Raw genomic sequence first — 56,738 nt, forward strand, 5'->3', positions numbered from 1 at the left:
AAAGCGGAGTGTCAGTCAAGAATGTATCGACTGACACTGCGCATTCGCGAGCAAGCCCGCTCCCACTTTTGGTTTTGCAGTGTTGCTTAAGACGCGATCAACTGCCGTAGTACATAGTGCAGAATCCCGCCCGCCTTGAAGTACTCGACTTCATTGAGGGTATCAATCCGGCACAGCACCTCGACCTTCTCGCTGCTGCCATCCTCGCGCGTAATCACCAGCGTCAGGTTCATCCGTGGCTCAAGCTCGGCATCGGTCAGCCCGAGAATGTCGATCTTTTCCTTGCCGGTCAGTTTGAGTGCCTTGCGGTTCTGATCCAGCTTGAACTGCAATGGCAGCACGCCCATGCCGACCAGGTTGGAGCGGTGAATCCGCTCGAAGCTCTCGGCGATCACCGCCTTGACCCCCAGCAGGTTGGTGCCCTTGGCCGCCCAGTCGCGGCTTGAGCCGGTGCCGTATTCCTGACCGGCAATCACCACCAGCGGCGTGCCCGACGCCTGGTATTTCATGGCCGCGTCGTAAATGGGCATTTTCTCGCCAGTCGGAATGTACAGGGTGTTGCCGCCTTCCTCACCGCCCAGCATCTCGTTGCGGATGCGGATATTGGCAAACGTGCCGCGCATCATCACTTCATGGTTGCCCCGGCGTGAGCCGTAGGAGTTGAAGTCACGCGGCTCCACACCTTGCTCGCGCAGGTAGCGCCCGGCGGGGCTGTCGGTCTTGATGTTGCCGGCAGGGGAGATGTGGTCGGTGGTCACCGAGTCGCCCAGCAGCGCCAGCACATTCGCGCCTTTAACGTCTTTGATCACCGGCAATGGCCCGGCAATGTCATCGAAGAACGGCGGGTGCTGAATGTAGGTGGAGTCCTTTTGCCACACGTAAGTCGCGGCCTGCGGTACTTCAATGGCTTGCCACTGCTCATCACCGGCAAATACTTCGGCGTATTCCTTGTGGAACATCCCGGTGCTGACCTGGGCGACGGCGTCAGCGATTTCCTGGCTGCTTGGCCAGATGTCTTTCAGGTACACCGGCTGGCCGTCCTTGCCTTCGCCCAGTGGCTCGCTGCTGATATCGATACGCACGGTGCCGGCCAATGCGTAGGCGACCACCAGCGGCGGCGAGGCCAGCCAGTTGGTTTTCACCAGCGGGTGCACGCGGCCTTCAAAGTTACGGTTGCCGGACAGCACCGAGGCGACCGCGAGGTCGGCTTTCTGGATGGCTTTTTCGATCGGCTCGGGCAACGGGCCGGAGTTGCCGATGCACGTGGTGCAGCCGTAGCCGACCAGATCAAAGCCAAGCTTGTCGAGGTAGTGGGTAAGGCCCGCCGCCTTGTAGTAGTCGGTGACCACTTTGGAGCCGGGCGCCAGGGAGGTTTTCACCCACGGTTTGCTGGTGAGGCCTTTCTCCACGGCCTTTTTTGCCACCAGGCCGGCGGCCATCATCACACTGGGGTTGGAGGTGTTGGTGCACGAGGTAATCGCTGCAATCACCACCGCGCCGTTTTTCAGGCGATAGGTGTGGCCCTCGTATTCGTAGTCGGTTTCGCCGACCAGGTCGGCATTGCCCACGGCGACACCACCACCGCCTTCACTTTCCAGGCGGCCTTCTTCTTTGGTGGTGGGTTTGAATTGCAGATCGAGGAAGTCACTGAAGGCTTGTGCCACATGCGGCAGCGAAACACGGTCCTGCGGGCGTTTCGGCCCGGCGAGGCTGGCTTCGACACTGCCCATGTCCAACGCCAGGGTATCGGTGAACACCGGCTCCTGGCCGGCATTGCGCCACAGGCCCTGAGCCTTGGTGTAGGCCTCGACCAGCTTCACGGTTTCTGCCGGGCGGCCTGACAGGCGCAGGTAGTCCAGGGTCACGTCATCCACCGGGAAAAAGCCGCAGGTGGCGCCGTATTCCGGGGCCATGTTGGCGATGGTCGCACGGTCGGCCAGGGGCAAATCGGCCAAGCCATCACCATAGAATTCGACGAATTTACCCACCACGCCTTTTTTACGCAGCATCTGCGTGACGGTCAGCACCAGGTCGGTCGCCGTGATGCCTTCTTTGAGTTTGCCGGTGAGCTTGAAGCCGATTACTTCCGGGATCAGCATCGACACCGGTTGGCCGAGCATCGCCGCTTCCGCTTCGATGCCGCCCACGCCCCAGCCCAGTACGCCAAGGCCGTTGATCATGGTGGTGTGGGAGTCGGTGCCGACGAGGGTGTCGGGGAAGGCGTAGGTACGGCCGTCTTCGTCTTTGGTCCAGACGGTGCGGCCGAGGTATTCCAGGTTGACCTGGTGGCAGATGCCGGTGCCCGGTGGCACCACGCTGAAGTTGTCGAAGGCGCTTTGGCCCCAGCGCAGGAAGGCGTAGCGTTCGCCGTTGCGCTGCATTTCGATGTCGACGTTCTGCTCAAACGCGCTATCGCTGCCGAACTTGTCGACCATCACCGAGTGGTCGATCACCAGGTCCACGGGGGACAGCGGGTTGATACGCTGCGGGTCGCCGCCGGCCTTGGCCACGGCGGCGCGCATGGCGGCCAGGTCGACCACGGCGGGCACGCCGGTAAAGTCCTGCATCAGCACGCGGGCGGGGCGGTATTGGATTTCGCGGTCGGACTGGCGCTCTTTGAGCCAGGCAGCGATGGCCTTGAGGTCGGCGCCGGTGACGGTCTTGTTGTCTTCCCAGCGCAGCAGGTTTTCCAGCAGCACTTTGAGCGACATCGGCAGCGTGTCCAGGTCACCCAGGCTCTTGGCCGCCTCGGGCAGACTGAAGTAGTGGTAGGTCTTGCTGTCTATTTCCAGTGTTTTAAGGGTTCTCAGGCTATCAACGGATGACATTACATGACTCCTTATGGTCCGCACGGCTACGGACCTGACGGGACGAACAGAGCTTTCAACTTAGCCCTGTTTTCATTAGCAGGCTAATAACTGGACTCTATCGTTAAGTCCAAGGTTCCGAACTCGGCTATCATGCGCGCGTTTTCATGACAGGTATTGCGATAGCGCAATGCCGGTTGAGTCACCAGGAGAGTTGATGAACACCCTTTTTATGCACTGCCGCCCGGGTTTTGAAGGCGAAGTCTGTTCCGAGATCGCGGAACACGCCGCGCGCCTGAACGTTTCCGGCTATGCCAAGACCAAGACCGGCAGCGCCTGCGCCGAATTTGTCTGCACCGAAGAAGACGGCGCCCAGCGCCTGATGCACGGCCAGCGCTTTGCCGAGCTGATCTTCCCGAGGCAGTGGGCGCGCGGGGTATTCATCGACCTGCCGGAAACCGACCGCATCAGCGTGATCCTCGCCCACCTGCAAGGCTTCCCGGTGTGCGGCAGCCTGTGGCTGGAGATGGTCGACACCAACGACGGCAAGGAACTCTCCAACTTCTGCAAGAAATTCGAAGTGCACTTGCGCAAAGCCTTGTTGAACGCCGGCAAGCTGGTGGATGACCCGAGCAAGCCGCGCCTGCTGCTGACCTTCAAAAGCGGCCGCGAAGTGTTCATGGGCCTGGCTGAGTCGAATAACTCGGCGATGTGGCCCATGGGCATCCCGCGCCTGAAATTCCCGCGTGAGGCGCCAAGCCGTTCGACCCTGAAACTGGAAGAAGCCTGGCACCACTTCATCCCCCGCGACCAGTGGGACGAGCGCCTGCACGGCGACATGACCGGTGTCGACCTCGGCGCCGCCCCTGGCGGTTGGACCTGGCAGTTGGTCAACCGCGGCATGCTGGTGACCGCCATCGACAACGGGCCGATGGCCGAAAGCCTGATGGACACTGGCCTGGTGCAGCATTTGATGGCTGACGGCTTTACCTTCGTGCCCAAGCAACCGGTAGACTGGATGGTCTGCGATATCGTCGAGAAACCGGCGCGTAATGCGGCCCTCCTGGAAACCTGGATCGGCGAGGGCTATTGCCGCGAGGCGGTGGTGAACCTGAAGTTGCCTATGAAGCAGCGTTACGCTGAAGTGAAACGCTTACTGGAGCGTATTGAAGACGGTTTCAAGGCGCGGGGCATTCGCGTGGAAATCGGCTGCAAGCAGCTGTACCACGACCGTGAGGAAGTGACTTGCCACCTGCGTCGGCTGGTGGATGTGAAGAAGACCAAGTCGCGCTGACGTTGAGCCGCACGCCGCTCAAAATGTGGGAGCTGGCTTGCCTGCGATGGCGGTATAACAGTCGAAATTTATAGTGAATGTGCCCCTTATCGCGGGCAAGCCCGCTCCCACAGGAGAGTGGGTCTGTTTCAGGAGTGATGTATGAATCAGCCTCTCGATTTGCCCGTAGACGCCGTGCTCGATGCGACGGGCCTCAACTGCCCGGAACCGGTGATGATGCTGCACCAGCACATCCGTGACCTGCCGCCTGGCGGCCTGCTCAAGGTGATCGCGACCGACCCGTCGACCCGCCGCGATATTCCCAAGTTCTGTGTGTTCCTGGACCACGAACTGGTGGATCAGCAGGAACACGCCGGTACGTACCTGTACTGGATTCGCAAGAAGTCCGCTTAAACCCGGCGAATCCGCCGGCGCGCGCTGCGTGCCAGGCGGATCACCAGCATCGCCGCGGCGCAGCTCAAGCCCACGATCAGCCCTTGCCACAGGCCGCTCGGCCCACTCGCCGCGCCCAGCCAATCGGTCAGCCCCAGGGCATAACCCACCGGCAACCCCACGCCCCAGTAAGCAAACAAGGTCAGCACCATGGTCACCCGTGTGTCCTGGTAGCCGCGCAGCGCGCCGGCAGCGGTGACCTGGATCGCGTCGGAGAACTGGAACAGCGCCGCAAACACGATCAGCATCGACGCCACGTGGATCACCCGCGGGTCAGGCGTGTAAATCGTGGCAATCTGTTCGCGAAACAGCAGCATCAGGCTGCAGGACAGGCACGCGTAGGTCAGTGCCGTGCCCATGCCGACCCCGGCGGCAAAGCGTGCTTCGCGCGGCTCGCCACGGCCCAATGCCTGGCCGACCCGCACCGTGACCGCCATGCTCAGCGAATAGGGGATCATGAACACCAGCGAGCTGAAGTTCAGCGCGATCTGGTGCCCGGCCACCACGTTGGCGCCCAGGCTGCCGATCAGCAGGGCGATCACCGCAAAGATGCTCGATTCGGCAAACACCGCGATCCCGATCGGCAGGCCGATGCCCAGCACGCGCTTGATCACGGCCCATTGCGGCCAGTCGAAACGCTTGAACAACTCGCTGCTCTGGTACGCCGGTGCCCAGCGGGTCCAGGCGGCGAGGCCGAGCATCATCACCCACATCACAATCGCCGTGGCCCAGCCACAGCCCACGCCGCCCATGGCCGGCACACCGAAGTGGCCATAAATGAACACGTAGTTCAGTGGAATGTTCAACGCCAGCCCGCACAGGCCCATGACCATGCTCGGGCGCGTACGGCCCAGGCCATCACTGAAGCAACGCAACACGTAATACAGGGCGATGGCGGGCATGCCCGATGCGATGCCGTGCAGGTAGGCCATGCACGGTTTGATCAGCTCGGGGTCGACATTCATCGCATGCAGGATCGGCTCGGCGCTGATCAGCATCAGCAGGGCAGCGATGCCCACCACCCCTGCCAGCCACAGGGATTGGCGCACCAGCGGGCCAATCTCGGTGTGGTGACCGGCGCCGAAGCGCTGAGCGACTTTGGGCGTGGTGGCCAGCAGCGTGCCGGTCATCAGCAGGTACACCGGAATCCAGATCGAGTTGCCCAAGGCCACGGCCGCCAGGTCTCGCGGGCTCACGCGCCCGGCCATCACCGCATCGACGAAGCCCATGGCAGTGGTGGCGAGTTGGCCGATCATGATCGGCAGGGCCAGGGTCAGCAGGCTGCGCACCTCGCGACTGACGCGGGCGGGGCGGGAGAGGGGGGCGGTGGCGGTGTTCACGTGCGGGTGTCCAGTAAAAGAGTTGCAAAGGACGGCGAAGTCTACGCGCTGACGCAGTGGTCAGGAAAAAACCTGTGTTAGCGATTTGTAATGCGATCTTCCGGCTGGCACCGACCCCTTGTGGGAGCTGGCTTGCCTGCGATGGCATCATCTCGGTGTTGAGCGACAGAATGAGTCGCCTGCATTGCAGGCAAGCCAGCTCCCACATAAGCACTGCCCACCTGGCATCTGCGCTGGAACGCAGGTCGCATCCCTGTACACTGCTGGTCCGCGAAAGGAGCCTGCCATGCTGATTGTTGCCGACGAAAATATCCCGCTGCTCGATGCCTTTTTTGAAGGGTTTGGCGAAATTCGCCGAGTGCCCGGCCGTTCCATCGACCGTGCCACGGTCGAGCAGGCCGATGTGCTGCTGGTGCGCTCGGTGACCAACGTCAATCGCGCCTTGCTGGAAGGCACGCAAGTGCGCTTTGTCGGCACCTGCACCATCGGCACCGATCACCTGGACCTGGATTACTTCAAGCAGGCCGGTATCGCCTGGTCCAGCGCCCCTGGCTGCAATGCGCGCGGCGTGGTGGACTATGTGCTGGGCAGCTTGCAGACCCTGGCCGAGATCGAAGGCGCCGACCTTAACCAGCGCACCTACGGTGTGGTGGGTGCCGGTGAAGTGGGCGCTCGCCTGGTGACGGTACTCAAGGGCCTGGGCTGGAACGTATTGGTGTGTGACCCGCCGCGCCAGATTGCCGAAGACGGTGATTACGTCAGCCTGCAGCAGATTATCGAGCAGTGCGATGTGATCAGCCTGCACACGCCGCTGACCAAGTCCGGTAACGGCTCCACCTGGCACCTGCTTGATCGCGAACGGCTCAACCGCCTCAAGCCCGGCACCTGGCTGATCAACGCCAGCCGTGGCCCGGTGGTGGACAACGCCGCCCTGCGCGAGGTGTTGCTGCAACGCGAAGACCTGCAAGCCGTGCTGGATGTGTGGGAAGGCGAGCCGCAAGTGGACGTCGACCTGGCCGACCTGTGCGTGCTGGCTACTCCCCATATCGCCGGCTACAGTCTCGACGGCAAACAGCGTGGTACCGCGCAGATTTACCAGGCACTTTGCGCCCACCTGGGCCACGAACCGAGCATTCAGTTAAGTGATCTGCTGCCGCAACCTTGGCTGGCCGAGGTCCACCTGAATGCATCGACCGAGCCGGCCTGGGCGTTGGCGACCTTGTGTCGCAGCGTGTACGACCCGCGCCGGGATGATGCGGACTTCCGGCGCAGCCTTGTAGGCACCGTGGAAGAGCAACGCAAGGCGTTCGACCTGCTGCGCAAGCACTACCCGGAGCGGCGTGAGATTGATGGCTTGAAAGTCCGCATCAACGGCGAATCGGCGCAGTTGTCGAACATCGTGTCGGCGCTGGGTGCGGTAGCGCTTTAAGCACCCATAAAAAACCCGGCCATCAAGGCCAAGTCTGCAAGAGCGTGGGCGCTTCAGCCTTGCTTGGCAGGCTTGACCAGTCGCTGTTCCAGCTCGCGGCAGGCTTGCTGGATCATCTCTTCGGTAATCTGCACTTCGCGGCCTTGGGCGTCGATGACGGAGCAAGGCAGATGCTGCGGTTGGCGGATCACTTCAATCTTGGCATCGCTGCTGTTTTGCAAGGTCATGGCCTGTCTCCTCATCAGGTTGTGTACCTACTGTAATTCCCCCGCGTGACCGTGCTATTACAACTCCTTACAAAGCCAGCGGTTCGAACACCCAGTCCACCAGAAACCGATACAAATTTCCAGCCAGGCATTAGACCGAAAGCCTCTAGGGATCAGTGTCGGCGGGCATAATTAACCTGACTCATTGTTATTCCCCCAAGTTCCCCCAATGTTGGGATGTAGTTATCCAACTCCCTCACGCAGGTGATGCCCGCCATGTTCTCCGTCCGTCAACGCCGTGCCATTCGACTGGCCAGCCGCTTTATTGCGCCGTACCGCTGGCAGGCACTGGGTGCTTTGTTGGCACTCATCGTCACTGCGGGCATCACCTTGTCCATGGGGCAGGGCATTCGCCTGCTGGTGGACCAGGGGTTCATGACCCAGTCGCCGCACCTGCTCAACCGGTCCATCGGCCTGTTCATGATTCTGGTGCTGGGCCTGGCGGTGGGTACATTTGCACGGTTTTATTGGGTTTCGTGGATCGGCGAGCGGGTGGTGGCGGACATCCGCCGGCAAGTCTTCAACCACCTGATCTACCTGCACCCAGGCTTTTACGAAAACAACCGCAGCTCGGAAATCCAGTCGCGGCTGACCACTGACACCACCTTGTTGCAATCGGTGATCGGCTCGTCGCTGTCGCTGTTCCTGCGCAACGCCTTGATGGTCATCGGCGGTATCGTCCTGCTGTTTGTCACCAACCCCAAGCTCACCAGTATCGTGGTCATTGCGCTGCCGCTGGTGCTGGCGCCGATCCTGATCTTCGGCCGCCGCGTGCGCAGCCTGTCGCGGCTGAGCCAGGACCGGATTGCCGATGTCGGCAGCTACGTGTCCGAGACCCTTGGCCAGATCAAGACCGTGCAAGCCTACAATCACCAGGTCCAGGACGAACAACGCTTCGCCGTCACCGTCGAAGAAGCGTTTGCCACCGCGCGCAAGCGCATTGCGCAGCGTGCCTGGCTGATTACCCTGGTGATCATGCTGGTGCTGGGCGCCGTGGGCGTGATGCTGTGGGTGGGCGGGATGGACGTGATCGGCGGGCGGATTTCCGGCGGTGAGCTGGCGGCGTTCGTGTTTTACAGCTTGATCGTCGGCAGCGCTGTCGGCACGTTGAGCGAAGTGCTCGGCGAACTGCAGCGCGCGGCGGGGGCTGCCGAGCGCATTGGCGAGTTATTGCAATCGAACAATGAAATCCACGCGCCCACCGATGGCACTGTGCGGTTGCCGGCGCGGGTCAGCGGCCGTATGGAACTGCAAGACCTGCGCTTTTCCTACCCTTCGCGGCCGGACAGCTACGCCATCGACGGCTTGAGCCTGACCATCAACCCCGGCGAAACCCTGGCCCTCGTCGGCCCGTCCGGCGCGGGTAAGTCGACGATATTCGACCTGCTGCTGCGTTTCTACGACCCCCAGCACGGCCGCATCCTGCTCGAAGGCCACGCGCTGACGGAACTCGACCCCATGGACCTGCGCCGGCACTTCGCGCTGGTGTCCCAGAGCCCGGCGCTGTTTTTCGGCAGCGTCGAAGAAAACATCCGCTATGGCAATCCGTCCGCCACGACCGCCGAGGTCGAGGCCGCCGCGCGCATCGCCCATGCCCATGACTTCATCCTGCAAATGCCCAATGGCTACCAGACCCACCTCGGCGACGGCGGCATGGGCCTCTCCGGCGGCCAACGTCAACGCCTGGCCATCGCCCGCGCGTTGCTGGTGGACGCGCCGATCCTGTTGCTGGACGAAGCCACCAGTGCCCTCGATGCGCAGAGTGAACACTTGATCCAGCAGGCTCTGCCGCAGTTGATGCAGGGCCGCACCACCCTGGTCATCGCGCACCGTTTGGCCACGGTAAAGAACGCGGATCGGATCGCGGTGATGGACCAGGGCAAGTTGGTGGCGGTCGGCACGCATCAGCAGTTGATTGCGAGCAATCCGCTGTATGCGCGGTTGGCGGCATTGCAGTTCAGTGATGGAGTGGAGGAGAGCGCTGCACACTGAATAGCGCCCGCCATAAAAAATGCCCGCATTGCTCAATGCGGGCATTTTTATTTCTGCTTCAAACCTTATTGGTCATCAAAGTAGCGCTCATGCCAATCCACCAACGGCTGTGGCGAGTTGAGCTTCTGCCCGTAGATCACCGAATAAGACAGCACGTTCTGCACATACTGGCGGGTTTCGTCGAACGGGATGCTCTCCACCCACACGTCGAAACTCAGGTGATCAGCGCCACGCAGCCATTGGCGCACGCGACCGGGCCCGGCGTTGTAGGCGGCGGAGGCGAGTACACGGTTGCCGTTGAACTGGCTGTGCACCTGGCTCAGGTAGGCGGCGCCGAGCTGGATGTTTTTGTCCGGGTCCAGCACCTGTGCCGGGGAAGCGAGCGGGATGCTGAATTTGCGTGCGGTTTCCTTGGCGGTGCCGGGCATCAGTTGCATCAGGCCACTGGCGCCAACGCCGGAGCGGGCGTCATCCATGAAGGCGCTTTCCTGACGAGTAATGGCAAATACCCAGCTCGAATGCAGCCCACGCACCTTGGCTTCGCGCACCAGGGTGTCGCGGTGGGCCATTGGGAAGCGGATATCCAGGTCGTCCCAATATTGCGCCTGGCTGATGGTGCGAATCGCCGGGAAGTACCACTTCATGTCGTAGGCCAGCTTGGCCTGGGCGACCATTTCGTCGCGGTTGAAGTGGCGGCTGACGTGGTACCACTCGCGGCGGCCATCGACGATTTGGCCGCGGGCGTAGAACTCCAGTGCACGGCGCACGCCTGGGGTGTTGCGGACCTTGTTGACCAGCGCCTGGCTCATCACCAAGGGTTTATTCTTTAACTGATACGGCGCCTTGGACCGATCAGCGGCGAGGAACCCGTAGAAATCACGCTCCTGCGAGAGGTTCTTGTACAGCACCAGCGGCTGTGGGTTTTTCGGCTCGGCCAGCTCAAGACTGCGTGCCTGCCAGTAACGCCAGCGGTTAGTGGTGGCCAGGTCTTGGGGGAGTTTGCGGGTGAGCTGGTAGGCATCTTCCCAGCGGGCCAGACGCAACAGCAGGCGCAGGCGCCATTCGGACACGGTGTTGTCACGCAGCTCCGGGTCGTATTTGGTCATCACGTCCAGGGCGCGCGGGTCGTAGCGACGGGCCAGGGTCAGGCCGATTTCGCGGGCGATCGACACTTTTTCGTCACGGGAGAAGTGCATGCTGCTGGCGTAACCGTCGAGCAGGGCCATGGCCTTGTCCGGGTCCTGGCGTGCCAGACGGCGCAGGCCCAGGCCTACGGCGTCAGACATGGCCTCGTTGGCCGGCAGGAAGCGGGACGGGTCACCGAGCATGTCGGGCTTTTGCGCCACGTCCACCATCAGGCGGCCTTGGGAACCGAGGGTCGGCAGGGTTTTCACCAGGCTGTTGGCCAGCGCGTAGTTGCGGGCCTCAGCGGCGAGTTTGGCGCGGTCCCAGATTTTCTGTTCGGTGAGCTGACCATCGGCGGCCCACTGGCCAAAGGTGGCGTCACAGGCGGCCGGCTGCGATTTGCCGGTCAGCCAGAGTTTTTCGGTGGTCTTGTAGCCTTCGGCTTTCAGATTATGGGTGAGCTGGTACTGACCATGCAGGCAGTCCAGTTCGACGAAATTAAGCTTGGCGTCGTAGTACTTTTCAAACGTCTGCCAGTCGCCACGCTCGGCCAGCCAGCGCAACCAGCGCAGCTTCATCCAATTGGCCTGGGGCAGGTCGCCGTTTTTGGCGAGGAATTGTTCGATTTCCTCGTTGCTCGCGGTTTTCAGGCGGGCGGTCAGCTCGTCATACGCCAGGTACGGCGTGAGCGGGTAGTCGGCCAGGGCCTGGCTGTATTGCATGTACGGGCCGCTGTCGCCTTTGGCGAGGGCGCGTTTGGCTTCATCGTAATATTGACGTTGGGTGGTGAGGTCCACGGCCTGGGCAGATTGAACGGCGGTGGCGGAAAGAAGCAGACAAGATAAAAAGTTGAAAAGGCGACTGCGCATGAGACGTCCGTGCAGAGAAATCACGACTAGCACCGGCACCGCCGACACTGATTGCCCCTAGCTTAGCCTTTTGCCAGCGGCCGGCGAAAGCTTTGCCGGCCGGTTGGTTCAAGTTGATCAGAAATGTCCTGCAGAACGTGCCCATGGTGAAAATGCCGGCCGCATCCCACCCTCAAGTCAGGTAGAATGCGCGCCCAGTTTTTGGAGAAGCGTATGACCCTGCTCAAATTCAGCGATGTGTCCCTTGCTTTCGGCGCTATGCCGTTGTTGGACAAGGTGTCCTGGCAGATCGCCCGTGGTGAGCGGGTGTGCATCATCGGCCGCAACGGCACCGGCAAGTCCAGCATGATGAAGCTGGTAAAAGGCGACCAGAAGCCCGATGACGGCTCTGTTTGGCGCGCCCCGGGCCTCAAGATCGGCGAATTGCCGCAAGAATTGCCGGTGGCCGACGGACGGACAGTGTTCGACGTGGTTGCCGAAGGCCTCGACGGTGTCGGTGAGTTGCTCGCGCAATACCATCACCTGGCGCAGAACTGCGTCACCGAAGAAGACCTGGACAAGCTGATGCACGTCCAGCAAGACCTCGAAGCCCGTGACGGCTGGCGCTTGCAGCAACTCGTCGACAGCACCTTGAGCCGCCTGCAACTGCCGGCCGACAAGACCCTCGCCGAATTGTCCGGCGGCTGGCGTCGTCGCGTGCTGCTGGCCCAGGCATTGGTGTCCGAGCCGGACCTGCTGCTGCTCGACGAACCGACCAACCACCTGGACATCGGCGCAATCGCCTGGCTGGAAGAAGCCATCAAGGACTTCCAGGGCGCCGTGCTGTTTATCACGCACGACCGTGCCTTCCTGCAGAGTCTGGCAACGCGCATCCTTGAACTGGACCGTGGCGGCCTGATCGACTGGAACGGCGACTACGCCAGTTTCCTGGTGCACAAAGAGGCGGTGCTGTCCGCTGAGGAAACCGCCAACGCGCTGTTCGATAAAAAACTGGCCCAGGAAGAAGTCTGGATCCGCCAGGGCATCAAGGCCCGCCGGACCCGTAACGAAGGCCGCGTACGTGCCCTCAAAGCGCTGCGCAATGAGCGTAGCGAGCGTCGCGAACGCACGGGCAAGGCGAATATTCAGCTCGACACCGCCGACAAGTCGGGCAAGCAGGTCATGGTGCTGGAGAACGTGAGCTTCCATCACCCGGATGGCCCGTTCCTGATCAAGGACTTCTCCATGGTCCTGCAGCGCGGCGACCGTATCGGCCTGCTGGGCGCAAACGGTACCGGCAAGACCACTTTGCTCAAGCTGATGCTTAATGGCCTGCAACCGACCAGCGGCACGGTCGAGGAAGGCACCAAGATCGACGTGGCCTACTTCGACCAGTTGCGCCATCAGTTGGACCTGGAAAAAACCGTGATCGACAACGTTGCCGAAGGCCGCGACTTTATCGACATCGACGGCCAGAGCCGCCACGTGCTGAGCTACCTCGGCGACTTCCTGTTCAGCCCGCAGCGTGCGCGTACGCCAGTGAAAGCCTTGTCCGGTGGTGAGCGTGCACGCCTGCTGCTGGCCAAGCTGTTCAGCAAACCGGCCAACCTGCTGGTGCTCGACGAACCCACCAACGACCTCGACGTGGAAACCCTCGAACTGCTGGAGGAGGTCCTGCTGACCTTCAACGGTACCGTGCTGATGGTCAGCCACGACCGGGCATTCCTCGACAACGTGGTCACCAGTACCCTGGTCTTCGAAGGTGAAGGCAAGGTGCGTGAATACGTCGGTGGTTATCAGGACTGGCTGCGCCAGGGTGGCTCACCGCGCTTGCTGGGCGTTACCGAGAGCAAGTCCGGCAAAGCCGACCTTACCTCCGCAGTGGTGGCCCCGGTGGCCGCAGAGGCCCCGGCCCAGGAAGCTGCGCCGGCGGCCAAGAAGAAGCTCAGCTACAAGCTGCAACGCGAGCTGGAAGCCTTGCCGGGTGACATTGACGCCAAGGAACAGCAGATCGCTGCGGTAGAAGCGGAAATGGCCGACGCAGGTTTCTACCTGCGTCCGGCGGCGGAAACTGCCAAGGTGATTGCCTCCCTGGAGACGTTGAACCAGGAGCTGGAAGTGCTGGTTGAGCGTTGGGCCGAGCTGGATGCCTGAGTGATTCAAGCGCACTAAAAAAGCCCGGCGCCCATTTGTATGAACGCCGGGCTTTTTATATGGAATTCGATTAGAAATGTGGGAGCGGGCTTGCTCGCGAAAGCGGTACATCAGTCGCCAGATGCGTCAACTGACAGACTGCTTTCGCGAGCAAGCCCGCTCCCACACTTAGTGAGCGTGGTTCTTAAGCGCTTTTTACCAGCTTCACCGCCAGCACATCGCACGGCGCGCCGTGCAGCACATCATTGGCGGTAGAACCCAGCAACAACGCCAGGCCATGACGACCATGGCTGCCGACCACGATCAGGTCGCAGTTCTGCTCTTTGGCCAAGTGGTGGATTTCCTGGCGCGGCTGGCCGTAGGTGAGATGGGAGTTTTCCTTGGTCACTTCCGGGTACTTCAGGATCAAGCGATCCAGGCGCTCTTTGGCCTGGTCAAACTGCTGTTGCTGCAACTGGGAAAGGTCCATGGGCACGTCGCCACCAAAGGCCATGGCCATGGGCTCGACGATATGCACGAGTGACAGCTTGGCACCGTTGGCGATTGCTGAAGCCTGCGCGCGCTTGATAACCGGGTCGCACTCTTCGGTCAGATCGACAGCGACCAGGATATGTTTGTAGGAATGTTCGTTGGGCATGGCGCGTTCCTCCAGGAGACTGCAATAAGTTCAGTATGGCTGGTTTCAAGCGGATGGGGTTGCGTCAGCTCAAACCTGCTCATCTAGAAATTCGGGAGTACACATATGACGGTCTGGATAGTGGTGTCAATCCTTCTGGTGGTTCTGAGCCCCCTGGCATGGCTGCGCCCGTCGCGCCATCAGAGCGGGCGCATGGCCCTGCGGATGGAGGCGCGCCGCATTGGTCTGGCCATGCAGTTGGCACCTCAGGAATGGCCGTATTGGCTCAAGCAGGAGCCGCCGAGCCCTTGCGCGCAGTACTGCCGGCCACGGCGCGGGAGTGCGCCGGCGATCTGGAGTTATTGGCAGATGGAACCAGGGGTCTGGGTCAATCAGTGGCGCGAGGTGTGTGTCGATGAAAAGTTGTTGCCACATTTTGCGACGCTGCCGGCCAACGTCTACAAGGTCGAAGCCGACAAGCAAATGATCGCCTTGTATTGGGGCGAGAAGGGCGAGGCGAGTGTGTTGAAGGACATTGATACGTTGCTCAAGGCCTTGGCGTAACCTTGCGCGGACTCAGCTCGCTGTTACAAAACAGCAGGCAATAAAAAGCCCGACATCATCATCGGGCTGGAGTTGGCCAGGCAGGCCGGTAAATCTGTGTTTCCTGCGTCGGATGGTCATCCAGACGCGTTACGGTTGTCGCAAGCCTAGCGGCATATCCGGTTCTGTACAGCCTTTTTCCACATCTTTTACATTATTGATCTCATGAATAGTTAAGTATTGGCTAGGCGTGGGCTCGGGCGTGAGGTTCTGAACTGACTGGAAAGTCGCGCTTTTCCTAGCCTTTCGAGCGATTGACAATTGCTCGGAATTGGATGAAGGTGGCGTACCCAAATCAAACGGGCGTATGAATTGAGCGTTTGTCTGTCAGACGGCTCATACATAACCCCGACTATCGCATTGGCGGGTGTGCCTGGCGGATGGGCGTGAGCATTGACGTCATCATCAATGTCCAACCATAGGCCAGCGTCCAATGTGTACTGTTCAGCTTCCATATCGTGGAGATCAGTTGATGATTTACGAAGGTAAAGCCATCACGGTTAAGGCTCTTGAAAGTGGCATCGTCGAATTGAAGTTCGACCTCAAGGGTGAGTCCGTCAACAAGTTCAACCGTCTAACCCTGAATGAATTGCGTCAGGCCGTAGACACCATCAAAGCAGATGCTTCGGTCAAGGGCGTGATCGTCTCCAGCGGCAAGGACGTGTTTATCGTCGGCGCTGACATCACCGAATTCGTCGACAACTTCAAGCTGCCCGATGCCGAGCTGGTGGCTGGCAACCTCGAAGCCAACAAGATTTTCAGCGATTTTGAAGACCTCAACGTGCCGACCGTTGCCGCGATCAATGGCATCGCGTTGGGCGGCGGCCTGGAAATGTGCCTGGCCGCAGACTTCCGCGTCATGTCGGCTACCGCCAAAATCGGCTTGCCTGAAGTCAAACTGGGCATTTACCCAGGTTTTGGCGGCACCGTACGCCTGCCGCGCCTGATCGGTGCCGACAACGCCATCGAGTGGATTGCCGCCGGCAAGGAAAACCGTGCTGAAGACGCGCTGAAAGTCGGCGCCGTCGATGCCGTGGTTGCTCCGGACAAACTGGCCGAAGCCGCACTGAACCTGATCAAAGGCGCCATCAGCGGCGAATTTGACTACAAGGCCAAGCGTCAGCCGAAACTCGAAAAACTCAAGCTCAACGCCATCGAACAAATGATGTCGTTCGAAACCGCTAAAGGTTTCGTGGCTGGCCAGGCTGGCCCGAACTACCCGGCGCCGGTTGAAGCGATCAAGACTATCCAGAAAGCTGCGAACTTCGGTCGCGACAAAGCCCTGGAAGTGGAAGCGGCAGGCTTCGTCAAACTGGCGAAAACCTCGGCTGCCCAGAGCCTGATCGGTTTGTTCCTGAACGATCAGGAGCTGAAGAAAAAGGCCAAGGCCTACGACGAAATCGCCAAAGACGTGAAACAGGCTGCCGTACTCGGCGCCGGTATCATGGGCGGCGGTATCGCCTATCAGTCGGCGTCCAAAGGCACGCCGATCCTGATGAAAGACATCAACGAACACGGTATCGAGCAGGGCCTGGCGGAAGCCGCCAAGCTGCTGGTGGGCCGCGTTGACAAGGGCCGTATGACGGCTGCGAAAATGGCCGAAGTGCTTAACGGCATTCGTCCTACGCTGTCCTATGGTGATTTCGGTCACGTCGACCTGGTGGTCGAAGCCGTTGTCGAGAACCCTAAGGTCAAGCAGGCTGTATTGGCCGAAGTGGAAGCCCAGGTTAAAGACGACACCATCCTGGCTTCGAACACCTCGACAATTTCCATCAGCTTGCTGGCCAAGGCCCTCAAGCGTCCGGAAAACTTCGTCGGCATGCACTTCTTCAACCCGGTGCACATGATGCCGCTGGTGGAAGTGATCCGTGGCGAGAAGTCCAGCGAGCTGGCGGTTGCTACTACCGTTGCCTACGCCAAGAAAATGGGCAAGAACCCGATCGTGGTCAACGACTGCCCGGGCTTCCTGGTCAACCGCGTACTGTTCCCGTACTTCGGCGGTTTCGCCAAGCTGGTCAGCGCCGGTGTGGATTTCGTGCGCATCGACAAGGTCATGGAAAAATTCGGCTGGCCAATGGGCCCGGCGTACCTGATGGACGTGGTCGGCATCGACACCGGCCACCATGGTCGCGACGTAATGGCTGAAGGCTTCCCGGACCGCATGAAAGACGACCGCCGTTCGGCGATCGACGCGCTCTACGAGGCCAAGCGCCTGGGCCAGAAGAATGGCAAAGGTTTCTACGCCTACGAGGCCGACAAGAAGGGCAAGCAGAAGAAAGTGGCCGACCCGTCGGTTCACGAAGTGCTCGCGCCGGTTATCTACGAGCAGCGTGAGGTGTCCGACGAGGACATCATCAACTGGATGATGATCGCCCTGTGCCTGGAAACCGTGCGTTGCCTGGAAGACGGCATCGTTGAAACCGCCGCCGAAGCCGATATGGGCCTGGTGTACGGTATTGGTTTCCCTCCATTCCGTGGTGGTGCGCTGCGTTACATCGACTCGATCGGTGTGGCCGAGTTCGTTGCCCTGGCTGACAAATACGCTGATTTGGGCCCGCTGTACCACCCGACCGCGAAGCTGCGTGAAATGGCCAAAAATGGCCAGAGCTTCTTCGGTTAAGCGCCCAGACGACTAGAGCGAGAATATTTATGAGCTTGAATCCAAGAGACGTGGTGATTGTCGACTTCGGTCGCACGCCAATGGGCCGCTCCAAGGGCGGCATGCACCGCAACACCCGCGCCGAAGACATGTCGGCGCACCTGATCAGCAAGTTGCTGGAACGCAACGTCAAGGTCGACCCGAACGAAGTCGAAGACGTGATCTGGGGCTGCGTCAACCAGACCCTGGAACAGGGCTGGAACATCGCGCGCATGGCTTCCTTGATGACGCAGATCCCGCACACAGCGGCCGGTCAGACCGTGAGCCGCCTGTGCGGTTCGTCGATGAGCGCGCTGCACACCGCTGCGCAAGCGATCATGACCGGTAACGGTGATGTCTTCGTCGTCGGCGGCGTGGAGCACATGGGCCACGTCAGCATGATGCACGGCGTCGACCCTAACCCGCACATGTCGCTGTACGCGGCAAAAGCGTCGGGCATGATGGGCCTCACCGCAGAAATGCTCGGCAAAATGCACGGCATTACCCGCGAAGCCCAGGACGCGTTCGCCCTGCGTTCCCACCAACTCGCCCAAAAGGCGACCGTGGAAGGCAAGTTCAAGGATGAAATCATCCCGATGAACGGCTACGACGAAAACGGCTTCCTGAAACTGTTCGACTACGACGAAACCATTCGTCCGGACACCACCCTGGAAAGCCTGGCGGCCCTCAAGCCGGCCTTCAATCCAAAGGGCGGCACCGTGACAGCCGGTAGTTCGTCGCAAATCACCGACGGTGCTTCGTGCATGATCGTGATGTCGGCGCAGCGTGCCCAGGACCTGGGTATCCAGCCGATGGCCGTGATTCGTTCGATGGCCGTGGCGGGTGTGGATCCGGCAATCATGGGCTATGGTCCAGTACCGGCCACACAAAAAGCCTTGAAGCGCGCGGGCCTGACCATCTCCGATATCGACTTCTTCGAGCTCAACGAAGCTTTCGCCGCACAGGCCCTGCCAGTGCTGAAAGATTTGAAAGTACTCGACAAGATGAACGAGAAGGTTAACCTGCACGGCGGTGCAATCGCCCTGGGCCACCCATTCGGTTGCTCCGGTGCGCGTATCTCCGGCACTTTGCTTAACGTGATGAAGCAAAATGGCGGCAACCTTGGGGTTGCAACCATGTGCATTGGTCTCGGCCAAGGCATTTCCACCGTCTTCGAACGCCTCTAAGCGTTGGGTTGACGGAAGCCGGGGCCCAGTGCCCCGGTTTTTGTTTTTTGGAATTTTTAATATTTTTTTTCAATAAATTTTGTCAGAGGGCCAGAGCATGAAAGTAGAACCCGGGCTCTACCAACATTATAAGGGGCCGCAGTATCGCGTTTTTAATGTGGCGCGGCACTCCGAGACCGAAGAGGAAGTGGTGTTTTACCAAGCACTGTATGGCGATTACGGCTTTTGGGTGCGCCCTTTGAGCATGTTCCTGGAGACCGTCGAAGTTGACGGCGAGCAGGTCCCGCGCTTTGCTTTGGTCCAGGCCGAACCCAGTCTTTTTTCAGGGCAATAACGGCAGGCCGCGCAGAATGCTGCGCTTGACCTCACCTTGTTGCCACTATATATAGCGTTGCCGCGACAGGCGCCAACTGCCTTTCACTTCTCGAATTCAGGAATTTTCCGATCCATGGGCAAATCGCTGGTCATTGTGGAATCCCCGGCTAAGGCCAAGACCATCAACAAGTACTTGGGTAACGAGTACGTGGTGAAGTCGAGTATCGGCCATATCCGAGACCTGCCCACCAGCGGTTCGGCTAGCGCCAGCAAGGAGCCGGCCGCCAAGCGCGGCAAGGCGGCTGCGGGCGAAGGTCCGGTGCTCACCCCCAAAGAGAAAGCGCGCAAGCAGCTGGTCTCACGCATGGGGGTGGACCCGGAACATGGCTGGAAGGCCAAGTACGAAATCCTTCCCGGCAAGGAAAAGGTCATCGAAGAGCTGCGCCGGCTCGCCAAAGATGCTGACACCATCTATCTCGCGACGGACTTGGACCGCGAAGGGGAAGCCATTGCCTGGCACCTGCGGGAAGCCATCGGTGGTGACGACAGCCGCTACAAGCGTGTCGTGTTCAACGAAATCACCAAGAAAGCCATCCAGGAAGCCTTCTCCAAGCCAGGCGAACTGGACATTGACCGTGTGAATGCCCAGCAGGCCCGTCGTTTCCTCGACCGCGTCGTGGGTTACATGGTCTCGCCATTGCTGTGGGCCAAGATCGCCCGTGGCCTGTCCGCCGGCCGTGTGCAATCGGTCGCGGTCAAGCTGGTGGTGGAGCGTGAACGTGAGATTCGTGCGTTCAACCCTGAAGAGTACTGGGAAGTGCACGCCGACCTCGGCACCGCCAAGGGCGCCAACGTGCGCTTTGAAGTGGCCCGCGAGAAAGGCGAGGCGTTCAAGCCGCTGAACGAAGCCCAGGCCATGGCCGCGCTGGAGAAGCTCAAGGCTTCCAGCTACAGCATCGTCAAGCGTGAAGACAAACCGACCAGCAGCAAGCCGTCGGCGCCGTTCATCACCTCCACCCTGCAACAGGCCGCGAGCAACCGCCTGGGTTTCGGTGTGAAGAAAACCATGATGATGGCCCAGCGTTTGTACGAAGCCGGCTACATCACGTATATGCGTACCGACTCCACCAACCTGTCGCAAGACGCGGTGGCCATGGCGCGTACTTATATTGAAAGCGAATTCGGCAAGAAATACCTGCCGGAGAAGCCGAACGTCTACAGCAGCAAGGAAGGCGCCCAGGAGGCTCACGAAGCGATTCGTCCTTCCGACGCCAACACCGAGCCAAGCAAGCTGAGTGGCATGGAGCGCGACGCTGAGCGCCTCTACGAGCTGATCTGGCGTCAGTTCCTGGCGTGCCAGATGCTGCCGGCGCAATACCTGTCTACTACCGTCAGCGTGGGCGCAGGCGACTTCGAGCTGCGTGCCAAGGGCCGTATCCTCAAGTTCGACGGCTACACCCGCGTGATGCCGCAAATTGCCAAGCCAGGCGACGATGATGTGCTGCCTGACATGGCCCAGGGCGATACGCTCAAGCTGATCAAGCTCGACCCGTCCCAGCACTTCACCAAGCCGCCGGCACGTTACTCCGAAGCCAGCCTGGTCAAAGAGATGGAAAAACGCGGTATCGGTCGTCCTTCGACCTATGCGGCGATCATCTCGACCATCCAGGACCGTGGCTACGTGGCCCTGCACAACCGTCGTTTCTACTCGGAAAAGATGGGCGACATCGTCACTGAGCGTCTGTCCGAGAGTTTCTCCAACCTGATGGACTACGGCTTCACCGCCGGCATGGAAGAGAACCTCGATGACGTGGCCCAGGGCGAGCGCGACTGGAAAAACGTGCTCGACGAGTTCTACGGCGACTTCAAAAAGAAACTCGAAGTGGCCGAAAGCCCTGAGAGCGGCATGCGTGCCAACCAGCCGGTAATGACGGACATCCCGTGCCTGACCTGTGGCCGCCCAATGCAGATTCGTACGGCGTCCACCGGTGTGTTCCTCGGTTGCTCGGGCTACAGTCTGCCGCCGAAAGAGCGCTGCAAGGCCACCGTGAATCTGGTGCCGGGTGACGAAATCGCCGCAGACGACGAGGGTGAATCCGAATCGCTGGTCCTGCGTGGCAAGCACCGTTGCCCGATCTGCAGCACAGCCATGGATGCCTACCTGCTCGACGAGAAGCACAAGTTGCATATCTGCGGTAACAACCCGGATTGCGACGGCTACGAAATCGAAGAAGGCAGCTACCGCATCAAGGGCTACGAAGGCCCGAGCCTGGAGTGCGACAAGTGCGGCAGCGAGATGCAGCTCAAGACCGGCCGTTTCGGCAAGTTCTTCGGTTGCACCAACCCGACTTGCAAGAACACCCGCAAACTGCTGAAAAGTGGTGACGCGGCGCCGCCGAAGATGGACCCGGTGAAGATGCCCGAACTCAAGTGCGAGAAGGTCAACGACACCTACATCCTGCGTGACGGCGCATCGGGCTTGTTCCTGGCTGCCAGCCAGTTCCCGAAAAACCGCGAGACCCGTGCGCCGTTGGTACTGGAAATCGTGCCACACAAGGACGAGATTGATCCGAAGTACCACTTCCTGTGTGAAGCACCGAAGAAGGACCCCGACGGTCGCCCGGCTGTGATCCGTTACAGCCGTAAAACCAAGGAGCAGTACGTGCAGTCCGAAGTGGACGGCAAGCCTACCGGCTGGAAAGCGTTCTACGACGGTGGCAAGTGGAAGGTCGAGGACAAGCGCCAGGGCGCTTGATCGACTCCGCTTGGAATGACAAAGGCCGCCTGTAAAGGCGGCCTTTTTTTGCGCTTGCAGTCCGTTCGGCTGATCCGTGACACTGTTCAGCCAGCATCACGCTTATTCGTTGTGGAGATTGCCGTCATGGCCAACGAACTCTATACCCGTACCAATCAGAAAATTTACTTCGCGGGTTTGTCCCTGGAAGCCCTTGGCCGCGCCGAGGAAGGGAAGGAGATGAATGCCATCGCGCTCGTCCAGGCCGGGCGTGAAGCAGCTTTGTTCCACCTGTACGGCGCGCTGCTGGGGTTGTGTCATGAGATTGCCGGGTTCTACCGTCTGCCCCAGGCCGGTTCGCCGCGTGCAGAAATGATCATGAACCACGACGTGCTGGCGAGCATGGCGATCCCTGAGCTGGCCGAATTGGTAGAAATGGCCCAGAGCCCCGACAGCTGGGTAGCTCGCTTGCTCAAAGCGCACGCCGATATGTTCCAGCCGCCACGTGTTCCCCATGTGCCCAAAGGCGATGTGACACAGCCGCTGATCGTGGCACTGGCGCTGGAAGAAGATGAGCCCAAGCCGCTGAGCCGTGAGGAGCTGGAAAGCTGGCGCCAAGCGCTGAAGAAGATGGCGCTCAGGTTTCGTGAAGGCTTGAACGAGTGCTGAAGGGTTTTCGCTGAGGTGCACTCACCGCTGTGGGAGCGGGCTTGCTCGTGAAAGCGGCATTACTGACCCGCCGCATTCGCGAGCAAGCCCGCTCACACATTTGAACCGAGTCAGGCAGAAAATCCTGCACGGGGCTCGCAGCGTTCAAAAAGCACCATTCATCAAGCCGTAAAGAAACCTGTTGAGATCCTCTGCGGGGCGGGGTGGATGACTGATATAATCCCGGCCTTTCGTGGAGAACAGACTTTTATGCCAACGTCCTTTCTGGAAATTGTTGAATTGCCTGACGGCCGAATTGAGCTGCGCCGGGCTGAGGACGAGGGTTCTCTGGTTATTTTGGATTTTTCCGAGGACGCAAAAGCGTTCCTGCAAGGCCAGCACGTGGAAGTAGCGAAAGCCATGTTGAGCGTGGGTGTGCAGATGGCAGGTCGCCTGGCAGAAGGCGAACCGGAGAAAGATGACGGCCCGCGAGTGCTTCACTGAGTTTTTGTGAGCTGGCTTGCCAAGGCAAGCTCCATTGCGACAGAAGTACTCCTGCCAGATAGGCAAGCAACTAGCCTGATTACCCCAATCGAATATTCAAGCTCTGTGCCTCGCCCGTACGCGCGGCGCTGATCAACTGCTGCCTGGCGGTAGCGTTGAGCGGGTTCAGCCAGCTCACCACCGTGTGGCTGCGGCCCAGGCGCAAAGCTTCACACGTCAACTGCTGGGCACTTTGCGCGCCGCGCGGTTGCAGCAGCAGGATGCGCTCACGGTTGAGGCCGGCGTCGCGCAACCAGGCCTGGGTCAGGCTGGCGGGCGGGGCGATCAGCGTCAGCCAGCGCGCGTCCTGCTCTTCGCTCAATTCGCGAAGGATCGGCGCCAGCAGGCTCAGGCAGCTCCCGGCAGCACCGCGCAACGACAGCTCACTGAACGCCTCGGGTTCGGAGCCCCACGGGGCCTCGACCGTTTCCTTGAGGATGGGCGCAAGGGGTTGGGCCATAAAGGCCTCGAACAGCGACAGTTGTGTGTGTTGTGGGGTGTGCACGAGCTGCATGGTGCCTCCTTTAGCGGCGAATGACGCCGACGCTCAAGCCTTCGATCACCAGGTCCTGATCTTTCAGGTTCACTTCAATCGGGGCGAACTCAGGGTTCTCGGCCATCAGCCAGACCTTGCTGCCTTCGCGCTTGAAGCGTTTGACAGTAACTTCATCGCCGATACGCGCGACGACGATCTGGCCATTACGGGCTTCGCGGGTGGTGTGGACGGCCAGCAGGTCGCCGTCGAAAATCCCCACGTCCTTCATGCTCATGCCGTGTACGCGCAACAGGTAGTCGGCACGCGGATGGAAAAAGGTCGGGTTGATGTTGCAGGATTCCTCGACGTGCTGTTGCGCCAGGATCGGCGCACCGGCGGCGACGCGACCGATAATCGGCAGCGTCGACTCGTCGGCCTTGGCTTCGAAGCCAGGGATGCGAATGCCGCGGGAAGCCCCTGGGGTCATCTCGATCGCGCCTTTGCGAGCGAGGGCCTTGAGGTGTTCTTCGGCAGCGTTGGGGGATTTGAACCCCAGTTCCAGCGCAATTTCCGCTCGTGTCGGCGGGTAGCCGTTGTCATCGAGGCAGCGCTTGATAAAAGCCAGAATCTCAGCTTGGCGTGGCGTCAGTTTTAGCATGTTGATCGCTCTGTCTTTTTATACAGTGACTGGGATTATATACAGTGAACTGCGCTTGGCAATCATCCTTTTTTGGCACTCCGCTGGACGGTCATTCGTCACCCGTCTTACAAGGCACAGACAGCGCTGCCTACAGACCGGAAAGGATGTGATTAAATAGCGGCGAATTAGATGACTGCCCGGCCGGAAAACGGACTCACAGGCTTGACAAGACACACACTGAAACGTATGTTTCAAACAAGTGTTTGTCAGGCGGAGTAGCCATGGCCCAGTCGGAAACCGTTGAACGCATTCTCGATGCTGCCGAGCAATTGTTCGCGGAAAAAGGATTTGCTGAAACTTCATTGCGGCTGATCACCAGCAAGGCTGGGGTCAACCTTGCCGCAGTGAATTACCATTTCGGCTCGAAAAAAGCCCTGATCCAGGCCGTGTTCTCACGCTTCCTGGGGCCGTTCTGCGCCAGCCTCGACCGTGAGCTGGAGCGCCGCCAGACCAAGCCTGAAAACAAGCCAAGCCTGGAAGACCTGCTGGAAATCCTCGTCGAGCAGGCGCTGGTGGTTCAACCACGCAGCGGCAACGACCTGTCGATCTTCATGCGTCTGTTGGGCCTGGCGTTCAGCCAGAGCCAGGGTCACCTGCGGCGTTACCTGGAAGACATGTACGGCAAGGTTTTCCGCCGCTATATGTTGCTGGTTAACGAAGCTGCCCCGCGTATTCCGCCGATTGAGCTGTTCTGGCGCGTGCACTTCATGCTCGGCGCTGCCGCGTTCAGCATGTCCGGGATCAAGGCGTTGCGCGCGATTGCCGAGACCGACTTCGGTGTGAACACGTCCATCGAGCAAGTGATGCGCCTGATGGTGCCGTTCCTTGCGGCCGGCATGCGCGCCGAAACCGGCGTGACCGACCAGGCCATGGCGGCCGCGCAATTGCGCCCACGCAGCAAATCGACCCCGGCCGTCGCCAAGGCGTGACCGGCCCGGGTGTGCGCGGCCGCTTGCATCCGCTAAGCTAGCCGCCATGCCGATTTCAGCTATGTACTCGCAACCCGTTGTTTTCACCGCGCGCCCGTCATTAACGGCGCCACGTGAGGGCAACGGGTTGTGTGCGTTATTTAAGGAAGGTTTATGACTGCTGTCCTGCAAGGTTCGTTAATGGTCGATGTGGCCGGTACTTGGCTGACGGCCGAGGATCGCCACCTGTTGCGCCAGCCTGAAGTGGGCGGGCTGATCATTTTTGCGCGCAATATCGAGCACCCACGCCAGGTGCGCGAGCTGAGCGCGGCGATCCGAGCGGTGCGCCCGGACCTGCTGCTGGCCGTCGACCAGGAAGGCGGGCGTGTGCAGCGCCTGCGCCAGGGCTTTGTGCGCCTGCCGGCCATGCGGCTACTGGCGGATAAGCCGAATGCCGAGTACTTGGCTGAACAGTGCGGCTGGATCATGGCAACTGAAGTGCTGGCGGTCGGCCTCGACCTGAGCTTCGCCCCGGTGCTGGACCTGGATTACCAACGCAGCGCCGTAGTCGGCACGCGTTCGTTCGAAGGCGACCCTGAGCGCGCCGCTGTGCTGGCAGGCGCCTTCATTCGTGGCATGAACAGTGCCGGCATGGCCGCCACCGGCAAACACTTCCCGGGTCACGGTTGGGCTGAGGCCGATTCCCACGTCGCCATCCCCAATGATGAACGCAGCCTGGAACAGATTCGCGCAAATGACCTGGTGCCTTTCGCGCGCCTGAGCACGCAGTTGGCGGCCGTGATGCCCGCACACGTCATCTACCCACAGGTTGACGCCCAGCCTGCCGGTTTCTCGCGTCGCTGGTTGCAGGACATTTTGCGTGGCGAGTTGCAGTTCGATGGGGTTATTTTCAGCGACGACCTGTCTATGGCGGGGGCGCACGTGGTCGGTGATGCGGCCAGTCGAATTGAGGCGGCGCTGACGGCCGGCTGTGATATGGGCCTGGTGTGTAATGACCGCGCGGCTGCCGAGCTGGCGCTGACCGCTGCGCAACGCATGAAGGTCACCCCATCTGCCCGCATCGCGCGGATGCGTGGGGAGGCGATTGCCTCTACGGACTATAAGCAGGACCCGCGTTGGTTGGTGGCGCTCACAGCGTTGCGGGATGCTCAGTTGATCGACTGATAACCGTGGCGCGTCCTTCGCGGGCTTGCTCGCGAAGGCGGTCTGTCAGTCAGCGCTTCTCTTGCTTGTGGGGCAACGGCGCAAACAACGCCTCGATATCCTCGTTGCCCAACTGCCAATCGCCTGTCTTGCGTCCGTCCAGCACACCTGCCGCCAGGTCGGATTTTTCCTTCTGCAGGTGTTGGATTTTCTCCTCCACCGTGCCCCGGGCAATCATCTTGTAGACGAACACCGGCTTCTCCTGCCCGATGCGATACGCGCGGTCGGTGGCCTGGTTTTCCGTGGCCGGGTTCCACCATGGGTCGTAGTGAATGACCGTGTCGGCTTCGGTCAGGTTCAAGCCCACACCGCCAGCCTTCAAGCTGATCAGAAAAATCTGTAGCTTGCCGCTCTGGAAATCCTTCACCGGCGTGCGCCGGTCGCGGGTCTGGCCGGTCAACAGGGCGTAGGCCACGCCGCGCTTTTTCAGTTCGGCCTCGATCAGGCTCAGCATCGAGGTGAACTGGGAGAACAGCAGAATCCGGCGCCCTTCGGCAAACAGTTCTTCGAGCATTTCCATCAGGCTGTCCAGCTTGCCCGAACTGCTGCCTCGGGCGGGCAGGGTGGCGTCGTTGACCAGACGCAGGTCACAGCACACCTGGCGCAGCTTGAGCAGCGCTTCAAGAATGATGATCTGGCTGCGCGCGACGCCTTTACGGGTGATTTCATCGCGGACTTTTTTATCCATGGCCAGGCGCATGGTCTCGTACACATCGCGCTGGGCCTCATTGAGGTCAACCCAATGGATGATCTCGGTCTTGGGCGGCAACTCCGTTGCCACCTGTTCCTTGGTACGGCGCAGCAGGAAGGGTTTTATCCGGCCGTTGAGGTGCTGCAAGCGCACGTCACTGGCGCGTTTTTCGATCGGCACGCGGTAATCGCGGTTGAAGCTTTTGACGTCACCCAGCCAGCCCGGCAGCAGGAAGTGAAACAGCGACCACAGCTCGCCCAGGTGGTTTTCCAGCGGTGTGCCACTCAGGCACAGGCGCTGGCGCGCATTCAGTTCGCGCGCCGCCTGCGCGGCCTTGCTCGTGGGGTTCTTGATGTACTGGGCTTCATCGAGGATCAGTATGTGCAAGGGCAGGGCGGCGAGCGGTTCGATGTCCTTGGGCAGCAAGGCATACGTGGTCAGCAGCAGGTCATAGTCCTGCAGGTTGGCGAAGTGCTTTTTGCGCGTCGCGCCATAGAGTGCCAGTACCTTGAGCTGCGGCGTGAAGTGCGCCGCTTCGTCGAGCCAGTTCGGGATCAGGCTGGTGGGCATCACCACCATGCACGGCCGGTCGAGGCGCCCGGCGGCTTTCTCGGTAAGAATATGCGCCAGGGTCTGCAGGGTTTTACCCAGGCCCATGTCGTCCGCGAGAATCCCGCCCACCTCAAGTTGGCGCAGCGACTGCATCCAGCTCAAGCCTTCCAGCTGGTAGGGGCGTAAGGTCGCGTTCAACCCCTCGGGCGCCACACAGCTGAAATCCTTGATGTCGCGCAGGCGCTGGGCGAAATTGCGGATCTTCTCGCCGCCCTCCCATTGCAACGGCAGGTCTTCCAGCGGGTTGAGGCGAATCGCATCGGCCTTGGCCAGGCGCAGCGTGGTGTTGCCGGGTTCTTGCAGGTAAAACTCGCCGAGGGTGGCCAGCACCGGTTTCAATCGGCCGTAGGGCAGTGCCACTTGCAGCGGGCCGTGGCCGTTGGGCAGGCCGGGAATATTCACCAGGATCAGTTCGTCGTCGCGGCGCCGCGCGAGTTTTTCCGGGTTGAGGATCTCGGTGTGGGAGCGCATCAGGTTGAGCAGGATCGGCAACAGGCTCAGCCGCTCACCGTTGACGATGATGCCCAGTTCCAGGTCGAACCAGTCGCGCTCCGGGCCCTCGTCGACCGTCGCGTACCAGTCGTCGACGGCACTCAGGTCGAAGCCGAAATCCTCGTCGATCTGCAGTTCCCAACCCTCGGCGCGTAGGGCGGGCGACGCGTTAAGGGTAAAGTTCAGCCAGGCGCTGTCGTTGACCATCTCAAACAATTCACCGGCACTCTCCGGCAACGCCTTGCTCTGGCGCGTGGCGATCTTGAAACCCAGCACGCGCAGTTGCTCGCGATACGGCTGCTCCAGCTCCGGGTGGCGTTTGATGCGCAGGCTTTGGGTGTCCTGGCGCACGACGATATCGGCGTTCTTCTGCCCGCTGACATAGTTACCCAGGTAATTGAACGACAACGCGGCGCGGTGCTGGATATAGCGCTGCATCTTGCCGTTGCGCGGTTCAAACGCGCTGAACTCCACACTGGCCAGCCACAGGCGCGGCACGGGGCGCACCTCTTCCATCACCACTTGCGGCAACACCACGCGGTTATCCAGCACGGCCTGGAGCTTTTCCAGCAGCTCGGCATCCTGCGCCGCCGCCGGGTAGGCCAGGGTTTCCTGGACCTTGAGCAACACCGCCGCAATATGTTTGCAGTTGGTGTGCACCGGGCACGTGCAGCGGCTGTCCACCAGGATCAACGTGCCTTTGGCCGATTCGCGCAGCGAGATGGTCTGCCGATAAACGTTGCCGCCCGAGCCTTCGCAACTGGCCACGATGGTGCTGTCGCCGGACTCGACGATGCGCACGCGGTTCTCCAGGGCGTAGCGCCGCCCGCGCTCAAGGCTTTGCTCTTTAAAGCGATTGGCCCACGAAGGGGCCAGGGGTTTGGTCAACGACGACGTCAGGGGCATGGCGCTGGATCAGTCCTGAATGTCGGGCGGTGGTGCGCTGGGTGGTTTGGCGGTCAGCGAAGTGATCTTGATCAGCAGGGCGAGGTGGCCGCCGTCGAGGTAGTTGAGCTGGTTGTTTTTGGTGCGCACGTCTTGCTGGCTCAGGTGTTCGCTGGCGATGACACTCCCGTTGGCGTCGAACTGGTTGATCCAGAAGTCGGCGTCGATGTCGGTAAAACGCCCCAGTTGCAGGTTCAGCGTGCCTTCGATGGGAAACTGGCCGAACTGCTCCTGGCCATCGCTGATGGCCAGTTTCACCGGTTGTTCGCCCAGGTTCTGGTCCCAGGCCCGATGGAGCAGCACGGTGTAGTGACTGTCGGCACGGAGTTTGTCGACGATGTTGCTCAGCCGCGGCGGGCTGATGTTGTCCGCCGGCAGGCGAGCAGCGCCGGCGTCCCAGTTTTCCGGCGCCGCGCGGCTGTTGATAGCCGGCTCGGCGTTCTGGCGGACCAGGATCATTTCCACCAGGTACGGGCTGTCGGCAAACGCCGAAGGGGCAACGACCACCAACAACAAGCTCAAAATGCGGAACAGGCGCATTGGGGCGTCCTTCAAGCAGATTTCGGGATGAGGCGCTCAAACAGCGCCTCTAATGTATTAAAGCGTTCTTCTGCACGTTCCATCGGCACCATGAACTTGAACAGCGTAGCCCCTTCGAACTTGTAGCGGTTGGGCTGGCCCTGAATCAGCTTGATCAGCACCAGCGGGTCCACCGGCGTTTGCGCTTCGAACTCGATGCGCCCGCCTTGTGGCCCGGCATCGACCTTCTTGATTCCAAGTTGCTCGGCCTGCAATTTGAGCAGGGTCAGGCGTACCAGGTTCTTGGTCGGCTCGGGTAACAGGCCAAAGCGGTCGATCATCTCCACTTGCAGGTCCTTGAGGCCTTCTTCGTCAGTGGCCGAGGCGATGCGCTTGTACAGGATCAGCCGCGCGTGTACGTCCGGCAGGTAGTCTTCCGGAATCAACGCCGGCAAGCGCAGGTTGATTTCCGGGCCGCCGCCCAAGGGTTGATCGAGGTTCGGTTGCTCGCCCTTGCGAATCGCTTTCACCGCGCGTTCAAGCATCTCCATATACAGGGTGAAGCCCACGGCCTGGATCTGCCCGCTCTGGCCGTCGCCCAACAGTTCGCCGGCACCACGAATTTCCAGGTCGTTGGTGGCCAGTACAAACCCGGCGCCGAGGTCCTGGGTGTTGGCGATGGCTTCCAAACGCTTTTCGGCGTCGCCGGTAATTTGCTGGCGCGGTGGCGTCAGCAAGTAGGCATACGCTTGGTGGTGGCTACGCCCGACGCGGCCGCGCAGTTGATGCAGCTGCGCCAGGCCGAACTTGTCGGCGCGCTCGATGATGATGGTGTTGGCGCTCGGCACGTCGATGCCGGTTTCGATGATGGTCGAGGCGATCAGCACGTTGAAGCGCTTGTGGTAAAAGTCGCTCATCACCTGTTCGAGTTCGCGTTCGCGCATCTGCCCGTGGCCGATGGCGATGCGGGCTTCCGGCACCAGCTCGGCGAGGTCGGCGGCGCACTTCTCGATGGTCTTCACGTCGTTGTGCAGGTAATACACCTGGCCGCCGCGCAACAGCTCTCGCAGCAGCGCTTCCTTGACCGTGCTTTTGTTCTGCTCCATCACGAACGTGCGCACCGACAAGCGGCGTGCCGGCGGCGTAGCAATGATCGACAAGTCACGCATGCCCGACACGGCCATGTTCAGCGTGCGCGGAATCGGAGTGGCGGTGAGCGTAAGGATGTCGACTTCACTGCGCAGGGCTTTGAGCTGTTCTTTCTGGCGCACACCAAAGCGGTGTTCTTCGTCGATGATCACCAGGCCCAGGTTCTTGATCTTCACGTCGTCCGACAGCAGCTTGTGCGTGCCGATCACGATGTCGATCTTGCCTTCCGCCAAATCGGCGATAGCCGCGTTCACTTCCTTGGCGGACTTGAAGCGGCTCATCACTTCCACCGTCACCGGCCAGTCGGCAAAGCGGTCGCGGAAGCTGTTGTAGTGCTGCTGGGCGAGCAGGGTGGTCGGCACCAGAATCGCCACCTGCTTACCGCCGTGTACGGCAATAAAGGCGGCGCGCATGGCCACTTCGGTCTTGCCGAAGCCCACGTCGCCACACACCAGGCGGTCCATCGGCTTGGGCGCGAGCATGTCGGCGCGCACGGCTTCGATGGTGGTTTGCTGGTCCGGGGTTTCTTCGAAGGCAAAGCCGGCGCTGAAGGTGGCGTAGTCGGCTTTCGGGTCGGCGAAGGCGTAACCTTCGCGGGCCGCACGGCGGGCGTAGATGTCGAGCAATTCGGCGGCCACATCGCGCACTTGTTCGGCGGCTTTGCGCTTGGCTTTCTGCCAGGTCTCGGAGCCCAGGCGGTGCAACGGCGCCAGGGCATCGTCGCTGCCGGTGTAGCGGGCGATCAGGTGCAGGCTGGCCACCGGCACATAGAGCTTGGCGCCTTCGGCGTATTCCATGGTGAGGAATTCGGCGGCCTGGTTGTCGATCTCCAGGGTCTGCAGGCCCAGGTAGCGGCCCACGCCGTGGTCGATATGCACCACCGGCGCACCTTCGCGCAGCTCGGTCAGGTTTTTGATGACCGCGTCGTTGTTGGCGTCCGCGCGTTTTTCACGCCGGCGGCGCTGCATCACGCGTTGGCCGAACAGTGGGCTTTCGGCGATCAGCGCCAGGGCCGGGTCGTCCAGCAACAAACCTTCATCCAGCGGCGCGATGGTGATCGCCAGGCGTTCTTTGCTCGCGACAAAATCCGGCCAGCTGTCGACGGTTTTCGGGCGCAGCTTCAGGCGTTCGAGCAATTCCAGCAGCACTTCGCGGCGGCCGGCGGATTCGGCGGTAAACAGCACGCGGCCGGGGAAGTCACCGATGAAGTTGGACAGCGCCTCCAGCGGCTGTGTGGCTTTGGCCTGGATCGCCAGGTCCGGCAGTGTTCCGGCCGGGAAGCGTTCGCGGCCGCTGCCGGCGTCCACGTCTTGTTGACTGGCAACCACGCGCGGCCAGTTTTTCAAGCGGGCGAAGCAATCTTCCACCGGCAGGAACAGCTCGGCGGGCGGCAACAAAGGACGCGACGGATCGACGCGGCGCTCTTCATAGCGATTGCGCACGTCGTTCCAGAAGTTTTCTGCGGCCTGCTCGATGCCCGGCAGCGAGAACACCTGGGTGTCCTGGGGCAGGTAGTCGAACAGGGTGGAGGTTTCGTCAAAGAACAGCGGCAGGTAGTACTCGATACCGGCCGGTGTAATCCCGCTGCTCAAGTCCTGGAAAATCGGGCAGCGGCGGAAGTCGACGTCGAAGCGTTCACGAAAGCGTGCCTTGAAGCGCGTGACCGCGTCTTTTTGCAGCGGGAATTCCCGCGCCGGCAGCAACTTGATCGAGTCGACTTTATCAATGGAGCGTTGGTTGTCCGGGTCGAAGGTGCGCAAGGTTTCGATTTCGTCATCGAACAAGTCGATGCGGTACGGCAACTTGCTGCCCATCGGGAACAGGTCGATCAACGCGCCGCGCACGGCGAACTCGCCGTGTTCGTACACCGTGTCGACACAGCGGTAGCCGCTGGCCTCAAGGCGCGTGCGCATCTGCTCCACATCGAGCTTCTGGCCGACATCCAGCACCAGGCTGCTGCCGAGCAGGAACTTGGTCGGTGCCAGGCGATGCAGGGCCGTGGTGATCGGCACTACCAGCACGCCGTGGGCCAGTTCCGGCAAGCGGTACAGGCTGGCGATGCGCTGGGAGATGATGTCCTGGTGCGGCGAGAACAGATCGTAGGGCAGGGTTTCCCAGTCGGGAAAGTGCAGCACCGGCAAATCGGGGGCGAAGAAGCTCAGCTCCTGCTCCAGCCGCTCGGCGCTTTGGCTGTCGGCGGTGAGCAGCAGGGTAAAGCGCTTGGCTGCGCTGGCAGCCTCGGCAATGGCCAGGCTCAGGGCGGCACCGGGCAGGTTGCCCCAGTGCTGTTTACCTGCCGCGGCAGGGAGAAGCGGTAGACGCAGAACGGGCACGGAAGGTTGAGCTCCAAGCGTTGCGACAAAGTCGGTAATTGTAACGGCCCGTGGTGCCGCCTGTCAGTTGCTGACTGAGCCTATTACGGTTTGTAGGAAATGTAGTGGCTAAGACAAACAAAGGCGGGTTTTGACTCAATATGTAGTGCCATTTTATGCGGATGTTTCGGAGGGTTACGGACAAGTCGGGGTTGGCGCTCAATCAGCGGCCTTCTGGAACCCGCGTATTTACTGGGCTGCAGCGGGGTGTGATTTTTTCGCAAGCACTTTTTGTTGCCTGACGCGCATTGCTCCGAGGCCGGTCGGGCGGCATAATGTAGCCCCTTTTTTCTGCCCCTACATGTGGAAGGTTCCCGTGACTCAGAAGCCCGACCAGTGTCTTGGTGAATGGATCGACCGTGAAGCACTCGCTGAAGCGATGATTCCGCTTATCGGTCAGCTGTACCGCAATAACAATGTGGTGAGCTCGATCTATGGCCGCAGCCTGATCAACCAGTCAGTCATCGCGATTCTCAAAGCCCATCGCTTTGCTCGCCATCGTTCTGCCGACGACAGCGAACTCTCCGTCCACGAAACATTCCCTCTGCTTAAAGCCATGAGCGAGCTCAAGCTCGGCGCGGCCTCGGTAGACCTGGGCAAGTTGGCTTACAAATTCCGCAAAGAAGGTGCTGGCCGCAGCGCCGAGCAGTTCGTGCGTGAAGAAATGGCCGATGTGGTTGGCCAGCAAAACGCGACTGCTCGCAAAGGCACCGACGTCGTGCTGTACGGCTTCGGCCGTATCGGCCGCCTGCTGGCGCGCATCCTGATCGAAAAAACCGGTGGCGGCGACGGCCTGCGCCTGCGTGCCATCGTGGTGCGTAAAGGCGCCGAGAACGACCTGACCAAGCGCGCCAGCCTGCTGCGTCGCGACTCGGTACACGGTCCGTTCAACGGCACCATCGTCATCGACGAAGAAAACAACACCATCACCGCCAACGGTAACCTGATCCAGGTCATCTACGCGAAGAACCCGTCCGAGGTGGATTACACCCAGTACGGCATCAAGGACGCTCTGCTGGTGGACAACACCGGCGTATGGCGTGACGCCGAAGGCCTGGGCCAGCACCTGGCTTGCCCGGGTATCGATCGCGTGGTGCTGACGGCGCCTGGCAAAGGCAAGCTGAAGAACATCGTTCACGGCATCAACCACGGTGAAATCACCGCCGACGACAAGATCGTGTCCGCTGCGTCCTGCACCACCAACGCCATCGTGCCGGTGTTGAAGGCCGTGAATGACAAGTTCGGTATCGTTAACGGTCACGTTGAAACGGTCCACTCGTACACCAACGACCAGAACCTGATCGACAACTTCCACAAAGGCGATCGCCGTGGCCGTAGCGCCGCGCTGAACATGGTGATCACCGAGACCGGTGCTGCCACCGCTGCTGCCAAGGCCCTGCCTGAGCTGGCCGGCAAGCTGACCGGTAACGCGATCCGCGTTCCGACGCCAAACGTGTCGATGGCCATTCTCAACCTGAACCTTGAGAAAGCCGCCACCCGCGAAGAAATGAACGAGTACCTGCGCTACATGGCGCTGCACTCCGACCTGCATAAGCAGATCGACTTCGTTAATTCGCAGGAAGTGGTTTCCACCGACTTCGTTGGCTCGCGCCACGCCGGTGTGGTGGACGCTGAAGCGACCATCACCCAGGACAACCGCGTTGTACTGTACGTCTGGTACGACAACGAGTTCGGCTACAGCTGCCAGGTGGTTCGTGTGATGGAAGACATGGCCGGGGTTAACCCGCCTGCGTTCCCACGCTAAGCCTTTGCGGTCAATGAAAAAGCCCCGACTGGTTCGGGGCTTTTTTGTGGCTGTTGGTTTTGTGGTGAATATCAGGGCCTCATCGCAGGCAAGCCAGCTCCCACATTTCGACTTGTGAACACAGTCAAATGTGGGAGCTGGCTTGCCTGCGATAGCGGTCTGTCAGGCGCCGCCAACCACTGAGGCCTGCGCCGTGCGCAGCTCATGCCGATTGCCCTTGAACAGGATCAACGTCGCAATCAACCCCAGCACCGCCGCCCCACTGAGCCAGATCCCCGGCGCCGCCTTGTTATCCAGCACATGGATCAGGTAGGTGCAGGCCGCCGGCGTAAACCCGCCGAACGTTGCGGTCGCCAGGCTGTAGGCCAGGGAGAAGCCGGTGGTACGCACTTCCACCGGCATGATCTCGGTCAGCGCCACCACCATCGCACCGTTGTACGAGCCGTACAGGAACGACAACCACAACAACACAATCAGCAAGTGGTTGAAGCTCGGGTTGGCCACCAGCCAGGACAGCGCCGGGTAAGCCGTGAGGATCGCCAGAATCGTCGCACCCAGCAGCAGCGGTTTGCGCCCGATCTTGTCCGACACCGCGCCCATCACCGGCAGCCAGATGAAGTTGGAAATGCCCACGCACACCGTCACCAGCAGCGCATCGAAATCCGAGAGGTGCAATTCGGCCTTGCCGAAGGTCGGGGTGTAGGCGGTGATCAGGTAGAACGACACGGTGGTCATTACCACCAGGGCCATACCCGCGATGACGATGCCAAAGTTCTGACCGATCGAACGAACGATTTCCTGCAGGGTAGGGCGGTTTTTACGCGCCTGGAACTCAGGGGTTTCTTCCAGCGAGCGGCGAATCACGAAAATCACCGGCACGATCAGGCAGCCGATCAGGAACGGCACGCGCCAGCCCCAATCACCCATCTCTTCCGGGCTGAGCCAGTGGTTGAGGCCCACACCCAGCAAGCCGGCGAACACCACAGCGGCTTGCTGGCTGGCGGACTGCCAACTGACGAAAAAGCCCTTGCGGCCGGGTGTGGCGATTTCTGCCAGGTACACCGACACACCGCCCAGCTCGACGCCGGCAGAGAAACCCTGAAGCAGTCGACCGAACAGCACGATCAGCGGCGCGGCCACACCCAGGGTGGCATAGCCGGGCACGCAGGCGATGAGGATGGTGCCGGCGGCCATCAAGGCCAAGGTGATCACCAGGCCTTTCTTGCGGCCGTGGCGGTCGATGTAGGCACCGAGGAAGATTGCGCCCAGTGGCCGCATCAGGAACCCGGCGCCGAAGGTCGCCAGGGACAGCATCAACGAGGCAAACGCGCTGTCGCTGGGAAAGAAGGTTTTGGCAATGGCTGTGGCATAGAAGCCATAGACCATGAAGTCGAACATCTCTAGGAAGTTGCCGCTGACAACGCGAAAAATCGCTTTGCCTTTGCCCGTGGTGGTGGACATGTCATGCACTCATTTTGGCTGTCTTATTAGTGATCCCTGGTCATCATTCGTCCCTGCTGTAGTTTTGTAACAATATGTGTATTGGCCATTACAGGCAATAAAAACTGATAGCAAGCTGACGATTTGCCGCAAGAGCCGAGGGCGAATAGAGGTCAATGTGGGAAACCCCTGTGGGAGCTGGCTTGCCTGCGATAGCGGTGTGTCAGGTAGCAAATGAGTTGCCGACCCACCGCCATCGCAGGCAAGCCAGCTCCCACATTGGTTTTGCGTTGTTTTCGAGGGTTGCGTTCAGTTGAGGAGGCTGTTGCGCAGGCTGTCCGACAGGCCTTTCGGTGCCAGCCAAATGCCCAGATAGGCTTTTGCCAGCTCATCATCGCGACTGCTGAACACCACCTGCTCGTTGATCTCCAGGTTCAACCCACGGCCAGGGCGAAAATCCAGGGCGTAACGATCACCGCTGCGGATGTTGCGAAAGCTGGCGTGCAGTTGATCCAGTTCGGGCTTCAAGCGGGCGAGGGTGGCGCTGCTTTGCTGGCGCTTGAGGGTGGTGAGGGCGGCCTTGATCACATCGTTGCGGTCGATGTCGCGAAAGTAGTACAGCACCAGGCGCAGGTCCTGCTGTTGGTCGAGGGCCTGTTTGGCGCCGAGGTTGGCCGGGGCGTACAACGCGGCCGCGTAGACATCGGCCCACAGATAGACCAGCACTGCCTGGTTTTTCAGGACCAGCGCATGCGATTGCCTGGGGAAATCGGCTTGCTTGAGCCGATCCGCCTCACTGGCCTGCACTGCAAGCGAAAAAATCATCATTAAACAGAAAACGACATACCGCATAATGGTTCGTCCCGCGAAAGTGAGTGTCAGTAGTCTAATTCCAAATTCCGTGTTCTGTAGTAAAGGCAAGACTGGCCTACGACGCGACCAAGGGTTAATGTTCGCGGCGTTGAGCCTTATATAGACTGTGCCCCGGCTCACACACTTGAGCCAAATTGTCCTTCATGCCCGCTGGCCGCGGCATGATTTAGCCAGGCGTCCAACCGTACGCCTGGCCTGTTCTGAGGAGTACGCATGGCTGTCTACAACTACGACGTGGTGGTACTGGGTTCCGGCCCGGCTGGAGAAGGTGCGGCGATGAACGCCGCCAAAGCTGGGCGCAAGGTGGCGATGGTCGATAGCCGTCGCCAGGTCGGCGGTAACTGCACCCACCTGGGTACCATCCCGTCCAAGGCCTTGCGTCACTCGGTGCGCCAGATCATGCAGTTCAACACCAATCCGATGTTCCGGGCCATTGGTGAGCCGCGTTGGTTCTCGTTCCCGGACGTGTTGAAAAGCGCCGAGAAAGTCATCTCCAAACAAGTCGCGTCGCGCACCGGCTACTACGCCCGTAACCGTGTCGACCTGTTCTTCGGCACCGGCAGTTTCGCCGATGAGCAGACCGTTGAAGTGGTCTGCGCCAATGGCGTGGTCGAGAAGCTGGTGGCCAAGCACATCATCATCGCCACCGGTTCGCGCCCGTATCGCCCGGCCGATATCGATTTCCACCACCCGCGTATCTACGATAGCGACACCATCCTGAGCCTGGGCCACACCCCGCGCAAACTGATCATCTACGGCGCCGGTGTGATCGGCTGTGAATACGCCTCGATCTTCAGCGGCCTGGGGGTGCTGGTCGAGCTGGTCGATAACCGTGATCAGTTGCTGAGCTTCCTCGACTCGGAAATTTCCCAGGCGTTGAGCTACCACTTCAGCAACAACAACATCACCGTGCGCCACAACGAAGAGTACGAGCGGGTCGAAGGCCTGGACAACGGTGTGATCCTGCACCTCAAGTCCGGCAAGAAGATCAAGGCCGACGCCTTGCTGTGGTGCAACGGCCGTACCGGCAATACCGACAAGCTGGGCATGGAAAACATCGGGGTCAAGGTCAACAGCCGTGGCCAGATCGAAGTGGACGAGAACTACCGCACCTGCGTGACCAACATCTATGGCGCCGGTGACGTGATCGGCTGGCCAAGCCTGGCCAGTGCCGCGCATGACCAGGGCCGTTCGGCGGCCGGCAGCATTGTCGACAACGGCAGCTGGCGTTATGTGAACGACGTGCCGACCGGGATCTACACGATTCCCGAGATCAGCTCGATCGGCAAGAACGAACACGAACTGACCAAGGCCAAGGTGCCTTACGAAGTGGGCAAGGCGTTCTTCAAGAGCATGGCGCGTGCGCAGATCGCCGGTGAGCCACAAGGCATGCTGAAGATCCTGTTCCACCGCGAAACCCTGGAAGTCCTCGGCGTGCATTGCTTCGGCTATCAGGCTTCGGAGATCGTGCACATCGGTCAGGCGATCATGAGCCAGCCGGGTGAGCAAAATACCCTCAAGTACTTTGTGAACACCACGTTCAACTACCCGACCATGGCCGAAGCCTATCGGGTAGCGGCCTACGACGGCCTCAACCGGCTTTTTTGAGCGGCTCCGGCCGGTGGCCTGAGCCGGCCGGGGAGACCGATTTCAGTAATTCTCGAGGGTGGCAGTGGCCAAACCGGGAAAGTCTGTAATCAGGCTATCTACGCCGAAGTCGGCGAGCCTGCGCATCAGCGCAGGTTCGTTGACGGTCCACACGGACACATGCAAACCCTGGCGCTGGGCTTTTTCCAGCCGCTCGGGGGTGCACAACGTCCAGTTCAACGCCAGAAACTCACAGCCGTAGTTTTGCGCGACCTTCAACGGGTCGAGCCAGGCGTATTCGGCGACCAGCCCGCGTGACAGGTCCGGGGTGAGTTCGACGGCGGCTTTGAGCACTTCCCGCGAGCTTGAGGTCACCGTGACCTTGTCCATCAGGCCGAAACGCACGGCCATCTCGCGAATGGCCAGCACCGTGGTCGCGGCGCGGGTGCGTGAGGCGCTTTTGACTTCCAGTTGCCAGTGATCGAAGTCGCACTTTTCGAACAGTTCTTCCAGGCGCGGGATCGGGCACGGGCTGACCCAGCCTGGGCCGCCTTTGCGCGCGTCGATCTTCACAAGGTCGGCTGCCGAATACTCGACGACTTTGCCGCGCCGGTCGGCCGTGCGCTTGAGGGTCGGGTCGTGGATCACCATCAGCTCACCGTCCATGGACAGGTGCAAATCCAGTTCGCAGCGGCGTACACCGTGCTTGAGGCACTCCTGGAAGCTGGTCAGGGTGTTTTCCGGTGCTTCGCCTTTGGCACCGCGGTGGCCGTAAATCAGGGTCACAGTTGCTCCTTTGCGCCAGGTTGTCTGGCGGGGTGAATACGAATTCAGGTGTCTTGGGCGTCGCTCTGTTCCCGTGCCAGGCGTCGTTCCTGGGCTTGTTTCTGCAGAATGTAGCGCGCCAGCAGTTGGCGCTGGGCGTCGGTCATGGATTCGAACTCAGTGCCCACGTCAAATGCGTCCCCCTCGGGGTCGCAATGGGTGACGCGGGCGCGCAGCAGCAAGCCGAGCGCCTGGGGCATCAGCACCAGCTTGACGGCCAGGTGAGCACCGAGTGCCAGGGGAGTGGGGTGCTTGAAGTCAATGCCGCCCTCGGAAATGACCACCGGCTGCGGCGCGCCCACCTCATCGAGGAGGCCGCGGGCCATGATCTGGCTGAGCAGATCCACGCGTTTGTTCTGGACTTTGAGGAAGGCTGCCAGGCTGCGATCTTTCTCGTTGATCTGGCGCAACAGGTGCTGGGCTTCGAATTCGCTGAGGTGCAGTTCGCTGAGCAGGTTGAACAGCGGAGAATCATCCAGCAACACTTCCTTGCTCGCCGCTTCCGGGGCAGACAGTGTGCTGATTTGAAGTGCGATCATGTCGTCGATACGGTAGTATTCGCGGCGTTCTTCTTCATCTAATGTCGACATGGCGAACCCAAAGTAGCGGTAATGGTCTGAGTGTAAAGCTGCTTACCTGACCCCGCCACCGGGACGTCTTCTTTTCCTCCGAACAAGCCCCGACATGTTCAGACCTCTCTTCGTATTTATTGGCACGCGTTATACCCGTGCAAAGCGCCGCAATCATTTTGTGTCGTTCATTTCCCTCACCTCGATGATCGGGCTCGCCTTGGGCGTGGTCGTGATGATCGTGGTGCTGTCGGTGATGAACGGCTTCGACCATGAGATGCGCACCCGCGTGCTGGGCATGGTGCCCCACGCGACCATCGAGTCCGATGAACCCATCAGCGACTGGCCAAGCCTGGCCGACAAGGTCAAGCAGAACCCCAAGGTGGTGGCCGTTGCGCCATTCACCCAGATGCAGGGGCTGCTGACCAACGACGGCAAGGTGCAGAAAATCCTGCTCAATGGCATCGACCCGGCCCAGGAACGAAACGTGTCGATCATCGACAAGTTCATGTTGCAGGGCAAACTCGACGACCTGGCCCCCGGCAGCTTCGGCATCGTGATCGGCGATAAGGCCGCGGCCAAGCTCGGCGTGGGCATCGGCGACAAGCTGACCTTTGTCGCGCCGGAAGTCACCGTGACCCCGGCGGGCATGTTCCCGCGCATGAAGCGCTTTACCGTGGTCGGCACCTTCCACGTCGGCGCCGGCGAGATCGACGGCTACCTCGGCCTGACCAACCTCACCGACCTGGCACGCCTGCATCGCTGGCAGCCGGACCAGGTGCAGGGCCTGCGCCTCAAGTTCAACGACCTGTTCGACGCACCGCGCGGCGCCTGGGAAATCGCCCAGCACCTGGGTGAATCCAAGTACTACGCCCGCGACTGGACCCGTACCCACGGCAACCTGTACCAGGCCATCCGCATGGAAAAAGCCATGATCGGCCTGTTGTTGCTGCTGATCGTCGCCGTGGCCGCGTTCAACATCATCTCCACCCTGGTGATGGTGGTGAACGACAAGAAGGGCGATATCGCCATCCTGCGTACCCTTGGCGCCACGCCGGGGCAGATCATGGCGATTTTCATGGTGCAGGGCACCGTGATCGGCGTGGTCGGCACCTTGATCGGCACCGCCGTCGGCATTTTGGCCGCGCTGAACGTCAGCGCCGCCATCGCCGCGCTGGAAAAAGTCATCGGCCACAAGTTTCTCAACGCTGACGTCTACTTCATCGACTACTTGCCGTCCCAGGTTCAGGCCCAGGACGTGTTGATGGTGGGCGGCGCCGCGTTGGTATTGAGTTTCCTTGCCACCCTGTATCCAGCCTGGCGCGCGGCACGTACCCAGCCAGCACAGGCCTTACGTTATGAGTGAATCGGGCATGAGTGAAAAAGCGATTTTGAGCTGCCGCAACCTGGGCAAATCCTACGAGGAAGGTCCGGAATCGGTGGTGGTGTTGTCCAACCTGCAGCTGGAACTGCACCCGGGCGAGCGCGTGGCGATCGTCGGCAGTTCCGGTTCGGGCAAAAGTACCTTGCTCAACCTGTTGGGCGGCCTGGATACACCGTCCCAGGGCAGTGTATGGCTGGCCGGCGAAGAATTGTCGGCCCTCGGTGAGAAGGCGCGCGGTCAACTGCGCAACCGTTCGTTGGGTTTTGTCTACCAGTTCCACCATTTGCTGCCGGAATTCACTGCCCTGGAAAACGTGTGCATGCCGCTGCTGATCGGCAAGACCGCGATCCCGGAAGCCCGCCAGCGCGCCAAGGCGTTGCTGGAGCGCGTCGGCCTCGGCCATCGCCTGGAGCACAAGCCGGCCGAGCTGTCCGGCGGTGAGCGCCAGCGCGTGGCGATTGCCCGCGCGCTGGTGAACAACCCAGGCCTGGTGATGCTCGACGAGCCGACCGGCAACCTCGACTCCCACACCGCCCAGGGCATCAAGGATTTGATGCTGGAACTGAGCACCCAGATGCGCACCGCGTTCCTGGTGGTGACCCATGACATGAGCATGGCCCGCCAGATGGACCGCGTGTTGCACCTGCAGGAAGGTCATCTGGTCGCCATCTGACCCGTTTCAAGCCCGGCGCCTGGCGCTGGGCTTTTTCATTTTTTCAACGGTGCCCGCGAATGTTCAGACCGTTATCGATTTTCATCGGCACGCGCTATACCCGCGCCAAGCGCCGCAACCGTTTTGTTTCGTTTATCTCGATGACCTCGATGATCGGCCTCGCCCTGGGCGTGCTCGCGATGATCGTGGTGTTGTCGGTGATGAACGGCTTCCAGCGCGAAATGAGCACACGCATTCTCGGCATGGTGCCGCACGCCACCATCGTCGGTGTGAACCCAATTGATGATTGGCAGCCGGTGGCCGCTGCGGCGATGAAGAACCCGGAAGTCACCGCAGCGGTGCCTTTCACGCAGATGGACGGCATGTTCTCCTACAAAGGCGCGATGCAGCCGATCGAGATCAGCGGCGTCGACCCAGCCCAGGAAGGCAAGGTCTCGATCGTGGCCCAGCACATTGTGCGCGGCAAGCTGGAAGACCTGAAAGCCGGCGAGTTCGGCGTGGTCATCGGCGACATCACCGCACGGCGCTTCCGCCTGAACGTGGGCGACAAGCTCACCCTGATCGTCCCGGAAATCAGCACGGCACCGGGTGGTATCACCCCGCGTATGCAACGTTTGAACGTGGTCGGTATCTTCAAGGTCGGCGCCGAGCTGGATGGCTCCATGGCCTTGATCAACATGGCCGACGCCGCCGAGATCCAGCACTGGCAGCCGAACCAGGTGCAAAGCGTGCGCCTGGCGGTGAAGGACCTGTACGCAGCGCCCAAGGTTTCGGCGGACATCGCCGCCAGCCTGGGCGCGGCCTACAAGCCGGATGACTGGACCCACACCCAGGGCAGCCTGTTCAGCGCGATGAAGATGGAAAAGACCATGATCGGCCTGCTGTTGCTGATGATCGTCGCCGTCGCCGCGTTCAACATCATTGCCACGCTGATCATGGTGGTGAACGACAAAGGCGCCGACATCGCGATTCTGCGCACCATCGGCGCCACGCCACGGCAGATCATGGCGATCTTCATGGTGCAGGGCACGGTGATCGGCATCGTCGGTACCTTGATCGGCGGCGTGCTGGGGGTGATTGCGGCGTTGAACGTGAGTGAGTTGGTGGGTTGGCTGGAGCGCGTGAGCGGCCAGCATATCTTCAGTTCGGACGTGTACTTCGTCAGCAACCTGCCTTCGGAACTGCAGGGCGGCGATGTGCTGCTGATTTGCTCGGCGGGGTTTGTGTTGAGCTTCTTGGCGACGCTGTACCCGGCGTATCGGGCGGCGAAGATTGAGCCGGCGCATGCGCTCAGGTATTCGTAAAGTCTGAGACCGCTATCGCAGGCAAGCCAGCTCCCACATTTGAATGTAGTCACACATCAAAATGTGGGAGCCGGGCTTGCCCGCGATAGGGCCGGTACAGCTTGCATCAATCTGCTGTTGGCAACTCAATCACAAATCTGGTCCACCCCGCCCCGGACTCACAGTACATCCTCCCGCCATGCGCCCGCACAATCGACTGGGTAATCGCCAACCCCAGCCCCGCATGCTCGCTGCTGCCTTCACGGCGCGCCGGGTCCGCACGGTAGAACCGATCAAACAACCTCGGTAACAGCGCCGCTGGAATGCCTTCGCCGGTGTTCTCCACTGTCAGCGTCACGCCCTGTTTGCGTTCAACTATCCGCACCCGCACCTCGCCACCGGCCGGGGTAAACCTGAGCGCGTTATCGAGCAAATTCGACAACGCCCGGCGCAACATGCCGCGATCACCCGCCGTGTGCGCGGCGCCCTCGCGCACCAGGCTCACGTGGGCGTCCTCGGCCAACAAGGCGAAGAACTCCAGCAGCGCCTCCACTTCAGCTTCCAGCACCAAGGCTTCGCGCTTGGGCATGAGCAGCCCGTGATCGGCCTTGGCCAGGTACAACATGTCATTTACCAACTGCGCCATCCATTGCAGTTCTTCCAGGTTGCTGTGCAGCGTTTCGCGGTAATCCTCCAGCGGGCGCGGCTGAGTGAGGATGACCTGGGTGTGGGTCAGCAAGTTCGACAGGGGCGTGCGCAGTTCGTGGGCGATGTCGGCGGAGAAGGCCGAGAGGCGCTGGAACGAATCGTCGAGGCGGCCCAGCATCGCGTTGAAGGCCTGGGCCAGTTCGGCGAGTTCCACGGGCATTTGCTGCTGGGGCAGGCGTTGGGTCAAGGAATGCGCCGACACCCCGGCGGCCACTTCACTCATGCGCCGCAACGGCCGCAAGCCACTGCGTGCCGCCCAGGCGCCGAGCAGCGCGGTGGCCAGCGCCGAGAGGCCGACGGTCAGCCAGATCAGATGCTGCATGCGTTGCAGGAAGTGCTGGTGATGGGTGATGTCGAGCATCAGGCTCAGTTGCGGCGAGCCCGGCTGGTTTGGCAGCAACGGCACGTTGTACACGCGGTAGTCGGTGCCGTCGTTTTGCAGGCTGTGCAGGCCTGGCGCTGCGGGCAGTGCGACGCCCGGTGCGCCGTCATACCAGCGCTGGCCGGCGGCCGTAATGCGCAACGCCAGGTCGGGTTGCCGGTTGAGTTCAGTGCGCAATTGCGCTTCGCGCTGGGCGAACAACTGTGGCGTATCCACACCCTGCAACGTGCTGCGCAGCGCCACCAGTTTGCCGTCGAGCAACTGTTGGTCGAGTTCGACAAAGTGCGCCTCACTGGCCTGGTTGAAGAGCACGCCGGCGATCAACGAGACCACCGCCGTGCACGCCGCAAACAGCAGCGCCAGGCGGCTGGCCAGGGACAGGCGCTTGATCAATTGCACCGTTCCTCCAACACATAGCCCATGCCGCGCACGGTGTGGATCAGCTTGTTGGGGAAGTGGTCATCGACTTTCAGGCGCAATCGGCGGATCGCCACTTCGATGATGTTGGTGTCGCTGTCGAAATTCATGTCCCACACTTGAGAGGCGATCAGCGACTTGGGCAGCACTTCGCCCTGGCGGCGCAGCAACAGCTCCAGCAGCGAGAATTCCTTGGCGGTGAGGTCGATGCGCTGGCCGTCCCGTTCGACGCGGCGGCGGATCAGGTCCAGGCGCAGGTCAGCCAGTTGCAGCGCGGTGTCCTGCGGTGTGCTGCTGCCACGGCGCAACAGGCTGCGCACCCGGGCCAGCAGTTCGGAAAAGGCGAAGGGTTTGACCAGGTAATCGTCGGCGCCCAGTTCCAGGCCGTGCACGCGGTCTTCCACCGCATCGCGGGCGGTGAGGAACAGCACCGGGAGGTCCAGGCCGGCACTGCGCACGGCCTGCAGGATTTGCCAGCCGTCACGGCCCGGCAGCATCACATCAAGGATCAACAGGTCGTAATCACCGGTCAGCGCCAGGTGTTGCCCGCTGGTGCCGTCGGCGACCAATTCGGTGGTAAAGCCCGCCTCGGTCAGGCCCTGGCGCAGGTAGTGGCCGGTTTTCGGTTGGTCTTCAACGATCAGCAGTTTCATGGGCAGCTCTTGGCAGCGGGTCACGATGGGCTTTATACCGTGGGCGCCAGGGCAGGGGCGCAACCTGACAAAGTTGTAATCTAGCAGTCAGCTGGCTGGCAGCGGGGCCATCTTAAAGTGCTGAGCAAGCTGGACACACTTTTTTGGAGAAGCGTCATGGCATTGCGTACACCACTGTTATTGGCGGGCTGTTTGTTGGCGTTAAGCGTTAATACAATGGCCGATGAGGCCCACACCTACGCGTTTGGCCACCCGGCACCGGCCGATAAAGCCACGCGCACCGTGGAAGTCACCCTGCAGGACATTTCCTTTTCGCCCAAGGCGCTGGATGTAAAAGCCGGTGAGACCGTGCGCTTTGTGCTGGTCAACAAAGGCCAGTTATTGCACGAATTCAATCTGGGTGATGCGGCGATGCACGCCGAACACCAGAAAGAAATGCTCAAGATGCAAGCCAGCGGCATGCTCACGGCCACCGGCATGGGCAAGATGGATCACGCCGCCATGGGGCATGGCGATATGGGCGGCATGAAGCATGACGACCCCAACAGCGTGCTGGTCGAGCCGGGCAAGTCCGCCGAGCTGACCTGGACCTTCACCAAGGCCACCGGTCTTGAGTTTGCCTGCAACATTCCGGGGCATTATCAGGCGGGCATGGTCGGCAAGCTGACCGTTGAGTGAGGCGATTCTTAAGGGCGGGAGCAAAGGCTGGTAGACTGGCGCGGTTTATTTAGCCAGGTTTCCGCCATGCATCCCGCAGCCGAACATTCGCCGCTGGGCAAGTCCAGTGAATACATCTCCACCTACACGCCGTCGTTGCTGTTCCCGATCCCTCGCGCCGCCAAATGGGCCGAGCTGGGCCTGAGCGCCGAAACCCTGCCGTACAAAGGCGTGGATTTCTGGAACTGCTTCGAATTGTCCTGGTTGCTGCCGTCGGGCAAGCCGGTGGTGGCCATCGGTGAATTCAGCATTCCGGCCGAGTCGCCGAACATCATCGAGTCCAAATCTTTCAAGCTGTACCTCAATTCGCTGAACCAGACCGCGTTTGCCGATACGGCCAGCCTGGAAGCCACCTTGCGCACCGACCTCAGCGCCGCCGCAGGCTTGCCTGTGAGTGTGCGCATCCGCAGCCTGGCCGAGGTTGAGGCCGAAGGCGTGATGGCGTTGCCGGGGGCGTGCATTGACGACCTGGACATCAGCGTCAGCAACTACGAGCACCCGCGCCCGGAACTGCTGCGGTGCGACGACTCACGCATGGTTGAGGAGAGCGTGCACAGCCACCTGCTCAAATCCAACTGCCCGGTCACCAGCCAGCCGGATTGGGGCAGCGTAGTGGTGGAGTACCGTGGCCACGCGTTGGATCACGCCAGTTTGTTGGAATATATCGTGAGCTTTCGCCAGCACTCGGACTTTCATGAACAGTGCGTGGAGCGCATCTTTTTGGACTTGCAGCGGTTGCTCAAGCCCGAGAAGTTGACGGTGTATGCACGCTATGTGCGGCGCGGTGGGTTGGATATCAACCCGTATCGCAGCACGGAAGATGTGCAGTTCCAGAACGTGCGCCTGGCTCGCCAATAAGCATCACCCAAAACTAAATGTGGGAGCTGGCTTGCCTGCGATAGCGGCCCATCAGTCATACATCGGGTGACTAATACACCGTCATCGCAGGCAAGCCAGCTCCCACAGTGGGTTCTGTGTGGGGCGTGGGATCGTATTAGATCCCGATGTTACCCAAGGTGATCATGATATTGCGCAATGTCCCGGAAATGACCGGGTGTTCAGCATCGAACTCTATCGCCGCTTGATTCACATCATCGGAAATACTGGGTGTTTGGGTGGCCGGTTCAAGTTCGAGTTGTAATTCGAATTTGGCAATCAAGGCTTCCAGCGCTTCACGTTTTTCTTCAGATAGCGGCGGTTGCTGTTCCAACTGCCCGCGCAGGATGTTGACCTGTTCTTCAAGCTTTATGCGGTCAGGCATGACGTTCTTCCTTTTATCGATAGGCACTGGCATAGACCGCGGCACGCCGGGAAAGGTCTACGGGCTGACCTGTAGATTAATCCACCGGCGCCTTGAGTGCATGATCTCTATCAGGGCTTCTCGCCTTTAAGCTGGCGCAGGCTGATATCCGCCAGGCAGGTGCCCAGTTCGCCAAGGTGGTCGATCACCGAGTGCACGCCCAACCCATACAGCGCCACCGTGGCTTTGCCGCGTTTATGTTCGCGCTGCTGCTCGGTCAACGCCTGCCATTGCTCGGGCGCCAAGCCGCACAGTGAGCCGCAGGACGCCAGGCCGATGGTCCACAACCCGGCATTCAGGCCCGCTTGCAGCAAGCGTGGCTCGCCGCTGACCAGCACGCAGCCTTCCAGGCGTTCGATATTCAAGGCCATCAGGGCTTGCCAGCAGGCATGCGGCGCCGGCCAGCGGATGGAGGAGGGCGGTGTTGCCTTCACCCAGTCGGGCAATGCGGCCGACAGCGGTGTGGTCACCGAGGCGGGCAGTTCATCCAGCCAGGCGCAAGGCACCCCTTGGTCCTTGAGACTGCGCAGGATCTTCAGCGCGCCGGGCGTGGCTTGGGAGTCGGGGCAGGGCGAGTCGGTGCGTGCCTGGGAACCGAAATCCACCAGGCAGCCACTCAGGCCAAACAGCACGGCGGTCAAGGAGGGGGCTCTGGCGACGGCAATTTCGGCGTGAGGCATTTCGACATCCCTGAAATAGCTGTGACGCTATCGAGGCGACATGACAAGCGGATGACACTCGGGCGCACTTGTAGGAATTTTGTGCATTTTTCGTATGTCGGTTCCGCGTTACTGCCTAAATCGACACTTCCGTCATATACTGACGATCTTATTCAGGGCATAGCGCCCATGACAGACCATTCAAGGAGCAAAAGCTATGCGCTGGAGCCACTACTTCGCTCAGCTATCTGTGTGTGCCACTGTTCTTCTGGCCCCGTTCGCCGCACAGGCCGCGTCGCAAGACGATCCATGGGAAAGCGTCAACCGCCCGATCTTCACCTTCAACGACACCGTTGATACCTACGCGCTCAAGCCATTGGCGCAGGGCTACCAGTTTGTCACGCCGCAATTCGTGCAGACGGGCATCCATAACTTCTTCCGCAACATCGGCGATGTCGGCAACTTTGCCAACGACGTGTTGCAGCTCAAGCCACACGCGGCCGGTGTCGACACCGCGCGTTTGCTGATGAACACCACGTTTGGTGTACTGGGCTTCATTGATGTGGGCACCAAGATGGGCCTGCAACGCAACGACGAAGACTTCGGCCAGACCCTGGGCTACTGGGGCGTCGGCAGCGGTCCTTACGTGATGCTGCCACTGCTCGGCCCAAGCACCCTGCGTGATGCGCCGTCCAAATACGTCGACAGCTACACCCAACCGTACCGTTACATGAACGATATCGGCTGGCGCAACAGCACCTTCGGCCTGAACATCGTCGACACCCGTGCCAGCCTGCTCGACAGCGAGAAGCTGATTACTGGCGACAAATACACCTTCATCCGTAACGCTTACCTGCAGAACCGTGAGTTCAAGGTCAAGGACGGCAAGGTCGTCGACGACTTTTAAGCCGTGACGTTTTGAAATGAAAAAAAGGCGACCCGCGTGGTCGCCTTTTTTGTGCGCGATTTCAGCGCATTTTCAAGATCCTGAGGCCCAGGTGCTGGCGCTCGCCATCATTCTTGGCCCACACCACCTCGGTGTCCGCCTCCAGGCCCGCGAGGGCGGCGTGCTCCGAGTCAATGCGCACGGTCAGTTGGTCGCCCACCTCGAACTGGCGGGGGGCCTGCACCTGCATGCCAGAGCTGGAAAGGTCCACACAGACCCCGGCAATCTCCTGCCCGGCGTGGATTAACGACACATCGGCATCCACTCGCATGCGGATGAAATCGCGTTTTTCGGCGTAGTCGCGCTCGTGTTCGCTCACGGGTTCCATCCTTACTTTGTGTTGTGGTCGTGGGTGTTCTTATAACTCCCAGTGATTTGCGGTGTAAAGACGCCCGGCGACCATCGGCATGAGCTTGAAACCCCTGACGGATGGGAGTACCGTCTGCGCCTTAGAAGGGCACCTCTGCTTTACCTTTGTGCATGGGCAAAATCCCGATGCTTTGTAGGACAGAGTGGCTAGAAAGCGAATCCAGTACGTGAGCCCGGCCATTGTCGAGCCACCTACGCCAACCTAATTCTGGCGCCGTTTGCCCACATGCAAAAAACCAGTGCCACGCTGCTGATAATCGATGACGACGAAGTAGTGCGCGCGAGCCTCGCGGCCTACTTGGAAGACAGTGGCTTCAGCGTCCTGCAGGCCAGCAATGGCCAACAGGGTCTCCAGGTATTCGAGCGCGACAAGCCCGACCTTGTGATCTGCGACCTGCGCATGCCCCAGATGGGCGGCCTCGAGCTGATCCGCCAGGTGACTGAGCTTGCCCCGCAGACGCCGGTGATTGTTGTGTCCGGTGCCGGCGTGATGAACGACGCTGTCGAGGCCCTGCGCCTGGGCGCCGCCGACTACCTGATCAAGCCCCTGGAAGACCTGGCCGTGCTGGAGCACTCGGTGCGCCGTGCGCTGGACCGTGCCCGCCTGCTGCTGGAAAACCAGCGCTACCGCGAAAAGCTCGAAACCGCCAACCGCGAGCTCGAAGCCAGCCTCAACCTGCTCCAGGAAGACCAGAACGCCGGTCGCCAGGTGCAGATGAACATGCTGCCGGTCAGCCCCTGGACCATCGACGAGTTCCAGTTTGCGCACCAGATCATCCCGTCGTTGTACCTGTCGGGTGATTTCGTCGATTATTTCCGCGTCGATGAGCGGCGTGTGGCGTTCTACCTGGCCGACGTCTCCGGCCATGGCGCTTCTTCTGCTTTTGTCACCGTGTTGTTGAAGTTCATGACCACACGGCTGTTGTTCGAATCCAAGCGCAATGGCACCTTGCCGGAGTTCACTCCCTCCGAGGTGCTGGGCCACATCAACCGAGGCCTGATCAGCTGTAAGCTGGGCAAGCACGTGACGATGGTCGGCGGCGTGATTGATGAAGAAACCGGTCTTTTGACCTACAGCATCGGCGGTCACCTGCCGATGCCGGTTTTATACACTCCTGACAGTGTGCGTTACCTGGAAGGCCGTGGTCTGCCGGTGGGCTTGTTCAATGAAGCCACCTACGAAGACCACATCCTGGAACTGCCGCCGACCTTCAGCCTTACGCTGATGTCCGACGGTATCCTCGACTTGCTTCCAGAGCCTACACTCAAGGAGAAAGAAGCCGCCTTGCCCCAAAAGGTCAAGTCGGCGGGCGGCAGCCTGGATGGCCTGCGGCAGGTTTTTGGATTGGCCACGCTAGGGGAGATGCCGGATGATATCGCCCTATTGGTGTTGAGCAGGAATCTTTGATGAGTACCGGAAGAATCCAATTCGCCGAGCAAGACGGGACCTTCGTCCTGAAGTTTGTCGGTGAAGTGCGCCTGACCTTGTGTTCGGCGCTGGATGCAACGATTGAGCGGATTTTCACAGCCCTGAATTTCTCGGCGATCGTGATCGATCTGACCGAAACCCGCAGCATCGACAGCACCACCCTTGGCTTGCTGGCCAAATTGTCCATTCTGTCGCGGCAGAAGGTCGGCCTGTTGCCGACGGTGGTCACCACCCACGAAGACATCACCCGTCTGCTGCAGTCCATGGGGTTTGACCAGGTGTTCAACATCGTTGACCGCCCGATCCCCTGCCCGGAATGCCTGACCGACCTGCCGTCGCAAGACCAGTCTGAAGAAGTGGTACGGATCAAGGTGCTGGAAGCGCACAAGATCCTGATGGGCCTGAACGAGTCCAACCGCGAAGCCTTCCACGACCTCGTCAACGCCCTGGAACGCCACTGATCCCCAGTTGAAACCCAATCCAAATGTGGGAGGGGGCTTGCTCCCGATGACGGTGTGCCAGTGATGAATGCATTGCCTGACACGCTGCTATCGGGAGCAAGCCCCCTCCCACAGTGGAACTGAGCTCGGCTTGCGCTCGGCGAAAGACACAAAAAAGGGCGGCACCCGCGAGGGTGCCGCCCTTTTTGTCGCCGTCTGCCTTACAACTTGGCAGTCAACAACGCTTCAAGCTTCTCCTGGTCCCGAGCAAACTGACGAATCCCCTCTGCCAGCTTCTCAGTCGCCATCGCATCCTCGTTGGACTCCCAACGGAACTGCGCTTCAGTCAAATGCACCCGCGCTTCACCGGCATGGCCTGGCGACAACTTGCGCTCCAGCTTGCCTTCATCCGCCGCCAGCTTCTCCAGCAGGTCCGGGCTGATGGTCAAGCGGTCACAGCCGGCCAGCTCTTCAATCTGGCTGAGGTTACGGAAGCTCGCGCCCATCACCACAGTCTTGTAGCCATTGGCCTTGTAGTAGTTGTAGATGCGCGTCACCGACTGCACGCCCGGGTCATCGGAACCGGTGTAGTCGTTGCCGTTGGCCTTCTTGTACCAGTCGTAGATACGGCCCACGAACGGCGAAATCAGGAATACCCCAGCCTCGGCACAGGCCACGGCCTGGGCAAACGAGAACAGCAGCGTCAGGTTGGTTTGAATGCCTTCTTTTTCCAGCTTCTCCGCCGCGCGGATGCCTTCCCAGGTGGAGGCGATCTTGATCAGCACGCGGTCACGGCCAACGCCGGCTTTGTCGTACAGGTCGATCAGACGGTGCGCACGCTTGAGAATGGCCGCTTCATCGAACGACAGGCGGGCATCCACCTCAGTGGAAATACGGCCCGGTACGACTTTCAGAATTTCTTGACCTACCGCCACCGCAAAACGGTCGCTGGCCAGGCCCACGTCGCCGTTACAGTCCTTAACGCACTCATCCAGCAGCTTGGCATAGCCTGGGATCGAAGCGGCCTTGAGCAGCAGGGAAGGGTTGGTAGTGGCGTCTTGCGGCTTGAGCTTGGCGAGGGTAGAAAAATCGCCGGTATCGGCTACAACGGTGGTGAATTGCTTGAGTTGTTCCAGCTTGGAAGTCATGGGCGTGCTCTGTCCTGTGGGTCTGATGACATTACCCGAGCGCCGGCAGGCGCTCAAGGGCGCAAATGCGTTCGATCGTTTGCGAGGGCAACAACCTGAAAACAGCCGTTTGAATCACCGGCCGTACTGCTAACTAGGAGACCAAAACTGCCGACAGGTTCAACCCAACTGCCCCGCGACCACTCAGATCAAACGGTGGGAGCGGGCTTGCCTGCGATAGCGGCGGCAAAGACACCACCAGCTTCCAGACAAACATCAATCCAACTGTGGGAGCGGGCTTGCTCGCGAAAGCAGCCTATCAGCCACCAAACCCACCCACTGACACCCAACCTGCCAAATCACCGCCCCTCCAACAACTCCCCCGCCTGATCCAACAACGCCAACGGATCACTCGCCTTATGAATATCCACCGACAACAACTGCCTGAACCGACGAGCTCCCGGAAACCCGGTCCCCAGCCCCAACACATGCCGAGTAATGTGATGCATCGCCCCACCACTGGCCAAATGCTCCGCAATATACGGCCGCAACTGCGCCAACGCCTCAGCCCGACTCACCACCGGCGCGGCACTGCCAAACAACTGCTGATCCACCTCCGCCAGCAAATACGGATTGTGATAAGCCTCGCGCCCCAACATCACCCCATCAAACACCTGCAAATGCGCCTGGCACTGCTCCAGCGTCTTGATCCCACCGTTCAGCACAATCTCCAGCTCCGGGAAATCCTGCTTCAACTGCGCCGCCACGTCATAGCGCAACGGCGGAATATCGCGATTCTCCTTCGGCGACAACCCCTCCAGAATCGCAATCCGCGCATGCACCGTAAAGCTGGTGCACCCGGCATCCCTCACCGTCCCGACGAAATCACACAACTCGGCATAACTGTCGCGCCCATTGATCCCGATACGATGCTTCACCGTCACCGGAATCGACACCGCATCCCGCATCGCCTTCACGCAATCCGCCACAAGTGCAGGGTGCGCCATCAGGATCGCGCCGATCATATTGTTCTGAACCCGATCACTCGGGCAGCCGACGTTCAAGTTCACTTCATCGTAACCGGCCGCCTCAGCCATACGCGCACAAGCGGCCAGGTCGGCAGGAACACTGCCGCCCAACTGCAGCGCGAGTGGGTGCTCGGCTTCGTTGTGACGCAGGAAGCGCTCGTGGTCGCCATGCAGGATCGCGCCCGTGGTGACCATCTCGGTGTAGAGCAGGGCGTGCTTGGAGAGCAGGCGCAGGAAGAACCGGCAGTGACGGTCGGTCCAATCCATCATCGGGGCGACGGAGAAGCGGCGGGAGAGTGGGGCGGATTGTAGGGGCATGGGGGAATCTGAGTTAGCGAGGCGAATGGGGCGCAGTTTATCAGGGATGGGTATTAGGTGTGGGGGAGGCTTTTTTGCGGCTTTCACCACTTCGAACGGGGAAGTTGCCGTGTGTGAAATACGCCGAGGATTTGCAGGCGATCACCGCGCATCTGATGGACGCTTCTCATCCTGCATTGTGGCTCCAGCGCCTGGCGCGCATCGCTGCCACCTGATCATCGGTAGCGAATTTGCCTTGATCGGCCTCTTTTACTGCCAGCTCGATCTGAGCGGTCAGCGTTTTTTCGTGTTCGATGTAGTCGCGAAGAACGTCCATCGCCAGGTAGGTCGCAGTCTGGCCGTTGGTTTTGGCCAGGTCGGCGAGAGAGTTGGACAGGTCTTCCGGGAAGTTCAGAGATATTCCAGTCATGGCTGCCTCGATGGTGGATGGTTGGGGGGGCATCTTGCACTGTGGAACAGTGGCTTGAATCAGCAGGTCGTCGCTGTGTGTATCCGGAAGTGATTTGTTCCACCTTACTGCCGGAGTATCGTGGTCTGACCCCGATATCTGCCCTCCACCGGAGTACGTTAACGCTAGGTCAAATTCATTCCGCCGTCTGACAGGAGTATCTCGCCGGTTAAGTAGTCCGACTCGATCAGCATTACAACAGCTTTTGCGATGTCTTCTGAGCGAGCGGCCCTGCGCATAGGTGCGCGAGTTCGCCACAACTCTTGCGCCTCTTTCCACTCTGCGGTCAGAGGCGTGTCGACCAAGCCGGGCGCCACTGCGTTTACGCGAATTTCTGGCCCTAGCTCTAGGGCAAGCAAGCGGGTCATGTGATTAAGCGCAGCTTTGCTCACCGCGTACGGAATCGATGCACCTTTAGGACGGATACCGGCATGCGAACTTATGTTTACGACGCAACCTGCTCGACGGTAACGGGCGGCATCGCGCAAGGCCGACTCGGCCAACGCAACCAGGTGGAACGGTGCCACGACATTGACCTCGTTAAGTTCGTGCCACACAGTCGAGGTGGCCGAGGCAAGGTCGCCGTGCGGAATGACTCTGCTAATGCCGGCGTTATTGACCAGTACGTCGAGTTGCCCCCACGCGGCGATCGCCTCTTCAATAAGCCTAACCCTGTCAACTTCTAAGGCAAGATCAGCTTGCACGTAAATAGCCTGCTTCATTTCTGCAACCATAGCGCGTCCCGTATCCGCCGAGTTTCGCGAATGGATCACCACCGCATAGCCTGCCCGATTTAGTACACGTGCAATGGCCGCGCCGATACCGGAAGTGGATCCTGTAACCAACGCGACGCGTAATACAGGATCAATTGTCGAATTGGTTTCCATATGGATACCTTAAATGGATTGCCAGGGAGCCAACACCGTAGCATCAAGTGGGCAACGTCGGTGTCATGTACCAAATCTGTCCAGCTCGCGAAGAGGTTTCTTTCGAACCGACTTTTCCTTTCTCTACCGGCTGAAATCGACCCATAGCTGCCGATCAGCACAGGCAGTAAATAGCCACAATCAGACATCCGTGACGGGTAGCATTCAGCTCGAAGTAGCCTCCCGCACGGTAGTTACGTCAGCTTTTCAATCAAAATCGAGGTGGCTGTGATCGTTATATCTCCAAAATCACCTTCAAGGGATAGAACATTATCAACGATGTTTATCCCTTCAATCTCTCCGAGTTCACTGGTGTTTTGAACGTTAAGAGCGCCAAGCCTGATAGTTAGCTCAGTGCCGTCCGCGTTCCATGCCATCAGCTTATTTCTGGACCCGTCATCCAGTCTGACAACCATCTCGAAATAGCGATGGGCTTGGTCCACTGTGATCGATAATAGAAAATAGGGTCAGACCACCATTATTTAAATGTGTTGGGACCCTATTTTCTGCTGGCGAAGATGGCGTCGGAGATTTCCTCAGCAGCCTTTGGATTTTCGAAGCGATATAGTTTGCTTCGTCTTCCAGATTTTTGAGTACTTTCTCAAGCCACTCAAACCGTATTCCGGCTCCAGCGCCTACCGCGCATTGCTGCCACTTGGTCATCGGCGGCGAATTTTTCTTGTTCCGCTTCTTTTACTGCCTGCTCTATCTGAGCGGTCAGCGTTTTTTCGTGCTTGATGTAGTCGCGAAGAATGTCTATCGCCAGATAGGCTGTAGTCTGGCTATTGGTTTTGGCCATATCGGCGAGAGAGTTGGATAGGTCTTCCGGCAGTGTTCGGGAGATTCCAGTCATGATGGGCTCAATTGTGGGCGGTTGTGGGGCATATTACACCGTGGAACGCCTGCTTAAATCGGCAGGTAATCGATAGGTATATCCGGTAGTGATTTGCTCTACTTCACTGCCGAAGTATCGTGGTCTGACCCCAATGTCGTTCCTAAAGGTGTACACAGCGGACGGATGTACAATCCTGATAAAGCCGGAGGTCCAACCCAAGATCTTGATTGGGCAACGGCAACGGTGACTCAGGAAGGTATTGATCTGGTTAAATTGCATACGTCACGATTCGTACCTTCTGATGCTAATAAGATTATGATTGAACGGCTAGAAAAGATACTAAGTGGTCAGATCCCTGTTACGGATGTTGATAAACGATTTTACACCCATGAAATGCGAGAGTTAGAACGTTACAGGGCGCTCGGGGTAGCTGATGGAGTAGAAGGAAATGTTTGGAATAATGCTCATGCTGCAACCTTGGAAGACTATAAGCTGAGGGATGCTGACGATTTATTCTATACGCCTGAAGCCATTGCTGCAGAAATTAAACAAGTATATCGAGAGTAAAATGAGTAACAT

50 protein-coding genes and 1 pseudogene (1 of these 51 running past the window's edge) are annotated in these 56,738 nt (G+C 60.2%); 26 read left to right on the forward strand and 25 right to left on the reverse strand.

From position 1 onward, the window contains the following. Positions 1-86 precede the first annotated feature (86 nt). Positions 87-2,828 carry an aconitate hydratase AcnA gene (gene acnA, locus A7D21_RS21650; protein ID WP_069552659.1) on the reverse strand — a complete coding sequence of 914 codons (2,742 nt, stop codon included), beginning with the start codon at positions 2,826-2,828 and terminating at the stop codon, positions 87-89. A 196-nt stretch (positions 2,829-3,024) separates the two neighbouring features. Between acnA and rlmM the strand changes: the two genes are divergently transcribed. Both rlmM and tusA read left to right on the forward strand, forming a co-directional pair. Further along, a complete protein-coding gene (gene rlmM, locus A7D21_RS21655) occupies positions 3,025-4,101 on the forward strand; it encodes a 23S rRNA (cytidine(2498)-2'-O)-methyltransferase RlmM (protein WP_053255026.1) in 1,077 nt (358 codons plus the stop codon). 141 nt (positions 4,102-4,242) lie between these two features. Further along, positions 4,243-4,494: a sulfurtransferase TusA gene (gene tusA, locus A7D21_RS21660; protein WP_053255027.1), complete on the forward strand. Its 252-nt coding sequence runs from the start codon at positions 4,243-4,245 to the stop codon at positions 4,492-4,494. Here tusA and A7D21_RS21665 read toward each other — a convergent pair. Beyond that, positions 4,491-5,873 (reverse strand): MATE family efflux transporter, encoded by a 1,383-nt coding sequence (locus A7D21_RS21665; protein ID WP_053255028.1) that lies wholly within the window; start codon positions 5,871-5,873, stop codon positions 4,491-4,493. The two genes, tusA and A7D21_RS21665, sit on opposite strands and share 4 nt — an antisense overlap. Before the next feature lie 286 nt (positions 5,874-6,159). Here A7D21_RS21665 and pdxB point away from each other — a divergent pair, with 286 nt between their 5' ends. Then, positions 6,160-7,302, forward strand: a complete 1,143-nt coding sequence (gene pdxB, locus A7D21_RS21670; RefSeq protein ID WP_069552660.1) for a 4-phosphoerythronate dehydrogenase PdxB — start codon at positions 6,160-6,162, stop codon at positions 7,300-7,302. Positions 7,303-7,355: 53 nt separating this feature from the next. Here pdxB and A7D21_RS35870 read toward each other — a convergent pair whose 3' ends face one another. Next, the gene (locus A7D21_RS35870; protein WP_053255030.1) at positions 7,356-7,529 is read right to left on the reverse strand and encodes a PA1571 family protein; all 174 of its coding nucleotides are present in this window, start codon (positions 7,527-7,529) and stop codon (positions 7,356-7,358) included. A gap of 246 nt (positions 7,530-7,775) precedes the next feature. On the opposite strand from A7D21_RS35870, the gene A7D21_RS21675 reads away from it, so the two are divergent. After that, entirely contained in the window at positions 7,776-9,560 is a 1,785-nt protein-coding gene (locus tag A7D21_RS21675) for an ABC transporter transmembrane domain-containing protein (RefSeq protein WP_162232017.1), read from the forward strand. A 65-nt stretch (positions 9,561-9,625) separates the two neighbouring features. Here the strand turns inward: A7D21_RS21675 and A7D21_RS21680 are convergent, their stop codons facing one another. After that, positions 9,626-11,554 carry a transglycosylase SLT domain-containing protein gene (locus tag A7D21_RS21680; RefSeq protein WP_069552661.1) on the reverse strand — a complete coding sequence of 643 codons (1,929 nt, stop codon included), beginning with the start codon at positions 11,552-11,554 and terminating at the stop codon, positions 9,626-9,628. A gap of 213 nt (positions 11,555-11,767) precedes the next feature. On the opposite strand from A7D21_RS21680, the gene A7D21_RS21685 reads away from it, so the two are divergent. Beyond that, complete coding sequence (locus tag A7D21_RS21685; RefSeq protein WP_053255033.1) at positions 11,768-13,687, forward strand: ATP-binding cassette domain-containing protein; 1,920 nt, start codon at positions 11,768-11,770, stop codon at positions 13,685-13,687. 184 nt (positions 13,688-13,871) lie between these two features. Here the strand turns inward: A7D21_RS21685 and A7D21_RS21690 are convergent, their stop codons facing one another. Next, a complete protein-coding gene (locus A7D21_RS21690; RefSeq protein ID WP_053255034.1) occupies positions 13,872-14,324 on the reverse strand; it encodes a universal stress protein in 453 nt (150 codons plus the stop codon). Positions 14,325-14,429: 105 nt separating this feature from the next. Between A7D21_RS21690 and A7D21_RS21695 the strand changes: the two genes are divergently transcribed. The 7 genes from A7D21_RS21695 (at position 14,430) to A7D21_RS21725 (ending at position 22,932) form a co-directional block, all read left to right on the forward strand. Further along, entirely contained in the window at positions 14,430-14,867 is a 438-nt protein-coding gene (locus tag A7D21_RS21695; protein WP_069552662.1) for a hypothetical protein, read from the forward strand. Positions 14,868-15,378: 511 nt separating this feature from the next. After that, positions 15,379-17,526, forward strand: a complete 2,148-nt coding sequence (gene fadB / locus A7D21_RS21700) for a fatty acid oxidation complex subunit alpha FadB (RefSeq protein WP_053255036.1) — start codon at positions 15,379-15,381, stop codon at positions 17,524-17,526. A 29-nt stretch (positions 17,527-17,555) separates the two neighbouring features. Further along, a complete protein-coding gene (fadA, locus tag A7D21_RS21705) occupies positions 17,556-18,731 on the forward strand; it encodes an acetyl-CoA C-acyltransferase FadA (protein WP_053255037.1) in 1,176 nt (391 codons plus the stop codon). Between the two features lie 97 nt (positions 18,732-18,828). Next, positions 18,829-19,065 (forward strand): DUF1653 domain-containing protein, encoded by a 237-nt coding sequence (locus A7D21_RS21710; RefSeq protein ID WP_021490990.1) that lies wholly within the window; start codon positions 18,829-18,831, stop codon positions 19,063-19,065. A gap of 114 nt (positions 19,066-19,179) precedes the next feature. Then, a complete protein-coding gene (gene topA / locus A7D21_RS21715; protein ID WP_069552663.1) occupies positions 19,180-21,801 on the forward strand; it encodes a type I DNA topoisomerase in 2,622 nt (873 codons plus the stop codon). A gap of 126 nt (positions 21,802-21,927) precedes the next feature. Continuing rightward, positions 21,928-22,449: a DUF6586 family protein gene (locus A7D21_RS21720; protein WP_053255040.1), complete on the forward strand. Its 522-nt coding sequence runs from the start codon at positions 21,928-21,930 to the stop codon at positions 22,447-22,449. Positions 22,450-22,698: 249 nt separating this feature from the next. Continuing rightward, positions 22,699-22,932 carry a hypothetical protein gene (locus A7D21_RS21725; protein ID WP_053255041.1) on the forward strand — a complete coding sequence of 78 codons (234 nt, stop codon included), beginning with the start codon at positions 22,699-22,701 and terminating at the stop codon, positions 22,930-22,932. A 79-nt stretch (positions 22,933-23,011) separates the two neighbouring features. Here the strand turns inward: A7D21_RS21725 and sulA are convergent, their stop codons facing one another. After that, positions 23,012-23,485 carry an SOS-induced cell division inhibitor SulA gene (gene sulA / locus A7D21_RS21730; RefSeq protein ID WP_053255042.1) on the reverse strand — a complete coding sequence of 158 codons (474 nt, stop codon included), beginning with the start codon at positions 23,483-23,485 and terminating at the stop codon, positions 23,012-23,014. A 10-nt stretch (positions 23,486-23,495) separates the two neighbouring features. Continuing rightward, positions 23,496-24,104: a transcriptional repressor LexA gene (gene lexA, locus A7D21_RS21735; protein WP_017137423.1), complete on the reverse strand. Its 609-nt coding sequence runs from the start codon at positions 24,102-24,104 to the stop codon at positions 23,496-23,498. 263 nt (positions 24,105-24,367) lie between these two features. Between lexA and A7D21_RS21740 the strand changes: the two genes are divergently transcribed. Then, on the forward strand, positions 24,368-25,075 hold the full coding sequence (locus tag A7D21_RS21740) for a TetR/AcrR family transcriptional regulator (protein ID WP_053255043.1): 708 nt from the start codon (positions 24,368-24,370) through the stop codon (positions 25,073-25,075). A gap of 153 nt (positions 25,076-25,228) precedes the next feature. Next, entirely contained in the window at positions 25,229-26,239 is a 1,011-nt protein-coding gene (nagZ, locus tag A7D21_RS21745) for a beta-N-acetylhexosaminidase (RefSeq protein ID WP_069552664.1), read from the forward strand. A gap of 49 nt (positions 26,240-26,288) precedes the next feature. On the opposite strand, the gene A7D21_RS21750 is transcribed toward nagZ, so the two are convergent. From A7D21_RS21750 to mfd, 3 genes are read right to left on the reverse strand one after another with little or no spacing between them, the layout of a single operon-like run. After that, on the reverse strand, positions 26,289-28,979 hold the full coding sequence (locus A7D21_RS21750; RefSeq protein ID WP_053255045.1) for a DEAD/DEAH box helicase: 2,691 nt from the start codon (positions 28,977-28,979) through the stop codon (positions 26,289-26,291). A gap of 9 nt (positions 28,980-28,988) precedes the next feature. Further along, positions 28,989-29,558 (reverse strand): CsiV family protein, encoded by a 570-nt coding sequence (locus A7D21_RS21755; protein WP_053255046.1) that lies wholly within the window; start codon positions 29,556-29,558, stop codon positions 28,989-28,991. Positions 29,559-29,569: 11 nt separating this feature from the next. Beyond that, positions 29,570-33,019: a transcription-repair coupling factor gene (mfd, locus tag A7D21_RS21760; RefSeq protein WP_053255047.1), complete on the reverse strand. Its 3,450-nt coding sequence runs from the start codon at positions 33,017-33,019 to the stop codon at positions 29,570-29,572. 340 nt (positions 33,020-33,359) lie between these two features. On the opposite strand from mfd, the gene A7D21_RS21765 reads away from it, so the two are divergent. Continuing rightward, positions 33,360-34,823 carry a glyceraldehyde-3-phosphate dehydrogenase gene (locus tag A7D21_RS21765; RefSeq protein ID WP_053255048.1) on the forward strand — a complete coding sequence of 488 codons (1,464 nt, stop codon included), beginning with the start codon at positions 33,360-33,362 and terminating at the stop codon, positions 34,821-34,823. Positions 34,824-34,985: 162 nt separating this feature from the next. Here A7D21_RS21765 and A7D21_RS21770 read toward each other — a convergent pair whose 3' ends face one another. Both A7D21_RS21770 and A7D21_RS21775 read right to left on the reverse strand, forming a co-directional pair. Next, on the reverse strand, positions 34,986-36,284 hold the full coding sequence (locus A7D21_RS21770; RefSeq protein WP_069552665.1) for an MFS transporter: 1,299 nt from the start codon (positions 36,282-36,284) through the stop codon (positions 34,986-34,988). Positions 36,285-36,572: 288 nt separating this feature from the next. Next, entirely contained in the window at positions 36,573-37,115 is a 543-nt protein-coding gene (locus A7D21_RS21775) for a chalcone isomerase family protein (protein WP_069552666.1), read from the reverse strand. A 234-nt stretch (positions 37,116-37,349) separates the two neighbouring features. Here A7D21_RS21775 and sthA point away from each other — a divergent pair, with 234 nt between their 5' ends. Beyond that, positions 37,350-38,744, forward strand: a complete 1,395-nt coding sequence (gene sthA, locus A7D21_RS21780; RefSeq protein ID WP_012722857.1) for a Si-specific NAD(P)(+) transhydrogenase — start codon at positions 37,350-37,352, stop codon at positions 38,742-38,744. A 42-nt stretch (positions 38,745-38,786) separates the two neighbouring features. Here sthA and A7D21_RS21785 read toward each other — a convergent pair whose 3' ends face one another. Further along, positions 38,787-39,509: a glycerophosphodiester phosphodiesterase family protein gene (locus A7D21_RS21785; protein WP_069552667.1), complete on the reverse strand. Its 723-nt coding sequence runs from the start codon at positions 39,507-39,509 to the stop codon at positions 38,787-38,789. Between the two features lie 44 nt (positions 39,510-39,553). Next, positions 39,554-40,138 (reverse strand): PilZ domain-containing protein, encoded by a 585-nt coding sequence (locus A7D21_RS21790; RefSeq protein WP_053255052.1) that lies wholly within the window; start codon positions 40,136-40,138, stop codon positions 39,554-39,556. Between the two features lie 94 nt (positions 40,139-40,232). On the opposite strand from A7D21_RS21790, the gene A7D21_RS21795 reads away from it, so the two are divergent. The 3 genes from A7D21_RS21795 to A7D21_RS21805 are packed head-to-tail and all read left to right on the forward strand — an operon-like array spanning position 40,233 to position 43,478. Beyond that, a complete protein-coding gene (locus A7D21_RS21795; protein ID WP_053255053.1) occupies positions 40,233-41,483 on the forward strand; it encodes a lipoprotein-releasing ABC transporter permease subunit in 1,251 nt (416 codons plus the stop codon). 7 nt (positions 41,484-41,490) lie between these two features. After that, positions 41,491-42,174: a lipoprotein-releasing ABC transporter ATP-binding protein LolD gene (lolD, locus tag A7D21_RS21800; RefSeq protein ID WP_017477213.1), complete on the forward strand. Its 684-nt coding sequence runs from the start codon at positions 41,491-41,493 to the stop codon at positions 42,172-42,174. Positions 42,175-42,233: 59 nt separating this feature from the next. Beyond that, positions 42,234-43,478 carry a lipoprotein-releasing ABC transporter permease subunit gene (locus tag A7D21_RS21805; RefSeq protein WP_053255055.1) on the forward strand — a complete coding sequence of 415 codons (1,245 nt, stop codon included), beginning with the start codon at positions 42,234-42,236 and terminating at the stop codon, positions 43,476-43,478. Positions 43,479-43,584: 106 nt separating this feature from the next. Here A7D21_RS21805 and A7D21_RS21810 read toward each other — a convergent pair whose 3' ends face one another. Together A7D21_RS21810 and A7D21_RS21815 are read right to left on the reverse strand one after the other, a co-directional pair. Further along, the gene (locus A7D21_RS21810; RefSeq protein ID WP_069552684.1) at positions 43,585-44,940 is read right to left on the reverse strand and encodes a heavy metal sensor histidine kinase; all 1,356 of its coding nucleotides are present in this window, start codon (positions 44,938-44,940) and stop codon (positions 43,585-43,587) included. Then, entirely contained in the window at positions 44,937-45,617 is a 681-nt protein-coding gene (locus tag A7D21_RS21815) for a heavy metal response regulator transcription factor (RefSeq protein WP_053255056.1), read from the reverse strand. Before A7D21_RS21815 ends, A7D21_RS21810 begins: the two co-directional genes overlap by 4 nt. A gap of 156 nt (positions 45,618-45,773) precedes the next feature. On the opposite strand from A7D21_RS21815, the gene A7D21_RS21820 reads away from it, so the two are divergent. Further along, complete coding sequence (locus tag A7D21_RS21820; protein WP_069552668.1) at positions 45,774-46,295, forward strand: plastocyanin/azurin family copper-binding protein; 522 nt, start codon at positions 45,774-45,776, stop codon at positions 46,293-46,295. A 66-nt stretch (positions 46,296-46,361) separates the two neighbouring features. Continuing rightward, positions 46,362-47,192 (forward strand): NADPH-dependent 7-cyano-7-deazaguanine reductase QueF, encoded by an 831-nt coding sequence (gene queF, locus A7D21_RS21825; protein WP_069552669.1) that lies wholly within the window; start codon positions 46,362-46,364, stop codon positions 47,190-47,192. Between the two features lie 136 nt (positions 47,193-47,328). Here the strand turns inward: queF and A7D21_RS21830 are convergent, their stop codons facing one another. Next, positions 47,329-47,595, reverse strand: coding sequence for a DUF4404 family protein (locus A7D21_RS21830; protein ID WP_053255059.1), 267 nt, complete (start codon positions 47,593-47,595; stop codon positions 47,329-47,331). 110 nt (positions 47,596-47,705) lie between these two features. Beyond that, complete coding sequence (locus A7D21_RS21835; RefSeq protein ID WP_053255060.1) at positions 47,706-48,314, reverse strand: hypothetical protein; 609 nt, start codon at positions 48,312-48,314, stop codon at positions 47,706-47,708. Positions 48,315-48,510: 196 nt separating this feature from the next. Here A7D21_RS21835 and A7D21_RS21840 point away from each other — a divergent pair, with 196 nt between their 5' ends. Beyond that, the gene (locus A7D21_RS21840) at positions 48,511-49,200 is read left to right on the forward strand and encodes a VacJ family lipoprotein (protein WP_053255061.1); all 690 of its coding nucleotides are present in this window, start codon (positions 48,511-48,513) and stop codon (positions 49,198-49,200) included. Between the two features lie 61 nt (positions 49,201-49,261). Here A7D21_RS21840 and A7D21_RS21845 read toward each other — a convergent pair whose 3' ends face one another. After that, positions 49,262-49,558 (reverse strand): PilZ domain-containing protein, encoded by a 297-nt coding sequence (locus A7D21_RS21845; RefSeq protein WP_053255062.1) that lies wholly within the window; start codon positions 49,556-49,558, stop codon positions 49,262-49,264. 276 nt (positions 49,559-49,834) lie between these two features. On the opposite strand from A7D21_RS21845, the gene rssB reads away from it, so the two are divergent. Then, positions 49,835-51,016 (forward strand): two-component system response regulator RssB, encoded by a 1,182-nt coding sequence (gene rssB, locus A7D21_RS21850; RefSeq protein WP_017737359.1) that lies wholly within the window; start codon positions 49,835-49,837, stop codon positions 51,014-51,016. Beyond that, complete coding sequence (gene rssC, locus A7D21_RS21855; protein ID WP_010566476.1) at positions 51,016-51,498, forward strand: anti-sigma factor antagonist RssC; 483 nt, start codon at positions 51,016-51,018, stop codon at positions 51,496-51,498. Before rssB ends, rssC begins: the two co-directional genes overlap by 1 nt. 200 nt (positions 51,499-51,698) lie before the next feature. On the opposite strand, the gene tal is transcribed toward rssC, so the two are convergent. From tal to A7D21_RS21885, 6 genes are all read right to left on the reverse strand, one after another. Then, positions 51,699-52,625, reverse strand: a complete 927-nt coding sequence (gene tal, locus A7D21_RS21860; protein WP_053255063.1) for a transaldolase — start codon at positions 52,623-52,625, stop codon at positions 51,699-51,701. 338 nt (positions 52,626-52,963) lie between these two features. Next, on the reverse strand, positions 52,964-53,950 hold the full coding sequence (gene dusA, locus A7D21_RS21865) for a tRNA dihydrouridine(20/20a) synthase DusA (RefSeq protein ID WP_069552670.1): 987 nt from the start codon (positions 53,948-53,950) through the stop codon (positions 52,964-52,966). A 166-nt stretch (positions 53,951-54,116) separates the two neighbouring features. Next, a complete protein-coding gene (locus A7D21_RS21870; RefSeq protein ID WP_069552671.1) occupies positions 54,117-54,359 on the reverse strand; it encodes a CopG family ribbon-helix-helix protein in 243 nt (80 codons plus the stop codon). A gap of 164 nt (positions 54,360-54,523) precedes the next feature. Continuing rightward, positions 54,524-55,285, reverse strand: coding sequence for an SDR family NAD(P)-dependent oxidoreductase (locus A7D21_RS21875; protein WP_078827892.1), 762 nt, complete (start codon positions 55,283-55,285; stop codon positions 54,524-54,526). A 233-nt stretch (positions 55,286-55,518) separates the two neighbouring features. Beyond that, positions 55,519-55,701 (reverse strand): hypothetical protein, encoded by a 183-nt coding sequence (locus tag A7D21_RS21880; RefSeq protein ID WP_256556269.1) that lies wholly within the window; start codon positions 55,699-55,701, stop codon positions 55,519-55,521. A gap of 233 nt (positions 55,702-55,934) precedes the next feature. Next, complete coding sequence (locus tag A7D21_RS21885) at positions 55,935-56,177, reverse strand: hypothetical protein (protein WP_069552674.1); 243 nt, start codon at positions 56,175-56,177, stop codon at positions 55,935-55,937. 144 nt (positions 56,178-56,321) lie between these two features. Between A7D21_RS21885 and A7D21_RS34600 the strand changes: the two are divergent. Continuing rightward, positions 56,322-56,726, forward strand: a pseudogene (locus A7D21_RS34600) (colicin transporter); the annotation flags it as partial. Between the two features lies 1 nt (position 56,727). After that, positions 56,728-56,738: the 5' end (the start) of a hypothetical protein gene (locus A7D21_RS21890; RefSeq protein ID WP_069552685.1), read on the forward strand. 265 nt of this gene lie beyond the right edge of the window; the window shows 11 of its 276 coding nt (coding positions 1-11); the start codon lies at positions 56,728-56,730; the stop codon falls past the right edge of the window.

It is taken from the genome of Pseudomonas sp. AP19, from assembly GCF_001728855.1.
GTDB lineage: Bacteria > Pseudomonadota > Gammaproteobacteria > Pseudomonadales > Pseudomonadaceae > Aquipseudomonas > Aquipseudomonas fluorescens.

What these genes read in the sequence shown, in the direction of transcription:
- rlmM (WP_053255026.1), top strand. Translation starts at nt 3,025, where the DNA reads ATGAACACCCTTTTTATGCACTGCCGCCCGGGTTTTGAAGGCGAAGTC.
- lolD (WP_017477213.1), top strand. Translation starts at nt 41,491, where the DNA reads ATGAGTGAAAAAGCGATTTTGAGCTGCCGCAACCTGGGCAAATCCTAC.
- A7D21_RS21765 (WP_053255048.1), top strand. Translation starts at nt 33,360, where the DNA reads ATGTGGAAGGTTCCCGTGACTCAGAAGCCCGACCAGTGTCTTGGTGAA.
- A7D21_RS21770 (WP_069552665.1), bottom strand. Translation starts at nt 36,284, where the DNA reads ATGTCCACCACCACGGGCAAAGGCAAAGCGATTTTTCGCGTTGTCAGC.
- pdxB (WP_069552660.1), top strand. Translation starts at nt 6,160, where the DNA reads ATGCTGATTGTTGCCGACGAAAATATCCCGCTGCTCGATGCCTTTTTT.
- A7D21_RS21870 (WP_069552671.1), bottom strand. Translation starts at nt 54,359, where the DNA reads ATGACTGGAATATCTCTGAACTTCCCGGAAGACCTGTCCAACTCTCTC.
- A7D21_RS21720 (WP_053255040.1), top strand. Translation starts at nt 21,928, where the DNA reads ATGGCCAACGAACTCTATACCCGTACCAATCAGAAAATTTACTTCGCG.
- A7D21_RS21790 (WP_053255052.1), bottom strand. Translation starts at nt 40,138, where the DNA reads ATGTCGACATTAGATGAAGAAGAACGCCGCGAATACTACCGTATCGAC.
- acnA (WP_069552659.1), bottom strand. Translation starts at nt 2,828, where the DNA reads ATGTCATCCGTTGATAGCCTGAGAACCCTTAAAACACTGGAAATAGAC.
- A7D21_RS21835 (WP_053255060.1), bottom strand. Translation starts at nt 48,314, where the DNA reads ATGCCTCACGCCGAAATTGCCGTCGCCAGAGCCCCCTCCTTGACCGCC.
- tal (WP_053255063.1), bottom strand. Translation starts at nt 52,625, where the DNA reads ATGACTTCCAAGCTGGAACAACTCAAGCAATTCACCACCGTTGTAGCC.
- topA (WP_069552663.1), top strand. Translation starts at nt 19,180, where the DNA reads ATGGGCAAATCGCTGGTCATTGTGGAATCCCCGGCTAAGGCCAAGACC.
- A7D21_RS21880 (WP_256556269.1), bottom strand. Translation starts at nt 55,701, where the DNA reads ATGGCATGGAACGCGGACGGCACTGAGCTAACTATCAGGCTTGGCGCT.
- tusA (WP_053255027.1), top strand. Translation starts at nt 4,243, where the DNA reads ATGAATCAGCCTCTCGATTTGCCCGTAGACGCCGTGCTCGATGCGACG.
- A7D21_RS21675 (WP_162232017.1), top strand. Translation starts at nt 7,776, where the DNA reads ATGCCCGCCATGTTCTCCGTCCGTCAACGCCGTGCCATTCGACTGGCC.
- A7D21_RS21690 (WP_053255034.1), bottom strand. Translation starts at nt 14,324, where the DNA reads ATGCCCAACGAACATTCCTACAAACATATCCTGGTCGCTGTCGATCTG.
- A7D21_RS21795 (WP_053255053.1), top strand. Translation starts at nt 40,233, where the DNA reads ATGTTCAGACCTCTCTTCGTATTTATTGGCACGCGTTATACCCGTGCA.
- lexA (WP_017137423.1), bottom strand. Translation starts at nt 24,104, where the DNA reads ATGCTAAAACTGACGCCACGCCAAGCTGAGATTCTGGCTTTTATCAAG.
- A7D21_RS21755 (WP_053255046.1), bottom strand. Translation starts at nt 29,558, where the DNA reads ATGCGCCTGTTCCGCATTTTGAGCTTGTTGTTGGTGGTCGTTGCCCCT.
- A7D21_RS21695 (WP_069552662.1), top strand. Translation starts at nt 14,430, where the DNA reads ATGACGGTCTGGATAGTGGTGTCAATCCTTCTGGTGGTTCTGAGCCCC.
- rssC (WP_010566476.1), top strand. Translation starts at nt 51,016, where the DNA reads ATGAGTACCGGAAGAATCCAATTCGCCGAGCAAGACGGGACCTTCGTC.
- A7D21_RS21885 (WP_069552674.1), bottom strand. Translation starts at nt 56,177, where the DNA reads ATGACTGGAATCTCCCGAACACTGCCGGAAGACCTATCCAACTCTCTC.
- A7D21_RS21815 (WP_053255056.1), bottom strand. Translation starts at nt 45,617, where the DNA reads ATGAAACTGCTGATCGTTGAAGACCAACCGAAAACCGGCCACTACCTG.
- A7D21_RS21725 (WP_053255041.1), top strand. Translation starts at nt 22,699, where the DNA reads ATGCCAACGTCCTTTCTGGAAATTGTTGAATTGCCTGACGGCCGAATT.
- A7D21_RS21775 (WP_069552666.1), bottom strand. Translation starts at nt 37,115, where the DNA reads ATGCGGTATGTCGTTTTCTGTTTAATGATGATTTTTTCGCTTGCAGTG.
- A7D21_RS21875 (WP_078827892.1), bottom strand. Translation starts at nt 55,285, where the DNA reads ATGGAAACCAATTCGACAATTGATCCTGTATTACGCGTCGCGTTGGTT.
- fadB (WP_053255036.1), top strand. Translation starts at nt 15,379, where the DNA reads ATGATTTACGAAGGTAAAGCCATCACGGTTAAGGCTCTTGAAAGTGGC.
- A7D21_RS21820 (WP_069552668.1), top strand. Translation starts at nt 45,774, where the DNA reads ATGGCATTGCGTACACCACTGTTATTGGCGGGCTGTTTGTTGGCGTTA.
- sulA (WP_053255042.1), bottom strand. Translation starts at nt 23,485, where the DNA reads ATGCAGCTCGTGCACACCCCACAACACACACAACTGTCGCTGTTCGAG.
- queF (WP_069552669.1), top strand. Translation starts at nt 46,362, where the DNA reads ATGCATCCCGCAGCCGAACATTCGCCGCTGGGCAAGTCCAGTGAATAC.
- rssB (WP_017737359.1), top strand. Translation starts at nt 49,835, where the DNA reads ATGCAAAAAACCAGTGCCACGCTGCTGATAATCGATGACGACGAAGTA.
- A7D21_RS35870 (WP_053255030.1), bottom strand. Translation starts at nt 7,529, where the DNA reads ATGACCTTGCAAAACAGCAGCGATGCCAAGATTGAAGTGATCCGCCAA.
- A7D21_RS21740 (WP_053255043.1), top strand. Translation starts at nt 24,368, where the DNA reads ATGGCCCAGTCGGAAACCGTTGAACGCATTCTCGATGCTGCCGAGCAA.
- fadA (WP_053255037.1), top strand. Translation starts at nt 17,556, where the DNA reads ATGAGCTTGAATCCAAGAGACGTGGTGATTGTCGACTTCGGTCGCACG.
- A7D21_RS21840 (WP_053255061.1), top strand. Translation starts at nt 48,511, where the DNA reads ATGCGCTGGAGCCACTACTTCGCTCAGCTATCTGTGTGTGCCACTGTT.
- A7D21_RS21680 (WP_069552661.1), bottom strand. Translation starts at nt 11,554, where the DNA reads ATGCGCAGTCGCCTTTTCAACTTTTTATCTTGTCTGCTTCTTTCCGCC.
- A7D21_RS21750 (WP_053255045.1), bottom strand. Translation starts at nt 28,979, where the DNA reads ATGCCCCTGACGTCGTCGTTGACCAAACCCCTGGCCCCTTCGTGGGCC.
- sthA (WP_012722857.1), top strand. Translation starts at nt 37,350, where the DNA reads ATGGCTGTCTACAACTACGACGTGGTGGTACTGGGTTCCGGCCCGGCT.
- nagZ (WP_069552664.1), top strand. Translation starts at nt 25,229, where the DNA reads ATGACTGCTGTCCTGCAAGGTTCGTTAATGGTCGATGTGGCCGGTACT.
- dusA (WP_069552670.1), bottom strand. Translation starts at nt 53,950, where the DNA reads ATGCCCCTACAATCCGCCCCACTCTCCCGCCGCTTCTCCGTCGCCCCG.
- A7D21_RS21685 (WP_053255033.1), top strand. Translation starts at nt 11,768, where the DNA reads ATGACCCTGCTCAAATTCAGCGATGTGTCCCTTGCTTTCGGCGCTATG.
- A7D21_RS21830 (WP_053255059.1), bottom strand. Translation starts at nt 47,595, where the DNA reads ATGCCTGACCGCATAAAGCTTGAAGAACAGGTCAACATCCTGCGCGGG.
- A7D21_RS21710 (WP_021490990.1), top strand. Translation starts at nt 18,829, where the DNA reads ATGAAAGTAGAACCCGGGCTCTACCAACATTATAAGGGGCCGCAGTAT.
- A7D21_RS21805 (WP_053255055.1), top strand. Translation starts at nt 42,234, where the DNA reads ATGTTCAGACCGTTATCGATTTTCATCGGCACGCGCTATACCCGCGCC.